Below are 56,634 nucleotides of genomic sequence, written 5' to 3'. Positions count from 1 at the left end.
CAGGCAATGGATGAGTAAGCGGATGCATTCTCACTCCATCGCATGGAGAAAACGGGTGATTGACAAAGCAATCATCGTTCTTGGAGCGTTAATTGCGCTGCTGGAACTGATCCGCTTTCTGCTTCAGCTTCTGAACTGATAGCGGAAACGTAATTAAGGGCTAAGAGCACACTACTCTTAGCCCTTTAACATTTAACGCATTGTCACGAACTCTTCTGCCGCCGTCGGGTGAATGGCGACGGTATTGTCGAAGTCTTTTTTGGTTGCGCCCATCTTCAGCGCCACCGCGAAGCCCTGCAACATTTCGTCCATACCAAAACCAATGCCGTGAATACCGACAATCTTTTCTTCTGGCCCAACGCATACCAGCTTCATGCGGCACGGCTGGCGATGAGTGGTGACGGCGGTATACATTGCGGTGAACGAGGATTTATACACTTTCACCTGATCGTCGCCGTACTGCTCGCGCGCCTGCGGTTCCGTTAAACCAACAGTACCAATCGGCGGATGGCTGAAGACCACGGTTGGAACATTGCTGTAATCCAGATGCTCATCCGGCTTGTTATTAAACAGGCGTTCAGAGAGACGGCGACCCGCTGCAACTGCCACCGGTGTCAGTTCTACTGCACCCGTGTTATCGCCCACCGCGTAAATACCTTCAACGTTGGTGTTTTGATATTTATCGACGACGATATAGCCTTTTTCGTTGGTTTTAACGCCAGCGGCTTCCAGGTTGATATTGTCATTGGCAGGCCCGCGACCAATCGCCCAAATCAGGCAATCCACCGTTTCACTACGCCCATCTTCCAGCTCCAGCGTCAGGCTGCCATCGGCATTTTTCACTACCGCTTTCGGGATGGCGTTGGTGTGCAACTGCGGGCCTTCGGCGTTCATCACTTCGACCAGCGTTTCAGAGATCATCGGGTCGAAGCTGCGCAGCGGCGCATGTTTACGCACAAACAGATGCGTTTTTGCGCCCAGGCCGTTAATCACGCCCGCCAGCTCAACAGCGATGTAACCCGCACCAACAACCGCTACGCGCTCTGGCAAAGCAGGAAGGGCAAAAAAACCATCGGAATCAATACCGTATTCCACGCCCGGAATATCCGGGTGGCTCGGACGACCACCGGTGGCGATGAGGATATGATCGGCCGTGATGGTTTCGCCGTTTACTTCAATGGTTTTGGCATCAACGAAGCGGGCAAAGCCTTTGATTACATCAACGTTATTTTTACCGAGCACATTTTCATAGGAGGTATGAATACGGTCGATATAGGCGGTACGGCTGGCGATCAACGTTTCCCAGTTGAATTTATTGATAGTGGTATCGAAACCATAATCCGGGCCGTACATATGGATCGCTTCACGGATTTGCGCCGCGTGCCACATCACTTTTTTCGGCACGCAGCCGACGTTCACGCAGGTGCCGCCCAGTTCTTTGGCTTCAATCAGCGCGCATTTCTGGCCGTACATAGCCGCGCGGTTGATGGAGGCGATACCGCCGCTGCCGCCGCCGATGGCGATGTAATCATAGTGTTTAGTCATGACAGAGTGTCCTTATCGTTGATTACCGCGATTGTAGCGCGAGACGTAATAGGTGCCAGCAATGGCTGCAATTACTCCGGCACGATCCAGCTTACGGTGGCGTGCCCGGTGCCAGCCGGAACTAGTTTGCTGTGCAGCCACGGCAGCACGTTATTCATCTGCTGTTCCAGCTTCCACGGCGGGTTAATCACAATCATGCCGGAAGCGGTCATGCCGCGGCGATCGCTGTCTGGCAGTACCGCCAGTTCAATTTGCAGAATTTTGCGAATGCCGGTTGCTTCCAGGTCGTGGATCATGCGCTTAATTTGCTGGCGCAGCACCACTGGATACCACAATGCGTAAGTGCCAGTGGCGAAACGTTTGTAACCTTCTGCTATCCCGCTGACCACCGCCTGATAGTCGGTTTTCATTTCATACGGCGGGTCGATAAGGATTAAACCACGGCGGGAAACCGGCGGCAGTTTGGCCTTAAGCTGCTGGAAACCGTCGGCTTTTTCCACGCGCGCACGGTTGTCTTTCTGAAATTCAGAACGCAGCAACGGGTAATCGCTCGGGTGCAGTTCGGTCAGTTGCAGGCTGTCCTGTTCACGCAGTAGCTGGCGAGCAATCAACGGCGAACCGGGGTAGTAACGCAACTGACCGCTACGGTTGAAGTGTTTTACCACATTGATGTACGCCTCCAGTTCTGCGGGCAAATCGTCCTGCTGCCAGATACGGGCGATACCTTCGAGATATTCGCCGGTACGCTCGGCATGTTCGCTGCTTAACTGATAACGCCCGGCTCCTGCGTGGGTGTCGAGATAGAGAAACGGTTTATCTTTCTCTTTCAGCGACTCGATGATCAGGCTCTGAACGGTATGTTTAAGGACGTCGGCGTGGTTGCCAGCGTGAAAGCTGTGGCGATAACTGAGCATGGGTAAAGGTGTTCCGGTAAGTAAAAATCGGCCCGTATTCGGGGCGCACAAAAGCCTATCAGGACAGTATACCGAAAAGAGGCCGCCGCCGCGAAAGCGTAACGTTTCTCATTGAAATTCACTACACTTAACCCCATGCTACACACATTATGTAAAGCGCCTGTTGAGCGCTTCCTTAACCTCTTTAACCAGGACTGCGCTAATGACGAATCCGTTACTGACTCCCTTTGAATTGCCTCCGTTTTCTAAAATTCTCCCGGAACATGTCGTTCCAGCCGTGACTAAGGCGCTGAATGACTGCCGCGAAAACGTGGAGCGCGTAGTAGCGCAAGGGGCACCGTACACCTGGGAAAATCTCTGCCAGCCGCTGGCGGAAGTGGACGATGTGCTGGGGCGTATTTTCTCTCCGGTCAGCCACCTGAACTCGGTGAAAAATAGCCCGGAACTGCGTGAAGCGTACGAACAAACCCTGCCGCTGCTGTCAGAATACAGCACCTGGGTAGGGCAACATGAAGGGCTGTATAAAGCGTATCGCGACCTGCGCGATGGCGATAACTATGCCACGCTGAACACGGCTCAGAAAAAAGCGGTTGATAACGCACTGCGCGACTTCGAACTCTCTGGCATCGGTCTGCCGAAAGAGAAACAGCAGCGTTACGGTGAGATTGCCACCCGTCTTTCTGAGCTGGGCAACCAGTACAGCAACAACGTTCTCGATGCGACGATGGGCTGGACCAAACTCGTCACCGACGAAGCGGAACTGGCGGGGATGCCAGAAAGCGCGCTGGCTGCGGCAAAAGCCCAGGCCGAAGCGAAAGAGCTGGAAGGCTACCTGCTGACGCTGGATATCCCAAGCTATCTGCCGGTAATGACCTACTGCGACAACCAGGCCTTGCGTGAAGAGATGTATCGCGCTTACAGCACCCGCGCCTCCGATCAAGGCCCGAACGCCGGTAAGTGGGACAACAGCAAGGTGATGGAAGAGATCCTCGCGCTGCGTCACGAACTGGCGCAACTGCTGGGCTTTGAAAACTACGCCTTTAAATCCCTTGCCACTAAAATGGCAGAAAACCCGCAGCAGGTGCTGGATTTCTTAACCGATCTGGCAAAACGCGCGCGTCCGCAAGGTGAAAAAGAGCTGGCACAACTGCGTGCCTTCGCCAAAGCCGAATTTGGCGTCGATGAGCTGCAACCGTGGGATATCGCTTACTATAGCGAAAAACAGAAACAGCACCTCTACAGCATCAGCGACGAACAGCTGCGTCCGTACTTCCCGGAAAACAAAGCGGTTAATGGCCTGTTTGAAGTGGTGAAACGTATTTACGGCATCACCGCTAAAGAGCGTAAAGATGTTGATGTCTGGCATCCGGATGTACGTTTCTTCGAACTGTATGACGAGAACAACGAACTGCGCGGTAGCTTCTACCTCGACCTGTATGCCCGTGAAAACAAGCGCGGCGGGGCGTGGATGGATGACTGCGTAGGCCAGATGCGCAAAGCCGACGGTTCGCTGCAAAAACCGGTCGCGTATCTGACCTGTAACTTCAACCGCCCGGTAAATGGTAAACCGGCGCTGTTTACCCACGACGAAGTGATCACCCTGTTCCACGAGTTCGGTCACGGCCTGCATCATATGCTGACCCGCATCGAAACCGCTGGTGTTTCCGGGATCAGCGGGGTGCCGTGGGATGCGGTCGAACTGCCGAGCCAGTTTATGGAAAACTGGTGCTGGGAGCCTGAGGCGCTGGCGTTTATCTCTGGTCACTATGAAACTGGCGAACCGCTGCCGAAAGAGTTGCTGGATAAAATGCTGGCGGCGAAGAACTACCAGGCGGCGCTGTTTATTCTGCGTCAGCTGGAGTTCGGCCTGTTCGATTTCCGCCTCCATGCCGAGTTCCGCCCGGATCAGGGAGCGAAAATCCTCGAAACTCTGGCAGAAATCAAGAAACTGGTTGCCGTGGTACCGTCTCCGTCATGGGGCCGTTTCCCACATGCATTTAGCCATATCTTTGCTGGTGGTTATGCCGCAGGTTACTACAGCTACCTGTGGGCCGATGTGCTGGCAGCAGATGCCTTCTCGCGTTTTGAGGAAGAGGGCATTTTCAACCGTGAAACCGGGCAGTCGTTCCTCGACAATATTCTGAGCCGTGGTGGTTCAGAAGAGCCGATGGATCTGTTCAAACGTTTCCGTGGTCGTGAACCGCAACTGGATGCGATGCTGGAGCATTACGGCATTAAGGGCTGATCATTCAGTGAAAATCTGCTTAATTGATGAAACAGGCGCCGGAGACGGCGCCTTATCTGTTCTGGCGGCCCGCTGGGGGCTGGAGCACGATGAAGACAACCTGATGGCGCTGGTGTTAACGCCGGAACATCTGGAACTGCGCAAGCGCGATGAGCCAAAGCTTGGCGGCATTTTCGTTGATTTTGTCGGCGGGGCAATGGCGCACCGTCGCAAATTCGGCGGTGGCCGCGGTGAGGCGGTGGCGAAAGCGGTGGGCATTAAAGGCGATTATCTGCCGGACGTGGTGGACGCCACCGCAGGACTGGGTCGCGATGCCTTTGTGCTGGCGTCGGTCGGCTGCCGCGTGCGGATGCTGGAACGTAATCCGGTGGTTGCCGCATTGCTCGACGATGGCCTGGCGCGTGGCTATGCCGATGCGGAGATCGGCGGCTGGTTGCAGGAGCGTTTGCAATTAATTTACGCCTCCAGCCTGACGGCGCTAACCGATATTACCCCACGCCCGCAGGTGGTCTATCTCGACCCGATGTTCCCGCATAAGCAGAAAAGCGCGCTGGTGAAAAAAGAGATGCGCGTGTTTCAGTCGCTGGTGGGGCCGGATCTCGACGCCGATGGGTTGCTGGAGCCTGCGCGGCTGCTGGCGACCAAACGCGTGGTGGTAAAGCGCCCGGACTACGCGCCGCCGCTGGCGAATGTTGCCACGCCAAACGCGGTTGTCACCAAAGGGCATCGCTTTGATATTTATGCTGGTACACCGGCGTAAAAGTAAAACAGGGTAGCGATAACGCTACCCTGTTTTCTGCAAGAATAATCAATGGCTTTCCGGCGTCTCAATCATTCGTTTCAGCCACGGCACCATCAACAGCATCACTACAGCAACGCCCAGCGTGACCAGACCAATCTTACCAAACACGTTGGTATAGACAGGCAGCGTTTCAAGCGGGTCGGTAATGTTGTCTGGTACTGCGGTAAATGTTGCCACATAGCCGCCCAGCAAGAACGCGGCAGCCTGCGTAAGGAACCACATCCCGAGAATAAAGCCCATCAAATGTTGTGGCACCAGAGCGGCAATCATTGCGAGGCCCAGGGCGCTAATAAGCAGTTCACCTAAGCTCTGGAATAAGTAAACCAGCACGATAAACCATGGCGATGTCAGCCCCTGGGCATCCGCAAACCACATTCCCGCTGCGGCGGCTGTCAAAAAGCCCAGCGAGCACATAAACATACCGAGGGTAAATTTCATCGGCATGGAGAGGTCTTTGCCTTTGTTACCCAGATGCGTGTAAATGCCTGCCAGAACTGGGCTGGCGAGCACCACCCAGAACGGGTTAAGCGCCTGGAAGCTCACCGGGTTGATGGAAAAACCGAGAATTTCATGATGCACGTTGTTGATAGCAAAGAAGTTCAGCGACGTTGGCATCTGGGCGTAGAGGATGTAAAACACTACCGCTTCAAGCATCAGCACAAAGGCGACAAACATCTTATTGCGCCCGGTTTTATCCAGCTTGAATGCCTGACGGAAGAAGATAATGGTCACGACGATAGAGAGAACAATCAGTACCAGATTGGCGACTTCCACGTTGTGCATCAGCCATGCGCAAACGAAAATCATCACCACGCTGCCAAACAGCACGTACAACAATTTGCTGAAGTTCATCGGTCGGAAATCTGGTTCAGAACCAATATCTTTCACCATTCCGCGACAGGCGATGTAAACCAGTAGCGCGACAATCAATCCTGCTCCGCATAAGTTATAGGTGACGGAATAGCCAAATCTGTCAGCGATAACCGGTGCTAGCGACAGCGCAATCAACGAGCCGATATTGATCGACATATAGAACAGGGTGAAAGCGCCATCGAGACGTGGATCTTTCGGTGGATAGCACTTCGAAAGCAGGCTTGCCGGGTTGGCTTTAAACAGGCCGTTGCCGACGGCGATTGTTCCCAGCGCGATGAATATCAGGTCTGGCTTGAGTAGCGACATCCCGGTCATGAAGTAGCCCATCGCCAGAACAATTGCCCCAAGGACAATGGTTCGTTTAGTTCCTAACAGATGGTCGCCAACATAACCGCCGATCGAGATAAGGCCATAGACCAGTGCAGCGAAGGCACCAAAGGTGACAAAAGCCTGTTCTTGTGAGAAACCGAGCTGTTTAACGAAGAAAACGGCCAGGACGCCTTGCACGCCGTAGTAACCGAATCGCTCCCATAGTTCGACAAAAAAGATCATGAAGAATGGGCGAGGTTGTTGCAGCATCCCAGTGGGTGTTGTTGTATTCATAATTTTTAGCCTTTCAATACCATCATGAAAAGTATGAACGCGTAAGTGATTGCGTGCGAAAGAGTTTACACACGTCTAAAATTCTTAATATTGATGTAATGAATGCATTAATGCACTATCACAACAAAAAACAACCAGCTAATCATGCTGGTTGTTTGAGATATGATGGCGCTAAATGCTATTTTTTCGTGATGTAAATTTGAATTATTCGATGCGTAGTGGAACTTTCTGACTGCGGATGAACACCGGCTTGATTGAGCGCTCCCGTGTTTGTCCCCGCACGTTGCATTCGGGTGCAACACAAAAAGCAGAACGCCCGCATAAGCGGGCGCTCAGGAGCAAGTAGGGGAGATATTATTCTTCTTCGTCGCGCAGCGGAACAATCAGCATATCAACGTGAACGGTGTTGATCAGCTGACGCGCGGAAGACATCAGTTTGCTCCAGAAGTCCTGGTGGTGACCACAAACAACCAGGTCCATGTCGTATTTCTTGATCGCATCAACCAGAACCTGACCCAAATCGCCGCTGCCGCTAAGGGTTTCAGTGATGGGGTATCCTGCGTTGGTGGAGAGTTCGGTCAATGCATGATGAGTCTCTTCGGAAATGCGTTTCTGCATGTCACCCAGATTTACATCAATAAGTCCGGTGTATAGGTCAGAGTAGTTTACATCTACGTGGATCAGAGAAACTTTCGCATTGTAGGGGCGAGCCATAGAGACTGCTTTCTCTACCAGAACTTTGCTTTCCGGGGAGAGATCGACCGCGATGAGAATGTGTTTATAAGCCATAGTGTTACTCCTTCCATAAAGTTGTCGATGACTGGCCAGCTTGCGTTTCTTGTGCCGTTACGTCACCCGCGTCCTGCGAACTACGTGCGCGGGGCTAACCCAGCCGTAAAGATTCAGTGAAAAGACCATCCTTACCTTATAGCGACCTGGATGATCCGTCAATCCGCCTTGCTTACCAATCAGATAATCAAATTTTCTACATGAATGTATTGATAGTGGTTAACCTTATGGAAAAAAAAACAACCTGATCTCCTACACTATCTATAGAGCCGCTCGGATGTTTGTCATCACAAAAGCGGTTTCTCCAGGACCTGGTGTTAACTGATTGGCAGCGTATCGGGAGCGGTAGCCCCGGAGGGGAACTCCGCGGGCAGGTCGCCGGGGAGGGGGTATGATAAGCACCGTCGCATTATTTTGGGCTTTATGTGTCGTTTGCATTGTTAACATGGCGCGCTATTTCTCATCACTACGCGCGTTGTTAGTGGTACTGCGTAATTGCGATCCATTGCTCTATCAATATGTTGATGGAGGGGGCTTTTTTACCTCACATGGCCAACCCAACAAACAGGTGCGTCTCGTTTGGTATATCTATGCCCAACGTTATCGCGATCATCACGATGATGAGTTTATCCGTCGCTGCGAGCGCGTGCGTCGTCAGTTTATTCTGACCAGCGCATTGTGTGGCCTGGTGGTGGTAAGCCTGATTGCGTTGATGATTTGGCATTAAGCGCCACGGTAATAACGCATAAAAAAAGCGGGCCAGTAAACTGACCCGCCCGAGACTGATTACAAACGCAAAATTGCCTGATGCGCTACGCTTATCAGGCCTACATAATCTCTGCAATCTATTGAATTTGCATGTTTTTGTAGGCCGGATAAGGCGTTCACGCCGCATCCGGCATGAACAAAGCGCACTATGTCAACAATCTGAAGCGGGCCAGTAAACTGACCCGCCCGTTTTTATGCGTGCGATTACAGGAACTGCAAGGAGATCCAGTACAGCGCACCGGAGAGCAGAACTGCAGCCGGGAGGGTAAACACCCAGGCCATCAGAATGCTGGTCACGGTTTTACGCTGTAAGCCGCCGCCGTCAACCACCATTGTCCCCGCTACGGAAGAGGAGAGTACGTGAGTGGTGGAAACCGGCATCCCGGTATAACTCGCCAGACCGATAGACACCGCTGCCGTCATCTGAGCAGACATCCCCTGAGCGTAGGTCATGCCTTTCTTACCGATTTTCTCACCGATAGTGGTCGCCACACGACGCCAGCCAATCATCGTACCGATACCTAACGCCAGCGCGACCGCCATGATGATCCACACCGGAGCATACTCGATGGTGCTCAGCATATCGGACTTCAGTTTCTTCAACAGACGCTGATCATCCGCAGTGACGCCAGGCATTTTCACCACTTTGTCGATAGTGTCAGAAACGCACAGCATAATGCGGCGCATCTGGCTACGTTGGTCAAGCGACAGCTTGTCGTAGCTTTCCACATCGGCGGTCAGCATGCCTTTCAGGCGGTTGAGCGCGTTCATGGTATTCGACGGATGGCAATGGAACTCCGCAGGTTGTGTTGCGCCTGCTTCTGGTGTCGGTACTAACTGATCGGCACCGGTCGCCTGTTTAAGCAGCGCAGGATGCTGCTCAAAGTAAGCTTCCACATTGTTGATGGCATCACGGGTACGGGTGATTTCGTAGCCAGTGGCATTCATATTCACCACGAAGCCCGCTGGTGCGACGCCAATCAGAACCAACATAACCAGGCCAATGCCTTTCTGACCATCGTTCGCGCCGTGAGAGAACGCCACGCCGATAGCGGAAAGGATCAGCGCGATACGCGTCCAGAACGGCGGCTTTTTCTTGCCGTCTTTCTTTTCACGTTCCGCTGGGGTCAGGTGGATACGGGCGCGTTTCTTGGTGCCACTCCAGTAGCGACGCAGCAAGAAAATCAGACCGCCAGCAAACACCAGGCCGACAATAGGGGAAACGATCAGAGATGCGAAAATACTTAATACTTTCGGGATATTGAGTGCATCCACCACTGACGTACCGGTCATCAACGCATTGGTTAAACCAATACCGATGATCGCGCCAATCAGCGTATGGGAGCTGGATGCAGGTAAACCAAAGTACCAGGTACCAAGGTTCCAGATAATTGCTGCCAGCAACATAGAGAACACCATGGCAAGACCATGGGACGATCCCATATTAAGCAGCAGATCCGTCGGCAGCATATGCACAATGGCATAGGCAACACTAAGACCACCCAGCAAAACACCCAGGAAGTTGAACACTGCCGCCATAACCACAGCGAGCTGAGAACGCATCGCGCGGGTATAGATGACAGTTGCCACGGCGTTGGCTGTGTCATGGAAACCATTGATGGCTTCGTAGAACAGCACAAAAGCCAGTGCAAGCAATAATAACAGCCCGGTATGCAAATCCAGGCCAGCAAACAAATGTAGCATAGGACGTTACGCCATTTTGAGGACATGAACGCGGCGCATTATCAGTGACTTTCGCGGCGCGGGCAAAGTGAAATATAGATTTTTTTGATTTGCCTCCTGTATGAATTTCGCTCAAAAAATAATTATCTTATATAATTCAGGCAAATACTTCCCCTAAGTAATATTGCTGCTGGTGCGGCCACTGAGGAATCTTTACAATTCACGCCCATTTTTTCTAAGAGGAGCGCAACGTGGAAAGGTTTGATGCCATTATTATAGGCGCTGGTGCGGCGGGTATGTTCTGTTCTGCGCTGGCAGGTCAGGCAGGACGCCGGGTTCTGCTGATCGATAATGGTAAAAAACCAGGGCGAAAAATCCTCATGTCTGGCGGTGGGCGCTGCAACTTTACCAACCTTTATGTCGAACCAGGCGCTTATCTGAGCCAGAATCCGCATTTTTGTAAGTCTGCGCTCGCGCGTTTTACCCAGTGGGATTTCATTGATCTGGTCAATAAACACGGCATCGCCTGGCACGAGAAAACGTTAGGGCAACTCTTCTGTGATGACTCCGCTCAGCAGATTGTCGACATGCTGGTGGATGAGTGCGAGAAGGGCAATGTGACCTTCAGATTACGTAGCGAAGTGTTGAGCGTGACGAAGGATGACGCGGGATTCACGCTTGAACTGAACGGCATGACCGTAGGTTGCGATAAACTGGTCATCGCGACCGGAGGCCTCTCGATGCCGGGTCTGGGCGCGTCGCCATTTGGTTATAAGATTGCCGAACAATTCGGGCTGAACGTGTTGCCGACGCGCGCAGGCCTGGTGCCATTCACCCTGCATAAACCGTTGCTGGAAGAGTTACAGGTGCTGGCAGGCGTGGCGGTGCCTTCAGTGATCACCGCTGAAAACGGCACCGTGTTCCGTGAGAACTTACTCTTCACCCACCGCGGCTTGTCTGGCCCTGCGGTATTGCAGATATCCAGCTACTGGCAACCGGGTGAATTTGTCAGCATCAATCTGCTACCGGATGTCGATCTGGAAGCCTTTCTTAATGAACAGCGTAACGCGCATCCGAATCAGAGCCTGAAAAACACGCTGGCGGTTCATCTGCCGAAACGGTTGGTTGAACGGTTACAACAACTCGGGCAGATCCCGGACGTCTCGTTAAAACAGCTCAACGTGCGTGACCAACAGGCGCTCATTGCCACATTGACCGACTGGCGCGTACAACCTAACGGCACTGAAGGCTATCGCACCGCCGAAGTGACGCTCGGCGGCGTGGACACCAATGAACTCTCATCACGGACGATGGAAGCGCGTAAAGTTCCGGGCTTGTACTTTATCGGTGAAGTGATGGACGTTACCGGCTGGCTGGGGGGCGTATAACTTCCAGTGGGCGTGGTCCAGTGCGTGGGCCTGTGCGCAGGATTTGGCCTCAGAATAACGCTTGCGTTACATATCCCATAACCACTGCCATTCCTAAAATTACCATCAGAAAGGCAATAATCATCGGCGTGCGAAACATCGATTTCAGCAAAATAACTTCTGTTAAGCTGGCACCCGCGCTACCGATGATGAGTGCCATTACAGCTCCCATCCCCATGCCTTTGGTCATTAATACCGAGGCGAGGGGAATGACGGCTTCTGCACGTATATAGAGCGGGATACCTATAACCGCGCTCAGGGGGATGGCCAGTGGATTATCCGTTCCGGCATGTGCTGCAATCCATTGTGCTGGAATAAAGCCGTAAATAAATGAGCCAATTAGCACCCCAATTAACAGATAGGGCAGCACTTCTTTAAATTGCAGCCATGCATCCTTTATTGCCTGAGTCGGCAGGCTGGGGGGAGCCGTTTTGGCAGCACTACAGCAATTAACAGCAGGTTTTGCGGTACAGCAAGATGTGGTTTGCGGTGTAAACGTCACGGAGCGCAAGTTAATAACGGGTTTATCGGACACTGGTTTGCAGCAGCTCGCGTTGCTCCCCTTTGCCGGTATGACATATCGTTCGAAGCCAACAAAATCCAGTAACAAACTGGCGGCCAGCGAAACGCCGCACGCAATAACGGCGTACAGCAACGTGACCTTCCAGCCAAATGTTGCCCACATTAGCCCGACGATAATCGGGTTGAGTAATGGTGAAACAAATAAAAAGGTGAGCGTTGGACCAAATCCCGCTTTTGCAGAAAGAAGGCCGCGAAGCATGGGAATGGTTGAGCAACTGCAAAACGGAGTCACTGCACCTAACATTGCTGCCAGCAAATAACCGCGCCCTTTACGCGCACCCATCATTTTCTGGATCTTATGATCCGGGATTTTCTGACGGATTACGCTAACACCAGCACTGATAAGAAGAAAAAGTAACGATAGCTCTACGGCTAAGAACAGGAACATCCCGGCGGCGTCGCGCAGCCTGGTAACCATTCAAACATTTTATACCCTCGCTAAAACTATATTTCTAAAATTATCGAAATAACGAGCGGTGAGCAAGATATTTCTGGTATTATCGAAATATCAATTAGCCGGAGAAACTACTTATGGAACTGGAAGATGTCGCTAAGGCACTGAAAGAATTAGGTCATCCGACCCGTTTGTTTATTTTTCGTCATCTGGTCAAAGCGGGAGAACGCGGGATGCCGGTAGGCGAGTTACAGAAGGAACTTGCGATCCCCGCATCGACCTTGAGCCACCATATCTCGGCGCTGGTCTCCGTTGGTCTGGTTAAGCAAAACCGCGAAAGTCGCACGTTGATGTGTGTCTCGCAATATGATGTTCTGGAAGGGATTATTAGCTTTCTGCGTGAAGAGTGCTGCGTGAATAACGGGAAGTATTAATATTCGCCGGGCTGTAGCATAACCACAATCCGGCGAGAGTCATTATTTTTTCGCAGACCCCGCTTCTAATATAGAAACGATGGAAAACAGTGTAAAACACACTGCACCTAAGCCAACCAAAACTCGCGAAGGAATAAAATAAGCCATATCGGTTTGCGCAATTTCAGCAAGGAACGCTGCAAGGAACAGGCAAAACAGACAGGTAAATACCGGAATCATGGGTATTCTGTTGGCTAACGAACAGGTGCGTCGCCATACCAGCGCCAACAGCCACACTTTGGAGAAAATACTGTAGCAGATCATTCCCAGACAAATAAGAATAATGCCGGGTGCCAGTCTGGCACTTGCATCTGAACTGACTAAAACGTAGATCCCCTGAATAACCGTCAGTGATCCAAGTAAAATAACCCAATAGCACCACAGCCAATGCTCTTTCACTGAGAACGTATTCCGCGTTTGATGGACAATAGTGGCGACAAGGCCGATAAGACAAGCGCAAATTGCCGTTAACCCCAGCAGTACGTGACCAGCAACATAATGTGGTGTGATATTTGCACTACGTAACAGCGCGACTGACCAAATGAAACCAAAGAGAGTAAGCAGAATGGGAACGGCAATTAAGCCATTACCGATTGTTGAAGAATAAGCCTGCAACGGCGTACCATCACTCTTACTGCCCGAGGCATTTTTGGGAATTAGCAGAAAAATGCCCGGAAGACGCCGCCACGGTTGATACGCAGGCGGCAATCATCCCAACACCGAAAATAACATGCCCGGCAACAAATTCATCGGCCATGACATTATCGCTTGCCAACAGTGACCATCCCCAAATCATAGTTATTGCAGAACCGGCATAACCAATAACAGGAAATAATGTGTTGTAGAATTTATTCACGCCGTGGGTTAACTGAGAGATAATAATAAATGCGGTAGTGAATAACGCCAGACAGATTGCAGAAAGCGAAATAAGTACATGCCCCGCCACAAAATACTCACTTTGCCCGGAACCTGCTAATACAAAATCACCCAATGCAATACATATTATCCCCATAATTAAAGGGATTAATTTAAATAGCCATCCGATATATATGTTCATCTCAATCTCCATATGCGTTGCCGCTAATGTCAGAAAGCGTGTAAGTAGTATTTTTAGTTAGTTAAATATAACAATGAGATACCACTAATTGTAAAAAGTAACTTTACTATAGCCGGATTTATTGTTCTGAGTATCGATTTTTAGAAGCAAGTTAATGCTGGTAAATAAATATTTATCCTACGGCTAATTCTGAATTAATATCTTTTTCTTATTTTTCATCGTTGCTTAAAACGCTTTTTTTCTCATCTGCCCTCTTTTTGCAAAAATACCTTATTACCTTTCGTTAAGATATTTGTATACAAGATAATAATAACACTGCGTGATAGTCACCTTTCCTGTTTAAGACTATTTTGGGTTAAAAAACGCTATCGAATAGAAGAACATCGCGATGTATCACAAGCTGATGGTAATCAAATAGACAACATGAATATAAATGTTAGTATTTAATTGATTTCACTTATGAGTATGCGTGTTTCATTTACGGCCAGGAATGCTGATGATGACAACATTACTACCCGTTTTCACTAAGCCTTCCCCGTTGGCGCTCAGTTTGCTGCGCCCTGGCCGCCTTTGCCGTTTCCTTCTTATCCCGGATGGAATAATTCGCTGAACGTCGTTCGGTGGCAGTTGTAACACGCGTCGATTGCTTACAGGGATTATGGCGGGTCGATTATGGATAATATTAAGCGCCATCTGGCGTGGTGGGTTGTCGGGTTACTGGCGGTGGCTGCTATCGTGGCGTGGTGGCTGTTGCGCCCGGCAGGTGTGCCGGAAGGCTTTGCCGTCAGCAATGGGCGCATTGAAGCGACGGAAGTGGATATCGCCAGCAAAATTGCCGGGCGTATCGACACCATTCTGGTGAAAGAAGGCCAGTTTGTTCGCGAAGGTGAAGTGCTGGCGAAGATGGATACTCGCGTGTTGCAGGAGCAACGGCTGGAGGCCATCGCGCAAATCAAAGAGGCGCAAAGCGCCGTTGCCGCCGCGCAGGCTTTGCTGGAACAGCGGCAAAGTGAAACTCGCGCCGCTCAGTCGCTGGTTAATCAACGGCAAGCTGAACTGGACTCCGTAGCCAAACGTCATACCCGTTCCCGCTCGCTCGCCCATCGTGGGGCTATTTCTGCGCAACAGTTGGATGACGACCGCGCCGCTGCCGAAGGTGCCCGTGCTGCGCTGGAATCGGCAAAAGCCCAGGTTTCGGCTTCTAAAGCCGCTATAGAGGCGGCGCGCACCAATATCATTCAGGCGCAAACGCGCGTCGAAGCGGCACAAGCCACTGAACGGCGCATTGCCGCAGATATCGATGACAGCGAACTGAAAGCCCCGCGTGACGGACGCGTGCAGTATCGGGTTGCCGAGCCAGGCGAAGTGCTGGCGGCAGGCGGTCGGGTGCTGAATATGGTCGATCTCAGCGACGTCTATATGACCTTCTTCCTGCCAACCGAACAAGCGGGCACGCTGAAACTGGGTGGTGAAGCCCGGCTGATCCTCGATGCCGCGCCAGATTTGCGTATTCCGGCAACCATCAGTTTTGTCGCCAGTGTTGCCCAGTTCACGCCAAAAACTGTCGAAACCAGCGATGAGCGGCTGAAACTGATGTTCCGTGTCAAAGCGCGTATCCCACCGGAATTACTCCAGCAGCATCTGGAATATGTCAAAACGGGCTTGCCGGGCGTGGCGTGGGTGCGGGTGAATGAAGAACTTCCGTGGCCTGACGACCTCGTGGTGAGGTTGCCGCAATGACGCATCTGGAACTGGTTCCCGTCCCGCCTGTCGCGCAACTGGTGGGCGTGAGCCAGCATTATGGAAAAACCGTTGCGCTGAACAATATCACTCTCGAGATTCCGGCCCGTTGCATGGTCGGGCTGATTGGCCCGGACGGCGTCGGTAAGTCGAGTTTATTGTCATTGATTTCCGGTGCTCGTGTCATTGAGCAGGGCAACGTGATGGTGCTGGGCGGCGATATGCGCGACCCGAAGCATCGCCGCGACGTTTGCCCGCGCATCGCCTGGATGCCGCAAGGGCTGGGCAAAAACCTCTACCACACCTTGTCGGTGTATGAAAACGTCGATTTTTTCGCCCGTCTGTTCGGTCACGACAAAGCGGAGCGGGAAGTCCGAATTAACGAGCTGCTGACCAGCACCGGGTTAGCACCATTTCGCGATCGTCCGGCAGGGAAACTCTCCGGCGGGATGAAGCAAAAACTTGGGCTGTGCTGCGCGTTAATCCACGACCCGGAACTGTTGATCCTTGATGAGCCAACAACGGGGGTTGACCCGCTCTCCCGCGCCCAGTTCTGGGATCTGATCGACAGTATTCGCCAGCGGCAGAGCAATATGAGTGTTCTGGTCGCCACCGCCTACATGGAAGAGGCGGAACGCTTCGACTGGCTGGTTGCGATGAATGCCGGAGAAGTGCTGGCAACCGGTAGCGCCGAAGAGCTGCGGCAGCAAACGCAAAGCGCCACGCTGGAAGAGGCGTTTATTAATCTGTTACCGCAAGCGCAACGCCAGGCGCATCAGGCGGTAGTGATCCCACCGTATCAACCTGAAAACGCAGAGATTGCCATCGAAGCGCGCGATCTGACCATGCGTTTTGGTTCCTTTGTCGCTGTTGATCACGTCAATTTCCGCATTCCACGCGGGGAGATTTTTGGCTTTCTCGGTTCGAACGGCTGCGGTAAATCCACCACCATGAAAATGCTTACCGGACTACTGCCCGCCAGCGAAGGTGAGGCGTGGCTGTTCGGGCAACCGGTTGATCCAAAAGATATCGATACTCGCCGTCGGGTGGGCTATATGTCGCAGGCGTTTTCGCTCTATAACGAACTCACCGTGCGGCAAAACCTTGAGTTACATGCCCGTTTGTTTCACATCCCGGAAGCGGAAATTCCCGCGCGAGTGGCTGAAATGAGCGAGCGTTTTAAGCTCAACGACGTTGAAGATGTTCTGCCGGAGTCATTGCCGCTCGGCATTCGCCAGCGGCTTTCGCTGGCGGTGGCGGTGATTCATCGCCCGGAAATGTTAATCCTCGATGAGCCTACTTCTGGCGTCGATCCGGTGGCAAGGGATATGTTCTGGCAGTTGATGGTCGATCTCTCGCGCCAGGACAAAGTGACCATTTTCATCTCCACCCACTTTATGAACGAAGCGGAACGTTGCGACCGCATCTCACTGATGCACGCCGGAAAAGTGCTCGCCAGCGGTACACCGCAGGAGCTGGTTGAGAAACGCGGAGCCGCCAGTCTGGAAGAGGCATTTATCGCCTATTTGCAGGAGGCGGCAGGGCAGAGCAACGAAGCCGAAGCGCCGCCCGTGGTACACGACACCACCCACGCGCCGCGTCAGGGATTTAGCCTGCGCCGTCTGTTTAGCTACAGCCGCCGCGAAGCACTGGAACTGCGCCGCGATCCGGTACGTTCGACGCTGGCGTTGATGGGAACGGTGATCCTGATGCTGATAATGGGTTACGGCATCAGTATGGATGTGGAAAACCTGCGCTTTGCGGTGCTCGACCGCGACCAGACCGTCAGTAGCCAGGCGTGGACGCTCAATCTCTCCGGTTCTCGTTACTTTATCGAACAGCCGCCGCTCACCAGTTATGACGAGCTTGATCGCCGGATGCGTGCGGGCGATATCACGGTGGCAATTGAGATCCCACCTAATTTCGGGCGCGATATCGCGCGTGGTACACCTGTGGAACTCGGCGTCTGGATCGACGGTGCGATGCCGAGCCGTGCCGAAACGGTAAAAGGTTACGTGCAGGCCATGCACCAGAGCTGGCTACAGGATGTGGCGAGCCGACAATCGACGCCCGCCAGCCAAAGCGGGCTGATGAATATTGAGACGCGCTATCGCTATAACCCGGACGTAAAAAGCCTGCCAGCGATTGTTCCGGCGGTGATCCCGCTTCTGCTGATGATGATCCCGTCAATGCTAAGCGCCCTTAGCGTGGTGCGGGAAAAAGAGCTAGGGTCGATTATCAACCTTTACGTGACCCCCACCACCCGTAGCGAATTTTTACTTGGTAAACAGTTGCCATACATCGCGCTGGGGATGCTGAACTTTTTCTTGCTCTGCGGCCTGTCGGTGTTTGTGTTTGGTGTACCGCATAAAGGCAGTTTCCTGACGCTCACCCTGGCGGCGCTGCTGTATATCATCATCGCCACCGGAATGGGGCTGCTGATCTCCACCTTTATGAAAAGCCAGATTGCCGCCATTTTCGGAACGGCGATTATCACGTTGATCCCGGCGACACAGTTTTCCGGGATGATCGATCCGGTAGCTTCGCTGGAAGGGCCTGGACGTTGGATCGGCGAGGTTTACCCGACCAGTCATTTTCTGACTATCGCCCGCGGGACGTTCTCAAAAGCGCTTGATCTGACTGATTTGTGGCAACTTTTTATCCCGTTGCTGATAGCCATCCCGCTGGTGATGGGCTTAAGCATCCTGCTGCTGAAAAAACAGGAGGGATGATGCGCCATTTACGCAATATTTTTAATCTGGGTATCAAAGAGTTGCGCAGTCTGCTCGGTGATAAAGCGATGCTGACGCTGATTGTTTTCTCGTTTACGGTGTCGGTGTATTCGTCAGCGACCGTCACACCAGGATCGTTGAACCTCGCGCCGATCGCTATTGCCGATATGGATCAATCGCAGTTGTCGAACCGGATCGTTAACAGCTTCTATCGCCCGTGGTTTTTGCCACCGGAGATGATCACCGCCGATGAGATGGATGCCGGACTGGACGCCGGACGCTATACCTTCGCGATAAATATTCCGCCTAATTTTCAGCGTGATGTCCTCGCCGGACGCCAGCCGGATATTCAGGTGAACGTCGATGCCACGCGCATGAGCCAGGCATTTACCGGCAATGGGTATATCCAGAATATTATCAATGGTGAAGTGAACAGCTTTGTTGCGCGCTACCGTGATAACAGCGAACCGTTGGTATCACTGGAAACCCGGATGCGCTTTAACCCGAACCTCGATCCCGCGTGGTTTGGCGGGGTGATGGCGATCATCAACAACATTACCATGCTGGCGATTGTGCTGACCGGATCGGCGCTGATCCGCGAGCGTGAACACGGCACGGTGGAACATTTACTGGTGATGCCGATAACGCCGTTTGAGATCATGATGGCAAAGGTCTGGTCGATGGGGCTGGTGGTGCTGGTGGTATCGGGATTATCGCTGGTGCTGATGGTGAAAGGCGTGCTGGGCGTACCGATTGAAGGCTCGATCCCGCTGTTTATGCTGGGCGTGGCGCTCAGTCTGTTTGCCACCACGTCAATCGGCATTTTTATGGGGACGATAGCGCGTTCAATGCCGCAACTGGGGCTGCTGGTGATTCTGGTGCTGCTACCGTTGCAAATGCTTTCCGGTGGATCCACGCCGCGCGAAAGTATGCCGCAGATGGTGCAGGACATTATGCTGACCATGCCGACGACACACTTTGTTAGCCTCGCGCAAGCCATTCTCTACCGTGGTGCCGGATTCGAAATCGTCTGGCCGCAGTTCCTGACGCTGATGGCAATTGGCGGCGTGTTTTTCACCATCGCGCTGCTGCGATTCAGGAAGACGATTGGGACAATGGCGTAATTACAATTGCCCGATGCGTAAGCTTATAGGGTCTACGCATCGGTGCAATTTATTGATTTTTTTGTGGTTTTGTAGGCCGGATAAGGCGTTTACGCCGCATCCGGCGAAGATTTACTTAACCAACCGATGCCCCTCATTCATCATCAGGATTTTGCTATACACATCTTCCTCGACGGCGTTTTTTTGCTGATGCCATCACTCGTGCCAGATTCGCTTCGTTGTGATTATTCACATACGCTTTGCCGACGGCGGTGATAAACGCTTTGCGCAGATCGCTGGCGATATTTACTTTAGCGACGCGATAATTAACAAAGCTGCGTAATATTTCCGGGGCGATACCGGAGCCGCCGTGAATAACCAGTGGCACCGGGCAGACTTCGGCAATGCGCTTCAGCAGGGGGATATCGATACGCGGTATATCGTCCAGACCATGAACGTTACCAATAGAAACTGCCAGCATGTCGCAACCGGTGCGCTCGACAAAGGTCTTCACCTTTTCCGGTTCCGTTTTGCAATCGGCTTCGCTGACGTGATCGTCTTCTTTGCCGAGAATCGCCCCCAGCTCCGCTTCAACCGGTACGCCATAGGATTTACAGAAATCGACAGCTTCCTGAGTGAAAGCGATATTCTCTTCAAAAGAGAATGCGGCACCGTCAATCATGACCGAGGTAAAGCCCGCGCGCACCGCCTGTTTAACATCCTCCTGGGTTTTCCCGTGATCCAGATGAAGACTGACCGGAACATCCATTTTATCGGCGTGACGTTTCACGATTTCATAAATGTAATCGTATCCCGAGAGTTGTGCATTGGTGGGTGCAATCTGAATGAAGTTGGGTAATCCCGAACGCTCAATAGCGTTTAAAATTGAAATTGTCGTCTCCAGATTGGTGGTATTAAATGCGCCCGCTAATACCCGTTTTTCCTGAATTCGGTCGAGCAGTATCCGTCCATTAACTAATGGCATATTGAAAACCTCATCTTTTAATATCAGTTAATTATTCAGCTTCACCGAAGCGGTCACGAAATAAGGCGGTGAGAGTCTGTATTGCCTCATTTTCATCATCGCCTTCGCAGCGTATTTCCACCGTTTTGCCGCCTTTTATTCCGGCGCGCATAATATTCATCATGCTGGTGGCATTAATATCATTACCCTCATAATGCAGCGTCACTTTACAGCTATACTTTTTGGCGGCTTTCGCCAGACAAGCCGCCGGACGTGCATGCAGGCCAGTACTGTTTCTGACCTCCACGGTTTTACTCAACATAGTGCTCCTCCCGATGATGTAATGGCATCACGCCTTCTTGCTGTAATTTCAACTGATACCAGCTTTTCCACTTGTGCTGATAACGCTGTAATTGATGATATCTCGCCCGATTCGGTAACAAACGTTGGGCTATGGTGACTTGCGGCGGTGGAATATCCGGTGCGGCGGTTAATAATGCTCCGACAGAAACCGCCTCGTTAAATGCAATTGCTTCAACCGGACGCTGTAAAATATCCGCCTTTAATTGCAGCCAAAGAGGATTATGGGTTGCCGGACCGATCACTTTTAACGCGCTGGTGCCAGGCACATTAAAACAGGCGAAGCAGTTGGCAAATTCCATGGTTAATCCCAGTGAGACGCTGGCAATTAACATGTCGATATTTAACGTATCGCCAAGCCCATAAAATAATCCACGGGTATGGCGATTTTTATAGGGCGAACCCGAACCGCGAAGATGTGGAATAAAGACGGGAATGTCATCGAGCAACCAATTCCCCGCCAGATAATCCGCATGTCCGCGAGTGAGTGACGCGGCGATCTCCACATCGGTTAGCCGGAACGTGTTACGCAGCCACTCCAGCGCGAAACCGCCCACGGGCAGAGACGCAAACAGGGTGAACTGGTTGGCAAGTGAATAACAGCCGTTTGCCAGCTTGTCACGTTTGGCCTGTTCATCCAGCGTCGGTTGTGTATCCAGTTGCAGAATGCCTTCCGTGGTCCCCGTCGAGTTAAGGATATCGCCCGGCATCATCTGTAACGCTCGCGCCCCCACCATATGGTCATGTCCGGCCAGCGTCACGCTGACCGGTTGCGAGAACCCAAGCGTTTTGCAGAGCGACTCGCTGACCCATCCGGCGTGCTCGCCTGGTTGTACTAATGGCGCAAATGCTGAACAGGGAACGTGTAACAACGCCGCCGCTTTCGCTGACCATTCGCCTTTGCGCACGTCCAGACACAGCGTACGGCTGGCTAAGGTGATATCCGTACGCTGTTCGCCAGTCAGCCGCCAGAGCAGCACTTCCGGCGCATGAAGCCAGCGCAGGCCGCGACGATTGCGCAGCGGATAATGCTCCAGCAACCAACGCATTTTGAAGGCAGAGTAATTGCTGTGCAGCGGTAACCCGCAAATGTCATAAAGCGCCGCACTGTCTGCCTCGCTAAGCGTTGCCAGATACTCTTCACCGCGACGGTCATACCAGGCCAGCATTGGCGTCAGGATCTCGCCGTGCTCGTCAAGGAACACGCCTGACTCGCCAAAACTGGCAATGCTGATCCGTCTGACTGGCAGCGGTGAAGCGGCGTTCAGTTGCGCTATCGCCTGGCGGACCTCCTGCCAGAGGGCGTCGATATCGAAATCGACATCGCCCTGTGGGGAGATCTGTTTTGCCGTCACGAATTTATGCGCGCCCAACGTCGTTGCATCCAGGCAGGAAAAGCAGGTGACTTTGCAATTGGTGGTGCCAATATCGATAACGATAGCTGCGCTGTTATCAGGCATAAACCGTGCTCCGCGTCATTCGGAAAATGCCATACAGTACCAGGGCGATAACCGGCACCAGACCAATGGCGATGATATTGCCGTTGAAGATTTCCAGCAGCCAGAAGCGGAACGGGTTACCGCCATCAAGGAAACTGGAAACCTGGCCGCTGGAGCCTTCGGCAAATTTGAAATTAACGTCTTTCGCCATTCCGGTAATAAACGGCGCGATTTTGGTAGCAATCCACAGATCGGCAATAATCACCGGGATCGCCGCCAGAACGGTGCGGAAAATATTGCCACGGCTGGCTAAAGCAATCATCGACGCCATTACCGCCAGGTTGGCAAGGTCGCCAAGCGGCAGGACTTCATTACCCGGAAGGACAAACGCGATAAAGACCGAGATTGGCGTCAGCAGCAGGGCGGTGGAGATAATCGCCGGGTTACCCACAGCAACGGCGATATCCAGGCCGATATAGAGATCGTCACGGTCAGGGTATTTGGCATTGAGATACTTTTTAATGGCTTCAGACAGCGGTAATAAACCTTCCATCAGGATGCGTACCATGCGTGGCAGGATGAACATCACACCGCCAATGCTGATGCCAAGCAGCAATACTTTTTTGAAATCGTATCCGGCAATTACGCCGAGCAGAATGCCCAGAATAGTGCCAACCATCATCGGTTCGCCGAATATGCCAAACTTTTTCTGTACGGTTTCCGGATCGATATGAATACGATTGAGGCCAGGGATATGGTCGATGATTTTGTCGACCAGCAGACCGACCGGGAAGAACACCACCGAAGAGAGCGTCGGCAATGAGATCCCTTCCAGGCCAAAGTATTTTTGTACCAGTGGCGCAGACCAGTCGGCGAGTTTAAGTACTACCACCGCAGCAATCGCCGCTGCCAGCAAACCAAAGAACAGGCTGCCGGTGCTGTAATAAACCAGCGTACCGGCAAGGGCAAAATGCCAGTAGTTCCACATATCTACGTCAACGGTGCGGGTTTTATTTAACGCCAGCATCGCCACGTTAATCAGAATGGTCAGGGGAATAACAAACGGGGCAATTGGTGAACCCCATGTAATAGCGGAAAGTGGTGGCCAGCCTAAATCCACCACCGGTAAATTAATTCCGGTGCGTTCAACCATCGCCTGGGCCGCTGGCCCAACATTGCTGGTAAGAATATCAAAAATGGCATAAATACCGACAAAACCAATGCCGACCGTTAATGATGAGCGTAAGGCTTTAGCGGGTTTTACTTTAAAACAGAGAGCAAGAATAAATAACACCAGCGGTAACATTACCGTGGGGCCAAATCCCAATATATATTGCACAATATTATAGAGGGTATGCGCGATATCGTTCATAATAAACCTCTTTTTCAGGCGAGAGCGCACCTCGCGTTAGCGCCTGATGGAGTGTGTTGAAATTAATTATTATTAATTACTTTTTAAGGATCGAAACAATTTGCGCCAGTACTTTCTCTTCGCCAATACCGGTAATAATCGGCAAGCCGTTAACCACCGGGACATCGAGTTCATAAGGCACTTTAGTCGTTGAGACTACCAGTGCTACACCGTCGGTATTTCCAGGTAAAGAGGCAACGTTGGTTTGGGAATAATTGACGTTAAGACCTTGCTCTTTGCAATATTCCATGACTTTTTCTGTTACCGCCGTGGATGTGGCAATACCCGTGGCGCAGACAAATAAAATGGTTTGACTCATATTTCACCTCGTTCTTTCATTTTGTTTAAGATTACTGTGTGTATTTCTGTTGTTTCCATCGTAAGCAGGGCGCGCATAAAGGGCGTATCCTGAATCATCTCCATAATCCAGCCCAGGGCATTTAATTGTTTGTTGCTTTCGCTTAATGCGAGCAAAAAAATCACTCTTACAGGTACGGGGTCAGGGTCGCCGCCCATATCGGCAAATTCTACCGGCTCCGGCAAAATGCCGACGGCAATTGCATTGTGCCTGACATGTTTATGATCCGTGTGTGGAATGGCGACACACGGCGGTTCGGTAGGCAGCCCCGTTGGGTAAGTTGCCTCACGTTTCAGCACATGGTCGGCAAAATCAGAGACCACCAGCTCGGCGGCAACCAACGGTTGCGCTAACTGACGGATGATCTGTTCAACACTTAACCCTGCCGGAAGTCGTTGAATATAATTTTCCTGAAACTGTATGCCTTGCATTTTATTCCTCTTAAAAAAGTGTACTTAACTCACTTCCCGACGTTGCAGCACGGTGCCAAGATAATATTTATTGCCTTTTAACCAGACATTGCCAAACTCAACGGGTAACCCTCGGGAGAAAAAGACTAACTGCTCCAGATGCAAAACGGGTGCATCTTCACTGATATCTAAAAAATGACCGCGTTCATTACCAATTAATCGCGCGGCATAGCGACTTTCCGAGTAACGAATTTTTCTTTGCGACAAACTTTCTATTGTTGGAAATAAATTGTGTTGATTAAAATCGATTTCCGCGATGCCGGGGCATAGCTCAATATTGATACGGTTCTCTATCAGCATTGCTTTTTCATCACCAATTGAACGTAAACGCTCAAGGTAAAGAATGTCCTGACCGGGCGTTATTCTTAATTTCTCTGCCACATAACGATTAGCCGGTTCAATCCGTGACGTAATAACTTCAGTAGTAAAATGTATTTTCTGGCTTTCCAGCGATTCCGCGAATGACAATAATCCTTCACCTAACGGATATGCCACGTTCTCTTTTTTGACAAATGTTCCCTTGCCCTGGACCTGAATCAACACGCCTTCTTTTACCAGTTGGGCGACCGCTTTTTTAACGGTTCCCCGACTCACTTCCAGCATATCCATAATCTGGTATTCCGAAGGAATGCGATCGTCTTCCACCAGATCCCCGGTATAAATACTTTCTCTTATCCACTCCACCACTTGTTGATAGAGCGGTATTTGTGACGACTTACTTAATGATTTCATGGCGCGCACCTGAACATTTACAGTTGTCTATGGACAATCATGGACAACTTCAAGCGTATAGTAGGTGAGCAGGCGAAAAAGAGGATCGAAGCGTCTCACATTTTGAGGGACCAAATCGTGATCAAAAAAATGTGACGTGAGTCGATATTTGGCAGGAATTTACTGCGCCGTCAGGAAATAACGGCGCGTTGGTAGGAGTTAATCTTCCTTCGGCAAGCACTGCAAATGCCCGTGCCGCACGCCGCGCTGGGCGATGACGTCATCGGCAAAATGCTGCACGTCGCCCATGTCACCTTTCAGCACGGCGATTTCCAGACAGTCGTCGTGATTAATGTGCACATGCAGCGTGGCAACCGAGAGATCGTGGTGGTGATGCTGCGTGGAGACAATACGGCTGGCTAAGTCGCGTTTTTTCGTGTTCATACACATACGACAGCACCGCGAAACCTTGTGTGCCGTGCTGCTGGGTAGCTTCCTGCGCCAGGGCGCTACGCAGAATATCGCGGATAGCCTCGGAACGGTTGTTATAACCACGACGCTGGCTCAGGCTGTCCAGCGTCTCCAGTAAATCGTCATCAAGCGTGATGGTGACTCGTTGCATTTGCGTTAAACCTTTTCTGTGGCGCGACGGCGCACGGGGAATGCGGGTAATACCGCGTTTTGTAGCACACGTCCGGCGTCAGAGGAAAAGGTTAATTTATCTCCCACCACTTGGGTTTCGACGATTTGTCCGTTGTCCATCACCATCACTCGCTGGCAAAAGCGTTCTACAAGACGTAAGTCGTGGGTGATGAACAGGCAGGCGGTGCCAAACTGTTGTTGCAGCTTTTTCAGCAGGCGAATGACGCCCGCCTGTAACACGAGGTCAAGGTTAGAAACCGCTTCATCCAGAATCAGCAGTTTCGGTTCGACCGCCAGCGCGCGAGCCAGGCAGACGCGCTGGAGCTGGCCGCCGCTTAACTGCGGTGGGCGCTTGTCGAGCACGCTGTCGTCGAGATCGACCGCCTTCAGCATTTCGCTGGCGCGCGCCAGTTGTTCGGATTTTTTCAGTGATAGCAGGTGGCGCATCGGTTCACGCAGGATCTCGCGCACGGTTTTGCGCGGATTCACGGCGCTGATGGAGTCCTGAAATACCATCTGAATATCGCGGCGGAACGCTTTACGTTGCGCGCGATTAAGTTTCGCCAACGGTTCGCCGCGCCAGCTAATATTCCCTTGTGAGGGCGATTCTAAGCCTACCAGCAGCCGCGCGAGAGTGCTTTTTCCGCAGCCGCTGCGCCCCAGCAGGGCGACGGTTTCACCGCTTTTCAGGGTCAGCGAAACGTTATTAAGCACCGCCTGATGCTGGTGCTTACCGCTAAATCCACCGTGCGCATAGTGATGGGAAAGGCCGGAGACGTTAAGTAAAGTCATGATGCCAGCTCCATACCGTAGAGGGCGAGATGCGCAGAAACCAGGCTGCGCGTCACTGCATGTTTGGGGGCGTTAAACAGCGTTTCGACATCGCCCTGTTCGACAATTTTACCGTGTGACATCACCGCCACGTCATCCGCCAGACGCGCCACAACGCCCATATCATGGGTGACCAGCAGCATTCCCGGTGCTTGTTTTTGCATAATGCTTTCCAGCAGATCGAGGATGCGCGCCTGCGCTACCACGTCGAGATCGGTGGTCGGTTCATCGGCGATGATAAACGGCGATTCACACAGCACCGCCATCGCAATCATCATACGCTGCAACATACCGCCGCTCATCTCGAACGGGTACAGCTTCAATACGCGCGCGGCGTTTTCCAGCCCCACCGCTTCTATGGCAGCGGTAAGCGTAGCGTCATCGGCGGGTTTCCCCAGCGCCAGGCAGGTTTCCCGCGCGTGGGTCTGCATGGTGTGTAGCGGATTAAAGGCGCTGCGCGGGTTCTGCATGATGGTGGCAATTTTGATGCCGCGCAGGGCGCAGGGAGAAACCGGTTTGCCATCGGCTAAAATTTCCCCCGCCGTCTGGCGAACGCCTGCGGGCAAAATGCCCAGCGTCGCGGCGCAGGTCAGTGATTTCCCGCTGCCGCTACCGCCGACTAACGCCAGCACACGCCCGCGTTTAAGGGTTAACGATACGCCGTGCACCAGCGGTTGCGCGGCCTGTAGCGCGATATTACGTAGTTCAATCTGTTGCGGCATTAGTGTGCGTGCTCCGTCACCAGATGAGGGTCCAGATGATCGCGCAGTGCGTCACCCACCAGGTTAAAGGCCATCACGCTGATAAACAGCGCCAGCCCCGGCCAGAACATTTGCAGCGGCTGGGTCCAGATATACTGGCGCGCGTCGTTAATCATCACGCCCCATTCGGCGGTCGGCGCGGTCACACCGAGGCCAAGGAAAGACATCCCCGCGACGTGCAGCATCATATGGCCGATATCCAGCGTTGCCAGCACCAGCAGCGAGGGGATCACCGCACCTGCCAGATGATCAACAAACACCCGCACATGGCCCGCGCCGGAAAGCCGTGATGCCAGCACAAACTCGCGCTGGCGCAGTGAAATCACAAGGCTGCGCACCATGCGCGCGTACCATGCCCAGTGCGACAGGGCGATGGCGATAATCACGTTGGTTAACCCGGTGCCGAGCACGCCGACCATAAAGAACGACAGAATCGAGGTCGGGAAGGTCATAAACATATCGGCGACGCGCATGGTGGCCTGATCAACGCGTCCGCCAATCAGTCCGGCGCTGCCGCCAATAACCAGCCCTAATGTCAGCACCAGCAGCAGACAGGCCATTACCGAACCGAGCGACACGCGGGTCGCTGCCATCAGCCGCGAGAAAATATCGCGCCCTAAGTGATCGGTGCCCAGCCAGTGCTGCGCATCCGGCGAGAGCAGGCGCGACGGCAGATCAATCGCCTGGGGGTCATACGGCAGCCACCACTGGCTGGTGAGCGCAATCAGCGCCAGCAGGGCGATAATTACCAGCGCCAGGCGTACCGACCAGCGGGAAGAGAGGAAAAATTTCACGCGTGCGCTCCTTCATGACGACGAATGCGCGGGTCCAGCGCGGCGTTGAGCAAATCGACAATCAAATTACAGACCACAAAAACCACCACCATCATCAGCGTAAAGCACTGGATCACCGGATAGTCACGGTTAAAAATCGCCGACACCGCATAGCGCCCGACGCCCGGCCAGGCAAAGATGTTTTCGATAATCATCGTCCCGCCGATCAGTTCGCCGATGTGCATCCCCACGGCAGTAATCATCGGCAGCGAGGCATTGCGCAGAATATGGCGACGTTCGGTCTGTTTGTCGTTCAGGCCGCGCAGCCGCGCCCAGGTGACGTGACGCTGACCGGCGACGTCCAGCATACTGGCGCGCAGCAGTCGCGCGTTAATCGCCAGCGACATAAAGGCAATGGAAACCGCAGGCAAAATGATGTGCTGCCAGCCGCCGTAACCCATCGCGGGTAGCCATTGCAGATACACCGAAAACGCCATTACCAGTAAAAACGCCAGCCAGAAGTTAGGCATCGACACGCCAAGAAACGCGATGAAACGTACGGCGAAATCCGGCAGACGGTCGCGATGGCGCGCCGCCCAGATACCGAGCGGCACGGAAGTGAGCAGAATTAATACCAGCGCGGCACCTGCCAGTTCCAGCGTGGCGGGCAGGAAGTTCAGCATATCGTCCAGCACCGGGCGTTGGCTGGCGAATGAGATACCAAAGTCGAGATGCAGCGCCTTCCACAACCAGGTACCGTACTGGACGTACAGCGGCTGATCCAGCCCCAGCATGGTGCGGGTAGAGGCCAGCATCTCCGGCGTCGGCGGCAGGTTAGACAGACGCAGATAATCGAGCGCCGGGTCGCCGGTGCCGAGGCGCAGCATCAGAAAAATGATCACCGAGGCGGCGAGCACCATCGGGATCAGCAGCAGAAAGCGGCGTAATACGTAACGCAACATTAAGGTTTCACCGGTTTAATCTGTTCGAACGGAATTTCGGTGGCGATCGGCGCGTAGGGGATGTTACCCAGCTCCGGTTTTGATACCACCATCATTGAGATGTAGCTGATCGGCAGATAAACCGCCTCGTCATGCAGACGGGTCAGAATGTCGCGATACAGCGCCTGACGTTGCGTTTCGTCATGGGTCGCCAGCACTTCGCCGATCTCTTTATCAATCAGCGGCTTGTCGGCTAATCCTTGCTGTGCCTGGAAGTCAGCATGCGACGGTACGCGCATTGAACTCAGGAAGGCGTGTGGATCGTATGGCGCGCCCCAGGTGCGGTGGAAAATCATGCCAAAACGACCGTCGCGCTGACGAGCATAGATACTGCTCTCTTCTTCGCCAATCAGCGAGACATCTGCGCCAATCTGGCGCATATCAGCCTGAATGATTTCCGCCATCGATTTACTTAACGCATCGGTGCCGATGAATGAAAGTTCAATGCGCAGCGGCTGACCATTTTTCTCGCGGATGTCTTTGCCCGCAGGCAGCGTCCAACCGGCTTTTTCCAGCAACGCTTTCGCTTTTTGCGGATCGTACTGGCGCGGTTTCAGGCCGAGGTTGGCGTAGGGCACAGAAGGGGCAAACAGGGTGTCGGCGACCTGCTGGGTGCCATACAACGCGTTATCAATCAGCGATTTTTTGTTCACCGCGTAATTAAGAGCTTCACGTACTGCCAGCTCGTTGGTGGGGGCTTTGGCGGTGTTGAGCGCCAGCATCACGGTTTCGATCGGCTGTGACAGTTGAGTGTGGTAAGCCGGGTTCTGGCTAAAGCGGGCGAAGGTATCGAGCGGTAATAACCCTTCGTTTCCGTACAGCAGGTCGATATCGCCAGTTTCAAACGCCACCGCGCGGGTAGTCGGGTCCGGGATGACGTTAAAGGTGATCTTTTTAATCGCTGGCTTTTCGCCCCAGTAGTTTTCGTTACGGACGAAGACATCGTACTGATTCAGTTTCGATTCCTGCAAAATCCACGGTCCGGTGCCAATCGGCGCTTTAATTCCGTTCATGGTTTCATGGTTTTTAAACTGCGAGGGGGCGATAAAACGGAAAGGACGGGGCAGGGCCAGTTCTTGCAGGAAAGGATAGTAGGCGCTTTTCAGGGTGATTTGCAGCTCGTTTTTACTGAGTGCTTTGACATCAACAATCTGGTTTGCCAGCTCCAGCCAGGCGTGACGTTGACGGTTATCGAGCACTGCGCGGAAGTTTTCTGCCGCTGCCTCGGCATCAAACGGTTCGCCGTTGGAGAATTTCACGTCATCACGCAGGGTGAAGGTCCAGGTTTTACCATCTTCTGAATGAGTCCAGCTTTTTGCCAGCCACGGGATCACCGAACCATCAGCCTGATATTTCACCAGCGGTTCATAAACCATGCTCTGGGCGAACATCTGGTTAGGCGTGTAAAGGTGCGGGTTTAGTGGCCCGACGTTCACCGGCCAGGCGGTGGTGATTTCATCTGGTGCGGCGGCATGGACGATAAAAGACGCACAAGCCAGCAGCGCAAATAGAGTGCGGCGGAGTGTGGAGAGCATGGTAACCCCAATGGATTAAAATAGATGGCGGAAATAAGTATGACGATTTTAAGTATTCGTCATACTGATTACCTGTTCTGGATCAATAGATGGACAGTCGGGTGGGCGGATCAGTTAACTGAATCGATCCATTGCACACTGTCGGCGGTGAGCGTAAAGGGGGTAGGGGTGCAGATTGCCAGGCTTAAATTGTCGAGCTGGCAATGGCTGACTGACAGCGAGGACTGATAGGTGCTGTCTACGCTGACGATTTGCCAGGCGCTGCCGCCACGCTGTTTAACGATGGCTTCTTTGCGCGTCCAGATGCGCCAGAACATTTCCAGCTGCTGATCAGGATGCACGGCGTCCATTTCAGCGTGTTCCCCGAGGCTGAACACGGCGTTCGCCAGCCAGCGCCAGTTGGCGCGCGGGCGAATCACTTCGATATCGCAGCCGACTTCGCCTTCATCGCTCAACAGCAGGGCGATATCGTCACCGCTATGGCTTAAGTTGAACCATAGCGGCGTTTCCGGCGCGAATGCAGGTTTGCCTTGTTCGCCATAGATGATCTCCGGTAGCGGGGAAAGCGTGTGCGAAAGCAATGCACGCCCCGCCAGCCAGCGTTCGCGTCGTGGACCTTGCGGTGCTTGCTCGCGTAAACCCGGTGGCAGTGGAGCTGCGCTTAAGGTCGAAACTTTCCCCAGAACTATCCGATACATATCAGGGCCAACGTTTAATGATGATGGATGTATTAATGCCGCCAAAGGCAAAGTTGTTACTCTGCAAAAACTCACAATCAACCTTGCGGGCTTCATGCATGATGTAATCCAGCGCGCCACAGTTCGGGTCTGGTTTATTCAGGTTTAGCGTAGGCGCAAACCAACCTTCACGCATCATTTGCAGACTCATCCAGGCTTCGAGCGCGCCACAGGCACCAAGCGTATGACCAAAATAACTTTTCAGCGAGGAGAGCGGCACATTATCACCGTAAATGGTTGCTGTCGCCAGACTTTCTGCCATATCACCACGATCGGTCGCCGTGCCATGCGCCGAAATATAGCCGATATCTTGTGCGCTTAACCCGGCGATTTTCAGCGATTGCTCCATACAATACTGCATGGTTTCGCGCTGCGGCTGGGTAATATGTGCCGCGTCGCAGTTAGTCGCAAAGCCGACGATTTCACCGTAAATGGTCGCGCCGCGCGCTTTGGCGTGCTCCAGTTCTTCGAGAATGAGCGTACCTGCGCCTTCACCAATCACCAGTCCGTCGCGGTTTTCATCGAACGGTGAAGGTGTGGTTTTCGGCGCATCATTGTGCTGGCTGGTGGCAAAAAGGGTATCAAACACCGCCGCTTCTGAAGGGCATAACTCTTCGGCACCACCGGCAACCATCACCGTTTGATAACCGTGGCGAATGGCTTCCCACGCATAACCGATCGCCTGGCTGCCGGAGGTACAGGCGCTGGAGGTTGGGATCACCCGCCCGCGCAGGCCGAAAAACAGCCCGGTGTTAACCGCGGTGGTGTGTGGCATCATCTGTACATAGGTGGTGCCGGTGATGTTATTGGTGTGCTTTTCCGTCAGCATGGTGGCGAACTCGCTCACCGGGCCGGTACTGCCGGTCGATGAACCGTACGCAATTCCCGTTTCGCCGCTGGTTAATATCGGATCGCCAATCAACCCTGCCTGCTCTAACGCCAGCTCGCTGGCACGGGTCGACATTTGCGACACGCGGCCCATCGCACGGATACGCTTGCGGGTGTAGTGCTCCGGTAGCGTGAAATCATCAACAGGCGCGCCAAGCAGGGTGTGCAGGCCGTCGTAAACCTGCCACTCCGGCATTTTGCGCACCGCATTTTCATACGCCAGCAGACGTGCAGAAACGTCCTGCCAGTTTTCACCAAAGGCAGTCACGCCGCCCATTCCTGTAATCACTACGCGACGTGTCATAACATCCCTCCGTTGATGGAAATAACCTGGCGGGTGACGTAACCCGCAATATCAGACATTAAATAGCTGGCAAGCCCGGCAACTTCTTCCGCCTGGCCCATGCGTTTCATGGGGATCATCGACATTGCCTCTTTCAGGGCGCTCTCTTCCATTTCGATCATCCCGGTATCAATAAGCCCCGGCGCGATGCAGTTGACGGTGATTTTGCGCTTCGCGAGTTCGATAGCCAGTGCTTTTGTTGCGCCGATAATTCCGGCTTTGGCAGCGCTGTAATTCACCTGGCCGCGATTGCCCATTACGCCGGAAACCGAGGACAGCGTGATGATGCGTCCACCCTGGCGTGCACCGATCATCGGCATAATGCACGGCTGAATGACGTTGTAGAAACTGTCGAGATTGGTGTGGATCACCGCATCCCAGTCGTCATCGCTTAAAGCCGGAAAAGCGGCATCGCGGGCGATCCCGGCGTTACTGACCACGCCGTACCAGGCACCGTGTTGCGCGATCTCATGCTCCAGCACTTCCCGACACTGTTCGCGGTTTGCGACGTCGAAACTGAGCAAACGCCCGTTACCCCCGTTGGCGACAATGGCATTCAGCGTTTCCTGAGCGCCTGTGGCGTCACGGTGATAGTGAACGCCAATGTTAAAGCCGTCTGCCGCAAGCTTGCGGGCGATGGCGCGACCAATGCCTTTGCTGGCACCGGTAACCAGAACTGAACGACTCATCAGGACGCTCCTTGTTGAAACAGGGTGGAAAGTTCTTCCGCGGTCGGCTGGAAGGTGTTAATGCGGCCCGTCGCCTCGCCATCGTTGATGCTGCACTCAAAACTGCCGAAGCGATCGTCTTGCATCAGCAGTTTGACGGTAATGGTCAGCGTCTGGCCTGCGGGCAGAATGCCAGCGGCGCAAAGCAATTCACGCGCGCCCAGTACCATCCCTAACTCAATACTGTTTTTGCCCTGCTGGTGGCGATGCCAGCCAGACCAGACGCCGACGGTTTGCGCCATCAGTTCAAGGGCAAACCAGCCAGGGAGATTGCCGTCCGGGTCGAGAAACGGTGCCAGTACGCCACTGGGCGAAACCGTTACGCGGCACACCGCGCTGTCATCGCTGACGCTCACCACGTCTTCCAGCAGTAACATGGGCGCGTCGTGGGGCAGATAAGCGCCGGGTGATAAATAGTGGCTCACGAAACCCTCCCGAGCAGAATGCTGGCGTTATTGCCGCCAAAAGCGAAGGAATTGGACAGGATCACCGGACGTGCCAGCGGCTGCGGTTTTTCGATAATGCCGCACGGTGGCAGCGTGGGATCGCGCGGCGACAGGCTGAAGTCCTGAGCGGGCAGCGGTAAATCACGCTGTAAGATCAACATGCTGATTGCCGCCTCGGTAATGCCCGCCGCGCCCAGCGTGTGTCCGGTCAAATGTTTGGTGGAGCTGCACGGTACGCGTTCGCCAAACAGGGCGTTAACCACCATTGATTCAATCTGGTCGTTGAGTTGTGTGGCGGTGCCGTGCAGGTTGATATAGCCGACGTCATCCGGCGTAAGCTGCGCATCGTTCAGCGCCTGATTAATAGCGCGGATCGCCCCTTCGCCCTGCGGATGCGGGGCCGAAATATGGTAAGCGTCACTCGATTCACCAACGCCCAGCAACGCGATGGGCTGCGGTTCACGGGTTAATAACATCAGTCCCGCCCCTTCGCCAATGGTGATACCCGCGCGGTCACGACCAAACGGCTGACATAAGGTTGGCGACAGCGATTCGAGGCTGTGAAAACCGTTAATTGGCATCCGGCTCAGGGTGTCTGCGCCACCCACAATGGCGGCATCGACCAGCCCCGCTTCGATAAGCCTGCGCCCGCTGATCATCGCTCTGGCGCTGGAAGAGCAAGCGGTTGAAAGGGTATAGGCCGGGCCGTCGAGCGCCAGCCAGTGGCTGAGAAAACGCGACGGATCGCCGAGTTCCTGTTGTGCATAGTGCCACGTGGTGCTCGGCTGTCCGTTGGTGCGCAGGTTAACGTGCGTGTCGCCCTCATGCAGGCCGGAGGTGCTGGTGCCAAGTACAATCGCGATGCGCTCGCGACCATATTTCGCTATAGCGTCATCAACCTGTGGCTGGATCTGCGCCAGCGCCGCCAGCAGGATCTGATTGTTGCGCGAGCGGTGCGCAGCGAATTTTTCGGGGATAAGCGGAAGCTCGCCATCCACGCCAGCCAGGACCGCCTGCGGATGCCCCTGCAACCAGCCTGCGCGCGGGCGCATTCCGGGAGCGACACCGCGAGTCAGGTTGGCTGCGATTTCGTCAAGGTTATTTCCCAGGGCGTTGATCATGCCGACGGCGGAAATATAAATCATATCAGTCACCTAAGTATTGAATGGTGATGTGGTATTTAAAGACATGCTGTTCAATGCTGATTGGCACGCGTTTGCCCTTGCGATTCAGATAGGTGATTTCCGTGACCAGTTTGCCGCTGGCGTTACGCAGTTCGCGTTTGTCACCGTTGTCGCGAAGCGTCCAGCCAGTGGGAAGTTGCGGCTGCCAGGCGCTAATCGGCCAGTGGCTGAGCATCACGTCAGCCAGCACCTGACTTGCGGGCGGCAACTGTGGGACGACGATGGATTGCTCGGCGCGTAGCCCTTGCGCATCGTAGGTCACCAGAAACAGGCGAATGCCGACCGACGACAGCCCGGCAAGGGTGATTTTCTGGTCGTCGGCGTTAAGCATCACTAGCAGCGACTGGGTTTTGCCGTTGAAGCTGCCGGTCAACAGTTGCTGGGAATTGACGGAGGGTGAAATCCCCGGCGCAGGCAGCGTGATGCGCGTGCCAGGTTGCAGCCACGCCTGTGGGCGGCCTTCCTGTTCTGGTTGCGAGTGGCTACAGCCGGTGAGGATAAGCGTAGCGGTCAGGGCGAACGCTCGCCAGAAGGTGGGTTTGATCATTTTTTTGTTCTCTTTTTATCGGGCATAGCCAGCGGCGAAAGCAGGAAGGCGGTGAAAATACCGCTCACCAGCACAATGCCAAAACTGCTGATGGCCTGGGTGGCGCTGAATACCAGCATTCCCAGCGTCAGCAAGGTGGTGAGCATTGCCAGCGTGATCGCCAGTAGGGAAGTTAACGGTGTACCGCGCGGATTACTGAAAAACAGCGTGTAGTTGATGCCGATGCCAAGCACCAGCACCAGCGCCAGTAGCGAAAAGAGATTCACCGCCTGCCCGCTCATCGCCAGCACCGCCAGACCGCAGCCCAGCGAAAGTACCGAAGGCACCAGGCTGATAAGCCCTTTTCGCCAGCCGAGGCGGGCCACTGCGCCGCAGGCAATCACCGCCAGCGCCACCAGCAACAAGCCGGTTAAGACGTAGCGGTAAAGTGCGAACAATTCATCAAAGGTGCTTTTGCGATCAACCCAGGCAATGCCGCAAGGGTAATATGTGGAGATTTCCTGTAGCGCCGCACTATTTTTAACCCCTTCAACCGGCACCAGCACGCCGCTTGCGCCGTTTTCCAGCGTCAGCCACAGCAGACGCCAGCCTTCACTGGCGGGGCTTGCCAACCATTCATCAACGTTCACCGGCATGGCGTTGAGATCCGGATTCACTGCCGTCAGCCCGGCATTTTGCAGTGCTTTCGTTACTGTCGGGGCAGCCGTTTTCAGCAGATGTAAATCTTCCTCCTGCCGCGCCAGGGAGTTCAGCGGAATAGTGCGGTAGTTGCTGATAAGGCCGTCTTTTTTCGCTTTCTCCAGCGAGGTGGTAAATGTCTCCAGTCGTCCCAAGGTTTGCTGTGGGGAGTCGCCGTAAACCACAAACCATTTTTGATCGACGCTTTGTCCGGTCAGGGCGGTAATGGTTTTCTCCTGGGCCAGAATATGCTGCGGCAGCGCCTGTAACTGCGAGATATCGTCATCGACGCGCAGCATTGACATCCCCGCCAGCGAAAACAGCGCCAGCGCGACGGGCAGACCCAGCGACAGTTTTTTATTACGCCGCCATGCCGCCAGCCAGCGCAGCATCAGCGCCATCGCCGGAACCGGACGCACCGGCAGGCCACGACACAGCCACGGATGCCAGAACAGGACGGTCAGACAGGAGGCGCTCAACCCGACGGCGGCAAAAATCGCCATCTGGCGAATACCAGGGAAAGGGGCGAGCATCATAATCAGATATGCTGCTACGGTGGTGAGCAGCGCCAGCAGCAGGGCATTACGCACTTTCGCCAGGCTTTGCCACGGCGAAACGTCGTTGCCGTGCACCATCCGCTCGGTGAGGTAATAGAGCGTGTAGTCAGCGGAAATGCCGATAACGCTCATGCTCATCACCAGCGTCATCAGGTGTAATTCACCGAAAATCAACAAGGTGGCGACCGTTCCCGCCAGCGCGCCGATGCCGATGGAAATCACGCAGAGCAGCAACGGGCGTAAAGAGCGGAACACCGCCACAATCAGCAATATCACCCCCAGCAGCGTTGCCACGCCCAGGGTGGAGATATCCTGCTTCGCCTGTTGACTGGCGTAATCGCTGTAAAACACCGTGCCGCGCGAGAGCAACTGCGCCTGCGGGTAACGCGTTTTCAGATCCTTTTCCAGCGTATTCAGGGTCGTGATGAGCTGGTGGGTTTGCTGCATATCAAACGACGATCCCGCCAGTTCGCCGTGCAGCAGATACCAGTAATTGCCCTGGTGATCCTGCGTTACCAGCCAGCCATCCATCAGCCGCAAACGCTGGCCGTTTTTCGCCATCGCCAGCTGCGAGCCGCGCATTAACATCAGCGGATCGTTTTGTAACTCTTTGCCGCTTACTCCGGAGAACGCAGAATAAAGCTGGGAGAGGATCCACTGCGCCTGCGCTTCGCCGCCGTTTTGCAGGCGGGCGCGAGTGTCGGGGTCAATCAGGCCGTTGCGGTGCTGCCAGAAAAACGCTCCCCACGCTTGCAGGCTGGCGGCATCCATTGGCCCTTTAACGTCGCCAAGCGCAGCGGATTTTTGCAGCAGCGTCAGCCACTCCTGAGCGACCCTGGGATTAGCCTCTTTACCGGGGCTGACCAGCCACACCAGTTGGCGGTCCAGACGCTGCATAAAGCCGTCATTCAGCGCTGGAGGAATATCGCCCATCGCCTGTTTGGGTAACATAGCCAGCACGCTACTGTTCAGCCGTGATTGCGGCAGCAGGATCAGCAACGCCGCCGCCATGACCAGGCAGACTAGCCCCCATAACAGCGCGGGGCGTTTACTGGGCGGCAAAACGTTGGCGTTCGTCATCGGTCAGTTGCGCTGGCGTCAGTTGATGTTGGGTAAGAGCGATATCGGTGCGATCGCCCTGTTTATCATTAAGCTGAATGCTCTCCAGATAGGTTTGCCCGGCGAGATCGATGGTGTTGAAAATTTTATCCAGCGGCGTGGTGGTCGGCGTCAGGCGCAGCGTCCAGCGGCCTTCGCCTTTATCGGCAAATTCGACGCGGAAGTTTTGTTCCAGCACTTTGCGATCGGCCTGGAACAGCGCGCGCAGCAGGTGGTTAAACTGGAACATCTGCGGGTTATTTTCTGCCGTGATGATTTGCGGCGGCTGACCGTTGATCACCTGCACCATGCGTTTATCGTCGAGCAATAGCTGCATGGGGAAGGGTGAAGTTTGATCCCACAACAGCCCCTGGTCGCGGGCGATCAACATCTGGCCCTGAGATCGCAGCGGCTGCGGCAGATCTTTAATCGTCCGGGTTTGATCAAAATGGGCGCGGATCACCGGTTGTTCGGTAAAGCGTTGCTGAAGATCGTCCAGGGTCAGGGCGCTCACAAACGGGCTAATCAGCAGCGCCAGCAGCGGTAAAAATTTCATGGTTTGACTCCCATGCGTTCAAACAGAATATCGGGGCTGACAAAGCACAGTTCGCGGCTTTGCTCGTCTACTGCGACCTGGATGGTGTATCCGGTGGTGGCGCGTTTGCCCGTTTCGGCATCGAAAATCTGATAGCCAATCCGCAGACGGTTTTCGAACTCTTCGATATGCGCACGCACGCGGATGCGCTGCTCAAAGGTGAGAGCGTGGCGATATTTCACCCGCGCATCGACCACTGGCCACAAATAACCGGACTCTTTCATCTGCCGATAGCCGTAATTGAACTGGTTGAGCAGCGCCTCGCGGGCCACTTCAAAGTAGCGAAAATAGTTACCGTGCCAGGCCACGCCCATCATATCGACGTCGTGAAAGGGAATGGTCAGCTCGACTTCAGCGGTAAATCGGGGATCGTTAAGCACCCTTTACTCCTTGTCCTGAATTTCCGGCAGTTGCCAGAAATCGAAAAAATTAAACCAGTCGAGGGGCGACTGGAGCGCGTAATGTTCCAGGCGCGCGGCGTAGTGGTCGATAGCGTTTTGCAGCGCCTGCTGGCGTTCGCCACGCGGCAACAGCAGCGGGTCGGCAAAGGTTTCGCAGTGAATATGCAGCTTGCCGTGCTGGCGCAGGGCGAAAATCAGATTCACCGGGCAGCGCAAAATAGACGCGAGAATAAACGGCCCCTGTGGGAAAGGCGCAGGTTTGCCCATAAATGGACTCCAGCAGACGCGCCAGTCGCCGCCGCGTTGCGGGTTGACGGCGATGCGGTCACCGACAATCGCCACCCATTCGCCGTTATCCAGCTTCTCTTTCAGCAGAATGGCGGTTTCCGGGCCGATATCTGTTACCGGCATCAGGTTGATGCCTGCCTGCGGAGCCATCTCCTGCATTATCTGTTTAAAGCGTTGGGCGTTTTCGCTAAACACCAGCGCGTTAATGGTTTTGTAGCCCTGAATTTTTGCCAGCGCCCGGCACACTTCCACATCGCCAAGATGCGAGGCCAGCAGCAATTTGCCGCGCGGATCGCTGACGTTAAGTGCCGCTTCTGCGCCTGGCGCAAACAGCACATCGCGCCCCAGTTGCAGCTCGCCGCGCCAGCTGGCGATTTTGTCGAGCATGGCGTTGCCGAAACGTAGAAAGTGCTGATAGCTGTTGAGTTTTGCTGCCTGTGGTTGCTGTTGGCGCACACGGGCAAGCCAGTCTTGCGACGCTTTGCGCGCACGAGCAGCGGTGAGCCAGTAGACGCCCACCACCGGGTAAAGCAGCGCGGTAAACGCCGTTCTTCCCAGCAGACGCCAGACCAGCAGCATCAGGCGCATTCCCCATAATCCTTTCACTTCACTCTGCCGCGCCCAGTGGCTGGAAGAGCGGCGCATTAACAGCGAAGGAATACGCGGCAACATGCCGAAAAACAGACGCGTGTGCATGAGCGAGATGCGGACGTTATCTTTCAGGGCATCAAAATGCGAAAGCCCGTCCTGCGGATAGGTGACGCGGGTCGCACGAAATAACTGGTATTTCCCTGCCAGTAGAGGCGCACCATCACTTCGGTGTCGAAATCCATCCGCTTGCCGATGGTGGCGTGTTTTGCCAGTTGCAGCGTTGGCGCAACCGGATAAACGCGAAAACCGCACATGCTGTCTTTCAGTTGCAGGGAGAGCGTTTCTACCCATACCCAGACGTGGGTGACCCAGCGCCCGTACAGCCGTGAGCGGGGAATGGAGTCATCGTAAATCGGCTGGCCGGAGATCAGCGCCGCAGGGTGCTGTTCGGCAAGTGCCAGCAGTTTGGGGATATCTTCAATCGCGTGTTGACCGTCAGCATCCACCTGCACCGCATGGCTGAACCCCGCGTCTGCCGCTGCCTGTAAGCCGCGCATCACCGCCGCGCCTTTACCTGCGTTTTCTGCCTGGCGAATTAAGGTCACGCCAGGCTGTTCGCTAACCAGCTTATCCAGTTGCTGTTGCGTGGCGGCATCGCTGCCGTCATCCACCACAATACAGGGCAGATTAAATGGCTTAAGACGCGCCAGCACGCCCGGCATCATTGCGCCGTGGTTGTAGCAGGGGATCAACACGCAGGGAGAAAAGTTTACCGACATAGGCGGATCTTCCCGCTACTGGCGGTGTGGCGGGCGTCACCGTCGTGACGCTGATAGCTAAAGCTCAGAATCTGGCGTTCTTCCTGCCAGTTAAGCGTGAGCGTGACGCGGTTTTCCGGCAGCAACGGAGACTGGAATTTTATGTTCTGAATGGAGTGAAAACGCCAGCCGGGCGCGAGCAGAGTGAGCGCGTAGCTCATCGCCCAGTCGATTTGCGCCACGCCAGGGAGTAATGGTTGCACGGCAAAATGACCGCGAAACCAGAACAGATCTGCCCTGAGATGCAAAACAATCTCAAGGTGATTCGCTTGTGCCTGATGGCGCTCGATTTCATGGGGCTTCATGAAATAACTCCTGTAATTGCGCATAGACACGCTTGTTCATACTGTTTACTGGCATTTCATCAATAACGCGCCAGTAACGCGGAATGGCAACTGGCTCCAGCGTCGGGCGCAGTAATCGCCGCCAGGTCATTTCCTGGCTATGCCCGCCGCCGTTCTGCCATTGCAGATGAGCTTCATCATCCAGCACCAGCAAAACGCCAATGCACTGACGCCCGCCGCGCGTAACGGGAACTGCCGCCACCTCGCGAATACCGTCCAGCGCCAGCAGACGTTGTTCCACTTCCTGCAAAGAAATACGTTTTTCTTCAATCTTAACGATGCGTCCGCGACGCCCCATCAGATGGAACTGACCATCTTCGCTAAACTGTAAGATATCGTCGAGTAACAGGCCGTTATCTTCCGCTATCAGCGGTGAAAAGAGGCGAAAGGCATCGCCTTCGGCCTGGAACTGCATACCTGGGAAGGGTAGCCAGCGGCGTTGCTCTTGTTCGCGGTAACGCCAGGCGATGACGCCGGTTTCCGTGCTGCCGTAGATTTCATCAGGCCAGACGCGCAGCCAGCTTGCGGTGTGTTGTACATCCTGCCACGGCAGCTCACCGCCAGCAGAGAGAAGCACCTGAACAGGCGGCGGGGATAGCTGAGCATCCAGACGCTTCAAAAATGCCGGGCTGCTGATGAAGATATAGCGATGCTGATGACTCAACGCGGCAAACTGTTCGACATACCAGAGCATGGCGGCGTGCAGCGGTAATCCCAGCGCCATTGGCAGGAAAACGCGAAAAGTCAGGCCATACAAATGCTGCGGCAATACGGAACCGACCACCCGACAACCCGCCAGACGTGCGCCTAATCGTTCAGCCAGCAGTTGTGCTTCACGGTCCAGCAAATGAACAGGTTTAATCACCCGCTTCGGCTGTCCCGTGGAACCGGATGTAAATAGCTCGATATAAGCATCTGGCGCTATGGCGGCAAAGGTGAATGATTGTGTAGCGACTTGTGGGGAACTTGCTACCAACAGCAATGAACCTTGCCAGTTAAGTTCGCTGTCGCTAAGTACACCATCGAACAGTTCACGTTGCTCATTAAGCTGGTTAACACGGTTATGCCCCGGAAGCACCGGCGTTTTTTCCAGCGTGTAGCGTGGCGAGCAGGGCAACGATAAACAGATAGCTGTTCTCAAAGCATAGCGCCCAGCGTTTCCCGGGCCGTTGCTGCAAACGGCAGATAAGTTGCGCGACATCGTGACGCAAATCGCCCAGCGTCCAGGAGCTTTCGTCCAGCCACGCAATGGGCGTGTCATCAGGGCGTGGCGCAGTCAGCCAGCGTGCAAGCGGTAAGGTCTGCTTCATGAGCGATCTCTTTTCATCACCTGACGGCGCACCAGCCATTCACCTGCCATTAACGTCCCCATCAACAAATAAGCAATCATGCCGTTCCAGGCAGTCCATAACGACATATCGCCATGCAGCGCGGTAAAGAGGGCAATTCCGCCGTTGATGATGAAAAAGCCGCACCAGATTTGCGTGACGTGTCGGGTATAGCGCACGCCCTTTTCCGGAAGGTCTGGCTCCTGCAAACGCGCCAACCGCTCAACTATCGGCATTGCCGACCACAGCGAACCGCCAAAAACCGCCAGCATGACCGTATTAACCACTACCGGGTAAAACAGCAGTAGCTGGTGCGTTTTCAACGCAAAGCTGGCGACACACAAGGCGATGCCTACGACAGCGACGATTTGTGTTACGGCTTGTAGCGGCCCCGCCTGGCGACGGGTCTGGCGCAGGCGCAACAAAAGCAACAGCGCCATCAGCGGCAACAGCCAATGCAGGCCGTTATGTGCCAAACCAAGCCAAATCACAAACGGCCAGGTGAGCAGCAATAATCCGGTCAGCAGCTTAATAATCGGTAGCGAGCGAATGCCCGACATCAGATCAGGCTTCTTGTAGCAGGCGTTCTACGGCCTCTACGACATCCTGGACTGTACGCACTGCTTTAAACTCTTCCGGCTTGATTTTCTTACCGGTTTTCTTTTGCAGGTGCACAATCATGTCAACGGCGTCGATGCTGTCCAGTTCCAGATCTTCGTACAGGCGCGCTTCAGGTTTGATGTCCTGCGGATCGATTTCAAACAGCTTAACCAGCAGGGCTGAGACTTCCTGATAGACGGTTTGTTGTTGTGTCATGATGGCTTTCCTCAGGCGCGTTGCGCAGCAATGAAAGAGGCCAGAGTGGCGACGGAGAAAAAGTGCTGACGCATCTCTTCACTTTCCGCGGAGAGCACGATGCCGTACTCATTTTTCACTGCCAGCCCCAGTTCCAGGGCATCGATGGAATCCAGCCCTAAACCGTCGCCGAACAGCGGCGCATCGGTATCGATATCATCAGGAGTCAACTCGTCCAGATTGAGGGTGCTGATGATGAGGTTTTTAATTTCCAGATAAAGCGCTTGCATTATTTATTCCTGAGAGAGGTAAACAACCTTGTTGTAATTGAAGCAAAAGATGCCGGTTTAGCTGCCTTGCTGCCAGCGCCGGTTCTTGTGAAGTTGCATCGTAAAATTTATTGATTTCTACCCGCGCACGGACTTCAACCGTAAAAAACGGCCTGGCAGGCGGAACGTCATACCATTTACTTTGTTTATCCAGCAGATGCTCGCTACAGCCGATCGTCACGATGCGTAAATCGCTGGCGCAGCGCACGGCAATATTCGCCGCCCCGCGCTGCAACGTCATTTTTTCACCGGGCTTCGTTCGCGTGCCTTCGGGGAAAATCAGGATAGTGTCACCCTGTGCCAGTCTCTGTTGGCAGCGGGGTAACAGGGTTTCAGCTTCGCTGTTGATTAAATAATCTGCCGCCCGCACGACGCCGCCAAGAAAAGGATTTTTTAACAGCGCGCTTTTCACCAGGCAGTCAGTTTCTGGCATGACTGACGCCAGCAGTACGTAATCGATTAGCGTGGGATGATTGGCTACGACGAGGCAACCGCGTTCCTGACGTAAGATTTCAGCCCCATTAATCCGATAATCCAGCACGCCAAGCCCTTTTGCGACTGTTAAAAACAGGCGAAAACTGGCGGCAATGCTGCGACGCGCCAAACGACGGCGGCGGGAAGTATCCCACACCAAAACCAACAATACGTTAAACCACACTACAGAGAGCAGTAGTCCGCCGAGGCCAAACAGGGCAAAACACAACCCGGTCATAACCAGTCGCCATGTCCACTCAAGGCGCGACATCAGCTTACTCATCTGCGGCTCCAGCGCCATTGCACGCGCTCGCCAGGCAGTGAAAATTTATCAACGTTTTGTAAAAAGTGCTGTAAAAACAACATGCTTTGCGGCAGTGATGTTTCATTGCCCGCAATGACTGGCTGTGTTTCACATTGCCAGTCATCGCCAGCTTCAATCACCAGCGCGACGGCGTACGGACAGGTCGGCATTTCTGCTGGCAGTTGTGGGTGATAGAACTCAGGCAGAAAGCCATCAAAATCGACCATCAACACGCGCTGGTATCCCGCTTGTAACAGGCTAAGCACTTCACATAAACCTTGCTGGAAACTGTCGCGACCAGCCGAAAGCGATGACGAAACGATCGGTTGTTTGGCCGCAATGGTCAGGTTACCCACGGAAGAGTTGTGTACGGAGAGCGCGAAGTCTGTCGGAGAGAGTGCCTGTTCGGTTGCCAGTGCATGAACAATGCGGTAATTGCGTTCCAGTTCGCCATGACGACTGGTATACAAAACAGCGCCTGGCTGATGGCGGCGTAGCATTGCCAGACCGCACTCCACGGCCAGTTTGCTGCCAGAACTGAGACGGCGGGCGGTCATCATTGGCAATTCGCATAATTTTGCCAACGGTGCCGCAGGGTCAACCGCCCACGGCTGGCGCGACCATGCTTGCCATTGCTGGGCTTCGCTAAGTCCAGGCGCCAGTGCCTTCCAGTCGGTAATATTTAATGTAAATTTCATCAACGCGCGCCCGCGGTAAACCAAAATTATTAAGTGACGATTATTTCTTTTGGCATATCAATAATGTATGCCCAACGCCTAAATTATCGTGGCGCTCTGCTACCTGAAATCCTGCTTTATTCAGATAGTCGTAAAATTTCTCTGCGCTATAGAAACGGCTGTTACCGTTTGCCATGCAGGTGAAATAAAGTGAGGAGGCATTCAGGCTAAACGATGCCGCTTCAAACCGCTGCGCATCCCAGAACAACTCCATAATGCAAAGTTTTGCGCCGGGCTTCATTACGCTGGCAACTTTGCTGAGTATGCTAATTATTTGTTCGGGTGAAAAACAGTCTAAAAATTGACTCATCCACCAGATATCAGCCTCGCCCGGTAACGGCGCATCGCTTAGCATATCCACAGCATGGAAATCTATACGATCAGAAAAGCCTGCATTCGCGATATTTTCTTTGGCGAGCACGATTTGTTGTGGCAGATCTAATAACGTAACGGTGATGTTTTCGTTGTATTTACAGCAGCGCAAAGCCCACTTACCGGTATTGCCGCCTACATCGTACAAGGTTGTGGGGTTGTTGGCGAATACATAAGGCAGTGCGGCGTTAAATGCGCCATCTGAATAGTAATGATCAAACGCGAACCAGCTTTCACGGGCGGCGTCAGGTAATTGTGAAAGTGCCGGATATATCGTCGGCCAGTCGCCAAATACTTTTAACCCGGAAGGTTTGCCTTCATTGAGTGAATCGGCGAGGAAGAATAGCCCCTGATAACAGACATCCTGGGTGAAATCCATATTCACGCGCGTCATGGTGTCATGCAGGAGGTAATGACCGATTTTCGCCAGGTAATAAATTCCCTCTTTGCAGGTAATAATTCGCCCGCTTAAGCCCATATCTAACAGAACGCTGGCAGCATATTCGTTGATATGACTATTTTCGGTGATATCAGCCAGCGTTGCGCCATGTTTGCCTTGCCGATCCAGATAAGAAAGTACACCCGCATTACGCAGGCAGAGAGCTGTTTGAAAAAGCATGGGGGCAAAGGCAATGCGTTGAGCTTCGGTAATCGCATCCAGTGCGCTAAGAGAATCCTGTTCGTACATGTTGGGCACAACCTGTTAAGAGGGAATTAAATTATTATCGGACCGAAGCGGCCCGACTTTAGGGGAAATTACAAATCTGCGCCAGCCGACAAATTCAGTTGAATATCTTTGTCGAGATTGCGGACCCAGCGATTATAGTTTTTATGAATTTGTCCGCCTGATGCTTGCAGGTTCTGACTATTTTCATAATTGATATCGTAGCTGGATGCCGTGTAGTTAATGCGAATTTCTGCTGAATGATCGCGTGATTGTTGACGTGCTTTAATTACACCTTGTCCGGCTTCGGACATAATCCATTTGCGTTCAACGCCAGCTTTCAGAATCGCTTTTTTAACTTGATCCTGAGTATGACCGGCGCTGACGGTTGAGTGAACTTGATCAATTGGCGCAGTACGCGCACAACCCGCTAAAGCGCCCACAACAGCAATAGCAGCAAACCATTTCATGTAGTGTTTCATTATAACCCCATTAAAGTATTGTTTTTACGAGTAAAGCAGGATTTAACTGTAATTGCTGGTATCACTATATTCTTTATTTAGCGAAAAATTTACTTATGAGATAAGTCAGTAAGTGCACATCAGAACAAATCATTTTGAGATGACTAAATTACTGCCAGCGGGGACCAACTATAAGTGAGTGAGAAAAATGAGGCAATAAAAATAACACAATATAATCAGTGCGTTCTCTGGGATGGGAATTTAATGATTATTCGGTGTTTATATATATTTGACTTAAGGAGTGGTTTTTAGAAATTAATTTTCTGAATAATATTGCATCATTTTCTCGAATCAAATGGCCACCGTTAGATAAACGGTGGCCATTGTCTGATCAGGGTGCGCTATTACCCCGGTAACCGACTTTTCGGTCTGCCAGGCCCCAGTAAAATCGCCAGTTTGCTACCGCCTTTAGTGGTTTCCATCCAGATTTTACAGACGCTGGTTAATGGCACCGAGAGTAGCATTCCTACCGGACCGAGCAGCCATCCCCAAACCAACAACGAAAGAAATACCACCATGGTGGACATCCCCAGACGATGGCCCATCATCCGTGGTTCTAAAATATTGCCGATGACCATATGGACAACTAAAAACAATGCGCCGACCAGAATACATTCGTAAACACCATTAAACAGCAGCACTTGAATCATTGGCGGTACGGCGGAAATTACCGCGCCGATATTGGGGACGTAGTTGAGTAAAAACGCCAGTACCGCCCACATCAGCGCAAACTGCACGCCCATCAGCGCCAACCCCAGCCAGACGATAACGCCCGTCCATAAACTTAGCAGCGTTTTTAATGCCAGATAATGCGAAACGCCTTTTAATGCGCGGTGTAATCCAGCGATGTGAATCTGTGGGTTATTCAACGCAAAGCGCATTTTGTAAGGGACGTGGCGTACTTCAAACAGCATAAAAACAACGGTCATCACCAGCAGAAGTACGCTCGCCATGGCCCCGGAAAGCCCGGTCATTAAAGCGGTGGTGAAGGTAACCACTTTTTCTGAATCCATCCGCTGCAACATTCGTTCCGGCGACATATGCAAATTAAGAAAAGGCAGCATCTCCTGCAATTTAAAAAGCTTGCGCGTCAGCTCCTTATTAAACTTCGGCAGCATAGAGATGAATTCGTTAAACGATGCCGCCAGCACACCGACCAGCGCAGTAAGCGCAATCAACATCACTACGACCACAATCGTAATGGCAACGGGACGCTGAACTCCGCGACGAATAAACCAGGTCACCAGTGGATTGAGGACGATGGCGAAAAACAGCGCCAGTAACAATTGCACAATGATGTCTGCCGCTGCGTGAATACCTGCGAGGATTACTACCAGTGAAGCCAGCTTGAGTAGAATGTGCATACCCGTTTTATCGGATTGAGATGTTTCCATTGGGGCTTCCTTATGACTTTTTGTATTAAGTGTAGCGGGAGTCACGCCAGCAATATTCTGATTCTTCTTGCTGATTTACACGCCACCACGTGGTAAAAATGAAACACTGTTGTAAAAATGTGGTGCTTCTCATGCCCGTACCTGTTGCCGAACTGGCGCTTAACGGAATGCGTCTGAATTTGCGCATTGTCTCCATTGTCATGTTTAACTTCGCCAGCTATCTGACCATTGGGTTACCGCTCGCCGTGCTACCGGGCTATGTCCATGATGTGATGGGCTTTAGCGCCTTCTGGGCGGGGTTGGTTATCAGTCTGCAATATTTCGCCACCTTGCTGAGTCGTCCTCATGCCGGGCGTTATGCTGATTTGCTGGGGCCAAAAAAGATTGTCGTCTTCGGTTTGTGCGGCTGCTTTTTGAGCGGGCTGGGTTATCTGGTGGCTGGGTTAACCGCCAGTCTGCCAATTATCAGCCTGTTATTACTTTGCCTGGGGCGCGTGATTCTTGGGATTGGGCAAAGTTTTGCCGGAACGGGGTCGACACTGTGGGGCGTTGGCGTGGTCGGTTCGTTGCATATCGGACGAGTGATTTCGTGGAATGGCATTGTCACTTACGGGGCGATGGCGATGGGCGCGCCGTTAGGTGTGGTGTTTTATCACTGGGGCGGTTTGCAGGCGTTAGCATTAATTATTATGGGCGTGGCGCTGGTGGCTATTTTGTTGGCAATACCGCGTCCGACGGTGAAAGCCAGTAAAGGCAAACCTCTGCCGTTTCGCGCGGTACTTGGGCGCGTCTGGCTGTACGGTATGGCGCTGGCGTTGGCTTCCGCCGGGTTTGGCGTTATCGCCACCTTTATCACGCTGTTTTATGACGCTAAAGGCTGGGACGGTGCGGCCTTCGCGCTGACGTTGTTTAGCTGTGCGTTTGTTGGAACGCGATTGTTATTCCCTAACGGCATAAACCGCATGGGTGGCTTAAACGTGGCGATGCTCTGTTTTAGCGTTGAGATAATCGGCCTGCTGCTGGTTGGCGTGGCGACTATGCCGTGGATGGCGAAAATCGGCGTCTTACTGGCGGGGGCGGGCTTTTCGCTGGTGTTCCCGGCATTGGGCGTAGTGGCGGTCAAAGCGGTGCCGCAGCAGAATCAGGGGGCGGCGCTGGCAACCTACACCGTATTTATGGATTTATCGCTTGGCGTGACCGGACCACTGGCAGGGCTGGTGATGAGTTGGGCGGGCGTACCGGTGATTTATCTGGCGGCGGCGGGGCTGGTCGCAATCGCGTTATTGCTGACGTGGCGATTAAAAAAACGGCCTCCGGTGGAAGCACCTGAGGCCGTTTCGTCATCTTAAAACTTACTGAATAACCAGCGTGTTAATGATGTTTTCTGCGGTGGTCTGCGCTTTTTGCTGATCGTCAGCAGGCAGTGTGATTTGCATGGTCAGCAGTTGGTTGCCCACGTTACCCAGAATGACGGAAGAGTACGCCGTCTGGCCTTTAGCAGAGATAACGCTGTCTAACTGCTGCATTTTGTGACCTTTCAGCTCAATGGCTTTGTTGGTCACCACTTGCAGCTGTGGATCGCGGCTACGTTGCTGATCTTCCAGACGCTTCGCCAGCACAGCCAGGTCTTCTTTCGGATCATCGCCCATAATAACAATCACCGCTTTCTGCCCGGTGGCGTCGGACCAGACGTGCATGTTATTGGCCTGTGTTCCCAGCTTACCGCTCTGGTCGGTCATATCCGCTGGCAGCGAGAAGCTTAACTTGCCATCAAGCAGGTTGACGGGATTCGCGGTAGCGTTACTTTCCGCGACTGTACCTTCCGCTGTAGTGTTAGTGTCTTTATCATCACAGGCCGCAAGCCCCATAACCAGCAGGCCAATTCCGACATATTTAACCAGATTGCGCATTGACATCTTCCTTTCGATAAACGGCCATAACGGCTCATTCATCCATCTTATCACAAGTCTGATAACGAACCTTTAACTGGCCTGCAAAGCGTTGATTTCGGATTTATCTGCCAGTCTTTTCAATAGCATATTGAGTAATACGCCATACATTGGCAGGAAAAAAACGATGCTGATTAACACTTTGAAACAGTAATCAACCAGCGCGATTTCCATCCAGTGTTCGGCCATAAAGGCATCCGGACTCCGCCAGAAAGCAATGAAGAAGAAGGCCAGTGTGTCACTGACGTTACCAAACAGCGTGGACGCCGTCGGCGCCAGCCACCAGCGACGACTCTGACGCAGGCGGTTAAAGACATGCACGTCGAGGATCTGCCCCAGCGCGTAGGCCATAAAGCTGGCAGTAGCGATACGAGCGACAAACAGGTTGAAGTGGGCGAGAGCACCGAATCCCTGCCATGAACCCATATAGAACAGCGACGAGATGACATAGGAGATCAATAACGCCGGGATCATCACCGCAAAGATGATACGACGGGCCAGCGGTGCGCCAAAAATACGCACGGTCAGGTCGGTAGCAAGAAAAATAAACGGAAAGCTAAACGCGCCCCAGGTGGTGTGAAAACCAAAAATGGAGACGGGAAGCTGAACCAGATAGTTACTGGAGGTGATCACCAGCAGATGAAATAACGATAACCAGAACAACGCCTTGTAGCGCAGTGGTTGTGTTGAAACGTTCATATTTTACCTTTTTGATTAACCATTGGGGTGAGGGAACCCAATACGTACGACACGCTATTTTACCTTGATTAAATAACGTTCTTACCCTTTTTTCGAGCCGCCGCATGATACTGCTTTACGTTGACAATGCAATGGCTAATTTTCACGCAATCGTTAACCTGGTTTGCTAACGGACATACAGAGCGTAAACTAGCGCCGTTTTTTTATGTGATGAGAAGAAAATGACCGATCTCTTTTCCAGCCCTGACCACACACTCGACGCGCTTGGCCTGCGCTGCCCGGAACCGGTGATGATGGTGCGCAAAACCGTGCGCAATATGCAGCCTGGCGAAACGTTACTGATTATCGCCGATGATCCGGCGACGACTCGCGATATTCCTGGGTTTTGTACCTTTATGGAACACGAACTGGTTGCTAAAGAGACGGATGGCTTGCCTTATCGTTATTTGATTCGTAAAGGCGGTTGATAGGGGCAGACGGGCTTCGATGCCGCCTTTTTCCTCTCACCCTAACCTTCTCCCCAGAGGGGCGAGGGGACCGAACGTGCTCAATGTTGCGGCTTGCAACCGGTTTGCAGGACGGATAAAGCGTTCAAGCTGCATCTGCGATACGGTGCACAATGCCTGATGCGACGCTGCCGCGTCTTATCATGCCTACGAGTTCGATGCTCTGTGTAGGCCAGATAAGGCGTTCACGCCGCATCCGGCACGCAAGTGTAATGGAATGCACAAATGGATTATTTAATTCCAGTTTGTCTGGGATTGCTGGCGATATTCGCCCCCAATTGGCTGATGCCTGTTTTTATCATCATGGGGGGATGGCTGGGGGTACTTGCCTGGGGTTGGCTCTGGCTAATGATATTTTTACCTTTACTTAACGGTGTCGGGCTTGCTTATGCCCTGTGGTTGATGTTCAAAAGGCCATCATTAGCATCCCGTCTGGTTGCAGCATTCAGTGTTATCTCCGTCATTCTGATGTTAGCGCTATATTACGCTTTCCTGACCATGCCGCCGTTCCCGCCTCAGCACTAAGCCTGATAGCCAGAGGCTATCAGGCAACACCTTTATCTCCTGCGCAACAACCTTAATGCATTCGCCGTTACCAGCACCGTCGCCCCCGTATCTGCCAGCACCGCCAGCCACAGGCCGGTCATCCCTAACAGCGTCGTGACGAGGAAGATCCCTTTCAGCCCCAGCGCAATAGTGATGTTCTGGCGGATATTGGCGTGAGTGGCGCGTGCCAGCTCAATCATCTGCACCAGGCCGCGCAGGTGGTTATGGGTTAATGCTGCATCTGCGGTTTCCAGCGCCACGTCTGTGCCGCTGCCCATTGCAATCCCGATGGCGGCGGCTTTCATCGCTGGCGCGTCGTTAATACCGTCACCGACCATCGCCAGCGGCGCATGTTGATTCAGCTCGGTCACCGCTTTGACTTTATCTTCCGGCAATAGGCCCGCTTTAAATTCCAGCCCCAGTTCCCCGGCGATTGCCGCCGCTGCGCGTGGATTATCGCCAGTAAGGATCACCCCTTTGACGCCCAGCGCGTTCAGTTCATTGATAGCAGTTGCGGCATCGGCGCGCAGGGTGTCCTGCAATGCAATGACACCAAGTACGTCATCGTTACGTACCACCAGCACTACCGTTTGCCCGGCGCTTTCCAGTTCATTAATCAAACCGGCGAATGCATCAGCAGGATGTTTTCCGGCAGCGCAAATCAATACGCGCTCACCGTTAACCTGCGCTTCAATACCTGACCCGACCAGCGCCCGCTGTGACTCGGCGGCGGGAATGGCGAGTGTAGCGACCTGCGCTTCACGAACTATGGCTTGCGCAAGTGGATGCGTTGCGCCTTGCTCGACCGCCGCTGCCAGTGTCAGCAGTTCAGATTCGCTAATACCTGTTGCCGGATGGATGGCGGTAACGCGTGGTTTCCCGACGGTCAGCGTTCCGGTTTTATCAAACGCCACCTGGGTAACGCGACCTAGCTGTTCCAGTGCCGCGCCACCTTTAATCAATGCCCCACGACGTGCCGCCGCCGCCAGCCCGGAGGTAATCGCCGCGGGCGTGGAGATAACTAACGCACACGGGCAACCAATCAGTAGCAGAGTCAGCCCTTTATAAATCCACTCCTGCCAGCTGGCGGCAAACAGCAGTGGTGGCACCAGCGTCACCAGCAGAGCGACGGCCATAATCGCGGGCGTATAGATACGGCTGAAACGGTCGATAAACCGCTCAATGGGGGCGGCGACGCTCTTCGGCTTCTTCGATCAGTTTCAGAATCCGGTCAATGGCGCTGGCACCCGGTTCTGACAGCACTTCCAGCGTTACCAGACGGTCTACGCTGGTGGCGCCTGCAGGAACTTTATCGCCCGTCGCGCGCTCCACCGGAATGGATTCGCCGGTCAGGGCGCTTTCATCAAAACTGGCAAACGGTGAGAGCAGTTTACCGTCGGCAGGCAAACGCCCACCTGCCGCAACTTCAATCACATCGCCAGGCCGCAGGCTGTTTATTGCCACCTCTTCCCGCTCACCGTTACGCAGGCGCGTGGCGGTTTCTGGTTTCAGCGCCATTAACGCGCTGACCCCTTGACGTGCGCGGCTGGCGGCCCAGCCTTCCAGTCGTTCACCAATCAAAAACAGCAGCAACACCATCGCAGCTTCAGCCGTTGCGCCAATAAACAGCGCACCAATGGCGGCTACGCTCATTAACGTTTCAATAGCAAAGTAACTGCCGGATTTGATCAGCCGTAATGCCTGACGAGCAATTGGGTACAGCCCAACCAGCGTGGTCGCGATAAACGCCAGTTGACCAAACGGATGATTGAACTGCTCCAGTCCCCAACTGATTGCCATCATCACGATAAGCGTAATCAGCGGCAGATTCTCTTTCAGGCGTGATTCTTGTGGTTCGTCGGTGGTCTGTTCATCGCGCAGGGAATAGCCTGCTTTTTGCACCGCAGATTCAACTTGTGCGCGGATGTCATTGTCGGCATCAACCACCAGCTTCTCGGTGGCAAACAACACCTGCACCTGATTCACGCCTGCAAGCTGGCGCACGGCATTTTCTACCTTGCGCGCACAAGCGGCACAGTCCATGCCGCTGACTTTCCAGCTATAGCGGTTGCCGGAGATGTTTTCGGAGAGTGTTGGCGTACTGGAACATGCGCCGTCGCAGCAACAGTCGTTGGCGTTCTTTACCGGTGTTAGCGGTTTGAACGCAGCAAATTGAGGGGCTTTCTTGCCGAGATTGTCAGGAGTCGACATGGCATCCTCCGGTTAAGTTTTTTTCTCATTAACCGAAGGATACACTCTGGAGTCGACTCCAGAGTCAAGTTTTATCAGAGATACAGCGAGCGGACGATGAGGAAGTGACCGGCAAAGTAGCAGGCAGCAGCAATCGCGTTATCGGCCCGGAAGCGGCGGCGATAGTGGCTACCCAGCCAGACAAAGTTGCTGATAAACAGTAACGAAGCGCCGACAAACGCAGAGAGCGCCGGAGCGGTCGGACGGAAGAACCACAGTTCACCTGCCAGCCACACCATCACCAGCGTCATACCGACAAAGGTACAAATGGGCCAACGTAACTCTTCCAGGCGCGTCCAGATAATGGCCAGCAACAGTGCGCCCAGTACCAGCAACACCAGCGGCAATGGCCAGAAGAAAGAGAGCGTCATCTGGCTGGCGAAATAGATGGTGTACAGCAGGTGAGAGAGGAAAAATGCGCCAATGGCGTACATCAGACGCTGACGTGGTAATAGCGTTAGCGCATCGCCCAGCAGCGACGCACATAGCCCCGCCAGTACCAGATAGCTAATGGCGTCGAACATCGGAGCTTGCCAGGCCAGTAATAGCAGGAGAAGAAGAGTTAACGGTTTAAACACCCAGCGTTGCCAGGTTGAACCACGATAGGAGGCATCCACAGATAGCCATGCGGAAAGACAGACAGCGATAAACGACCAAAGCATCTTAGTTCCTTGAATTCGTTATTATTTAGTAAGCGGAATGCCTACAGTCTTGCTATTCAGTTTAGTGGCGAGGGCGGACAGATGACAACACCATAACGGGCAGGGTATGCTTATTTCCGCATTTTCCGATAAGGTACAAAGATGAGTAAACCACCTCTTTTCTTTATTGTTATCATTGGCTTAATTGTTGTCGCTGCATCGTTTCGCTTTATGCAGCAGCGGCGGGAAAAAGTTGATAATGATATGGCACCGCTCCAGCAAAAGCTGGTGGTGGTGAGTAACAAGCGGGAAAAACCAATTAACGATCGCCGTTCGCGCCAGCAGGAAGTGACTCCGGCTGGCACCAGTATGCGCTATGAGGCAAGCTTCAAACCGCAAAGCGGTGGACTGGAGCAGACGTTCCGCCTCGACGCCCAGCAGTACCACGCCCTGACAGTGGGCGATAAAGGTACGCTGAGCTATAAAGGCACGCGTTTTGTCAGCTTTGTTGGCGAACAATAAGATTATTTTTTAACTTTAAATTTCTTCTGCCAGGCCAGCAGTTCAAACACGCCGAAAAGGAAAATACGCACCTTTTCGGCACTGCTTAGCTGCGGACCATCCTTCGGCAAAGTGGATTTCAATAGCGCCAGCTGCATACCATGCATCAGCACGGTAAAAATCAGCGCCACGTTAACGAAAATATTCAGCGGTCGCGGAAATGGCTGAACAAGATTGAGGATTAAAAATCCCCATACGCAAAGCATTAACAAACGTCCAATATTAATCAGCATCACTTTCTCCTTGTGTTTCACGCTGATACAACCGATAAGCCACCTGCCCCGCCACTTTTTCCCGATATAACGACCAGTTTGCCGGAACAGTAGGCAGACCGTTTTCGACTTCACTCTCGACATATATCCAGGCTTCGTCAGCCAGCCAGCCGTTGTCTTCCAGTAAATTAATGGTTTCTTCCAACAAGCCTCGGCGGAATGGCGGATCGACAAACACGATATTATGCGGCGTGCCTTTTTGCGCCAGGAATGACATTGCATTGCTGTTAACCACCCGCGCATTATCTGCTTTCAGGGTTGCCAGATTCTTGATTAATTGCTGATGCACCGCACGATCCATCTCAATCAGCGTGGCGCCCGCAGCGTAGCGAGACAAGGCTTCCAGCCCCAGCGCGCCGCTACCGGCGAAGCAATCCAGACATTGCGCATCGACGATAACCGGAGCCAGCCAGTTAAATAACGTTTCGCGCACGCGATCGGTGGTGGGGCGCAGGCCTGGGCTGTCCGGAACCGGGAGTTTACGGCCTCGCCACTGCCCGCCAATAATGCGGATTTGGCCGCTACCGGAATGATTCGGTTTTTTCATGATAGATTGCTCAATCCGCCAGATAACACATAATTGCAGGCGGTGATGTGTATTCAGTTAAGTGATAGACTATTTCATCATTTTTTTAGCTGCTATGTACATAGCGTTAACGCTGTGCCATGAAGCAACAGCGAGGAGTGTAGTCGCAGATGGCGAAAGAAAAAAAAAACGTGGCTTTTTTTCCTGGCTGGGCTTTGGTCAAAAAGAGCAGACCCCGGAAAAAGAGACAGAAGTCCAAAATGATCAATCGGTTGTAGAAGAAACTGTCCAGGCAGAAGAGCCTGCGAAGGTTGCTGAACAACCTGTTGAGGCGTTGCCGCAGGCCCATACTGAAGCCGAGGCGGAAACTTTTGCTGCCGAAGTGGTGGAAGTGACTGAACAGGTTGCCGAAAGCGAGAAAGTGCTGCCTGAAGCTGTTATCGAAGCGGAAGTCAGTGCGCAGCCAGAACCCGTAGTGGAAGAATCGCCAGCACCGGTAGTTGAACCTGAAGTCACGCCGGAGCCAGTGGCTATCGA

54 protein-coding genes and 9 pseudogenes (2 of these 63 cut by a window edge) are annotated in these 56,634 nt (G+C 53.4%); 15 read left to right on the top strand and 48 right to left on the bottom strand.

The features are described 5' to 3' along the window. Window positions 1-28: the beginning of a hypothetical protein gene (locus CRI63_RS23925; protein ID WP_001297979.1), read on the bottom strand. Its footprint begins 146 nt before the window's first position; only the first 28 of its 174 coding nucleotides appear in the window; its start codon is at window positions 26-28; its stop codon lies off the left edge, out of view. A 27-nt stretch (window positions 29-55) separates the two neighbouring features. Between CRI63_RS23925 and dinQ the strand changes: the two genes are divergently transcribed. Next, a complete protein-coding gene (gene dinQ / locus CRI63_RS10685; protein ID WP_001295215.1) occupies window positions 56-139 on the top strand; it encodes a damage-inducible type I toxin DinQ in 84 nt (27 codons plus the stop codon). Window positions 140-192: 53 nt separating this feature from the next. Here dinQ and gorA read toward each other — a convergent pair whose 3' ends face one another. Both gorA and rlmJ read right to left on the bottom strand, forming a co-directional pair. Beyond that, window positions 193-1,545, bottom strand: coding sequence for a glutathione-disulfide reductase (gene gorA, locus CRI63_RS10680; RefSeq protein ID WP_135519492.1), 1,353 nt, complete (start codon window positions 1,543-1,545; stop codon window positions 193-195). A 71-nt stretch (window positions 1,546-1,616) separates the two neighbouring features. Beyond that, on the bottom strand, window positions 1,617-2,459 hold the full coding sequence (gene rlmJ, locus CRI63_RS10675) for a 23S rRNA (adenine(2030)-N(6))-methyltransferase (RefSeq protein WP_130221306.1): 843 nt from the start codon (window positions 2,457-2,459) through the stop codon (window positions 1,617-1,619). Between the two features lie 202 nt (window positions 2,460-2,661). On the opposite strand from rlmJ, the gene prlC reads away from it, so the two are divergent. Then, window positions 2,662-4,704 (top strand): oligopeptidase A, encoded by a 2,043-nt coding sequence (prlC, locus tag CRI63_RS10670; protein ID WP_115423870.1) that lies wholly within the window; start codon window positions 2,662-2,664, stop codon window positions 4,702-4,704. Window positions 4,705-4,711: 7 nt separating this feature from the next. Next, window positions 4,712-5,464: a 16S rRNA (guanine(1516)-N(2))-methyltransferase RsmJ gene (gene rsmJ / locus CRI63_RS10665; RefSeq protein WP_135519490.1), complete on the top strand. Its 753-nt coding sequence runs from the start codon at window positions 4,712-4,714 to the stop codon at window positions 5,462-5,464. A gap of 48 nt (window positions 5,465-5,512) precedes the next feature. On the opposite strand, the gene dtpB is transcribed toward rsmJ, so the two are convergent. Further along, window positions 5,513-6,982, bottom strand: a complete 1,470-nt coding sequence (dtpB, locus tag CRI63_RS10660) for a dipeptide/tripeptide permease DtpB (RefSeq protein WP_135519488.1) — start codon at window positions 6,980-6,982, stop codon at window positions 5,513-5,515. Window positions 6,983-7,336: 354 nt separating this feature from the next. Then, window positions 7,337-7,771 carry a universal stress protein UspA gene (uspA, locus tag CRI63_RS10655; protein ID WP_000323571.1) on the bottom strand — a complete coding sequence of 145 codons (435 nt, stop codon included), beginning with the start codon at window positions 7,769-7,771 and terminating at the stop codon, window positions 7,337-7,339. 391 nt (window positions 7,772-8,162) lie between these two features. Here uspA and uspB point away from each other — a divergent pair, with 391 nt between their 5' ends. Further along, window positions 8,163-8,498 carry a universal stress protein UspB gene (gene uspB / locus CRI63_RS10650; protein ID WP_000626187.1) on the top strand — a complete coding sequence of 112 codons (336 nt, stop codon included), beginning with the start codon at window positions 8,163-8,165 and terminating at the stop codon, window positions 8,496-8,498. Between the two features lie 74 nt (window positions 8,499-8,572). On the opposite strand, the pseudogene CRI63_RS24680 reads toward uspB, so the two are convergent. Next, window positions 8,573-8,671: pseudogene (locus CRI63_RS24680) on the bottom strand (hypothetical protein); the annotation flags it as partial. Window positions 8,672-8,743: 72 nt separating this feature from the next. Then, window positions 8,744-10,243, bottom strand: a complete 1,500-nt coding sequence (gene pitA / locus CRI63_RS10645) for an inorganic phosphate transporter PitA (protein ID WP_135519486.1) — start codon at window positions 10,241-10,243, stop codon at window positions 8,744-8,746. Between the two features lie 230 nt (window positions 10,244-10,473). Here pitA and CRI63_RS10640 point away from each other — a divergent pair. Continuing rightward, window positions 10,474-11,668 (top strand): annotated as a pseudogene (locus CRI63_RS10640) (NAD(P)/FAD-dependent oxidoreductase). On the opposite strand, the gene CRI63_RS10635 reads toward CRI63_RS10640, so the two are convergent. Then, window positions 11,660-12,649: a permease gene (locus CRI63_RS10635; protein WP_135519481.1), complete on the bottom strand. Its 990-nt coding sequence runs from the start codon at window positions 12,647-12,649 to the stop codon at window positions 11,660-11,662. The pseudogene CRI63_RS10640 and the gene CRI63_RS10635 overlap by 9 nt on opposite strands. A 113-nt stretch (window positions 12,650-12,762) precedes the next feature. Between CRI63_RS10635 and CRI63_RS10630 the strand changes: the two genes are divergently transcribed. Then, the gene (locus CRI63_RS10630) at window positions 12,763-13,059 is read left to right on the top strand and encodes a metalloregulator ArsR/SmtB family transcription factor (RefSeq protein ID WP_000418114.1); all 297 of its coding nucleotides are present in this window, start codon (window positions 12,763-12,765) and stop codon (window positions 13,057-13,059) included. Window positions 13,060-13,101: 42 nt separating this feature from the next. On the opposite strand, the pseudogene CRI63_RS10625 reads toward CRI63_RS10630, so the two are convergent. After that, window positions 13,102-14,155, bottom strand: a pseudogene (locus tag CRI63_RS10625) (DUF2776 family protein). 496 nt (window positions 14,156-14,651) lie between these two features. On the opposite strand from CRI63_RS10625, the gene CRI63_RS24375 reads away from it, so the two are divergent. From CRI63_RS24375 to CRI63_RS10610, 4 genes are all read left to right on the top strand, one after another. Further along, on the top strand, window positions 14,652-14,765 hold the full coding sequence (locus CRI63_RS24375; protein WP_240782746.1) for a hypothetical protein: 114 nt from the start codon (window positions 14,652-14,654) through the stop codon (window positions 14,763-14,765). A gap of 62 nt (window positions 14,766-14,827) precedes the next feature. Beyond that, a complete protein-coding gene (locus CRI63_RS10620) occupies window positions 14,828-15,895 on the top strand; it encodes an HlyD family secretion protein (RefSeq protein WP_135487101.1) in 1,068 nt (355 codons plus the stop codon). Further along, complete coding sequence (gene rbbA / locus CRI63_RS10615; protein ID WP_135519479.1) at window positions 15,892-18,627, top strand: ribosome-associated ATPase/putative transporter RbbA; 2,736 nt, start codon at window positions 15,892-15,894, stop codon at window positions 18,625-18,627. Before CRI63_RS10620 ends, rbbA begins: the two co-directional genes overlap by 4 nt. Next, on the top strand, window positions 18,627-19,751 hold the full coding sequence (locus CRI63_RS10610) for an ABC transporter permease (RefSeq protein ID WP_016262635.1): 1,125 nt from the start codon (window positions 18,627-18,629) through the stop codon (window positions 19,749-19,751). The genes rbbA and CRI63_RS10610 overlap by 1 nt, the downstream gene beginning before the upstream one ends. A gap of 111 nt (window positions 19,752-19,862) precedes the next feature. On the opposite strand, the pseudogene CRI63_RS10605 reads toward CRI63_RS10610, so the two are convergent. From CRI63_RS10605 to CRI63_RS10445, 33 genes and pseudogenes are all read right to left on the bottom strand, one after another. Further along, a pseudogene (locus tag CRI63_RS10605) lies at window positions 19,863-20,715 on the bottom strand (class II aldolase). A gap of 31 nt (window positions 20,716-20,746) precedes the next feature. Then, a complete protein-coding gene (locus tag CRI63_RS10600) occupies window positions 20,747-21,016 on the bottom strand; it encodes an HPr family phosphocarrier protein (RefSeq protein ID WP_130217802.1) in 270 nt (89 codons plus the stop codon). Beyond that, entirely contained in the window at window positions 21,006-22,514 is a 1,509-nt protein-coding gene (locus CRI63_RS10595) for an FGGY-family carbohydrate kinase (RefSeq protein ID WP_135519477.1), read from the bottom strand. The genes CRI63_RS10600 and CRI63_RS10595 overlap by 11 nt, the downstream gene beginning before the upstream one ends. Then, window positions 22,507-23,865, bottom strand: coding sequence for a PTS galactitol transporter subunit IIC (locus CRI63_RS10590; RefSeq protein ID WP_001308116.1), 1,359 nt, complete (start codon window positions 23,863-23,865; stop codon window positions 22,507-22,509). The genes CRI63_RS10595 and CRI63_RS10590 overlap by 8 nt, the downstream gene beginning before the upstream one ends. Before the next feature lie 76 nt (window positions 23,866-23,941). Further along, window positions 23,942-24,223 carry a PTS sugar transporter subunit IIB gene (locus tag CRI63_RS10585; protein WP_000084025.1) on the bottom strand — a complete coding sequence of 94 codons (282 nt, stop codon included), beginning with the start codon at window positions 24,221-24,223 and terminating at the stop codon, window positions 23,942-23,944. Beyond that, the gene (locus tag CRI63_RS10580) at window positions 24,220-24,693 is read right to left on the bottom strand and encodes a PTS sugar transporter subunit IIA (RefSeq protein WP_135519475.1); all 474 of its coding nucleotides are present in this window, start codon (window positions 24,691-24,693) and stop codon (window positions 24,220-24,222) included. Before CRI63_RS10580 ends, CRI63_RS10585 begins: the two co-directional genes overlap by 4 nt. A 24-nt stretch (window positions 24,694-24,717) precedes the next feature. Next, on the bottom strand, window positions 24,718-25,464 hold the full coding sequence (locus CRI63_RS10575; protein WP_001308115.1) for a GntR family transcriptional regulator: 747 nt from the start codon (window positions 25,462-25,464) through the stop codon (window positions 24,718-24,720). 198 nt (window positions 25,465-25,662) lie between these two features. Then, window positions 25,663-26,065, bottom strand: a pseudogene (gene nikR / locus CRI63_RS10570) (nickel-responsive transcriptional regulator NikR). 5 nt (window positions 26,066-26,070) lie between these two features. Further along, window positions 26,071-26,877, bottom strand: coding sequence for a nickel import ATP-binding protein NikE (gene nikE, locus CRI63_RS10565; RefSeq protein ID WP_135519473.1), 807 nt, complete (start codon window positions 26,875-26,877; stop codon window positions 26,071-26,073). Continuing rightward, entirely contained in the window at window positions 26,874-27,638 is a 765-nt protein-coding gene (gene nikD, locus CRI63_RS10560) for a nickel import ATP-binding protein NikD (protein WP_135519471.1), read from the bottom strand. Before nikD ends, nikE begins: the two co-directional genes overlap by 4 nt. Continuing rightward, entirely contained in the window at window positions 27,638-28,471 is an 834-nt protein-coding gene (gene nikC, locus CRI63_RS10555) for a nickel ABC transporter permease subunit NikC (protein ID WP_135519469.1), read from the bottom strand. The genes nikD and nikC overlap by 1 nt, the downstream gene beginning before the upstream one ends. Next, entirely contained in the window at window positions 28,468-29,412 is a 945-nt protein-coding gene (gene nikB, locus CRI63_RS10550) for a nickel ABC transporter permease subunit NikB (protein WP_000947068.1), read from the bottom strand. Before nikB ends, nikC begins: the two co-directional genes overlap by 4 nt. Next, window positions 29,412-30,986, bottom strand: a complete 1,575-nt coding sequence (gene nikA, locus CRI63_RS10545; protein WP_044866693.1) for a nickel ABC transporter substrate-binding protein — start codon at window positions 30,984-30,986, stop codon at window positions 29,412-29,414. The genes nikB and nikA overlap by 1 nt, the downstream gene beginning before the upstream one ends. 110 nt (window positions 30,987-31,096) lie before the next feature. Beyond that, window positions 31,097-31,684: a 4'-phosphopantetheinyl transferase AcpT gene (gene acpT / locus CRI63_RS10540; RefSeq protein WP_130217788.1), complete on the bottom strand. Its 588-nt coding sequence runs from the start codon at window positions 31,682-31,684 to the stop codon at window positions 31,097-31,099. 1 nt (window position 31,685) lies between these two features. After that, window positions 31,686-32,915, bottom strand: coding sequence for a beta-ketoacyl-ACP synthase (locus CRI63_RS10535; protein WP_000198472.1), 1,230 nt, complete (start codon window positions 32,913-32,915; stop codon window positions 31,686-31,688). Next, window positions 32,912-33,643: a 3-ketoacyl-ACP reductase FabG2 gene (locus tag CRI63_RS10530; RefSeq protein WP_135519467.1), complete on the bottom strand. Its 732-nt coding sequence runs from the start codon at window positions 33,641-33,643 to the stop codon at window positions 32,912-32,914. Before CRI63_RS10530 ends, CRI63_RS10535 begins: the two co-directional genes overlap by 4 nt. Continuing rightward, a complete protein-coding gene (locus CRI63_RS10525) occupies window positions 33,643-34,107 on the bottom strand; it encodes a 3-hydroxy-fatty acyl-ACP dehydratase (protein ID WP_135519465.1) in 465 nt (154 codons plus the stop codon). The genes CRI63_RS10530 and CRI63_RS10525 overlap by 1 nt, the downstream gene beginning before the upstream one ends. Next, window positions 34,104-35,273 (bottom strand): beta-ketoacyl-[acyl-carrier-protein] synthase family protein, encoded by a 1,170-nt coding sequence (locus tag CRI63_RS10520; protein ID WP_135519463.1) that lies wholly within the window; start codon window positions 35,271-35,273, stop codon window positions 34,104-34,106. The genes CRI63_RS10525 and CRI63_RS10520 overlap by 4 nt, the downstream gene beginning before the upstream one ends. A gap of 1 nt (window position 35,274) precedes the next feature. Next, window positions 35,275-35,859: a DUF3261 domain-containing protein gene (locus CRI63_RS10515; protein WP_135519461.1), complete on the bottom strand. Its 585-nt coding sequence runs from the start codon at window positions 35,857-35,859 to the stop codon at window positions 35,275-35,277. Then, window positions 35,856-38,174: an MMPL family transporter gene (locus CRI63_RS10510; RefSeq protein WP_135519459.1), complete on the bottom strand. Its 2,319-nt coding sequence runs from the start codon at window positions 38,172-38,174 to the stop codon at window positions 35,856-35,858. Before CRI63_RS10510 ends, CRI63_RS10515 begins: the two co-directional genes overlap by 4 nt. Further along, entirely contained in the window at window positions 38,143-38,748 is a 606-nt protein-coding gene (locus CRI63_RS10505) for an outer membrane lipoprotein carrier protein LolA (RefSeq protein ID WP_000670564.1), read from the bottom strand. Before CRI63_RS10505 ends, CRI63_RS10510 begins: the two co-directional genes overlap by 32 nt. Further along, window positions 38,745-39,167, bottom strand: a complete 423-nt coding sequence (locus tag CRI63_RS10500) for a thioesterase family protein (protein WP_000930891.1) — start codon at window positions 39,165-39,167, stop codon at window positions 38,745-38,747. Before CRI63_RS10500 ends, CRI63_RS10505 begins: the two co-directional genes overlap by 4 nt. 3 nt (window positions 39,168-39,170) lie before the next feature. Then, window positions 39,171-40,846: pseudogene (locus CRI63_RS10495) on the bottom strand (glycosyltransferase). Next, window positions 40,837-41,190 carry a 3-hydroxyacyl-ACP dehydratase FabZ family protein gene (locus tag CRI63_RS10490; RefSeq protein WP_001592834.1) on the bottom strand — a complete coding sequence of 118 codons (354 nt, stop codon included), beginning with the start codon at window positions 41,188-41,190 and terminating at the stop codon, window positions 40,837-40,839. The pseudogene CRI63_RS10495 and the gene CRI63_RS10490 overlap by 10 nt, the downstream one beginning before the upstream one ends. Continuing rightward, a pseudogene (locus tag CRI63_RS10485) lies at window positions 41,177-42,539 on the bottom strand (acyl-CoA synthetase). Before CRI63_RS10485 ends, CRI63_RS10490 begins: the two are co-directional and overlap by 14 nt. Further along, window positions 42,536-43,117 carry a hypothetical protein gene (locus tag CRI63_RS10480; protein ID WP_135519457.1) on the bottom strand — a complete coding sequence of 194 codons (582 nt, stop codon included), beginning with the start codon at window positions 43,115-43,117 and terminating at the stop codon, window positions 42,536-42,538. Before CRI63_RS10480 ends, CRI63_RS10485 begins: the two are co-directional and overlap by 4 nt. Window positions 43,118-43,121: 4 nt before the next feature. Then, window positions 43,122-43,373: an acyl carrier protein gene (locus tag CRI63_RS10475; RefSeq protein WP_135519455.1), complete on the bottom strand. Its 252-nt coding sequence runs from the start codon at window positions 43,371-43,373 to the stop codon at window positions 43,122-43,124. A gap of 11 nt (window positions 43,374-43,384) precedes the next feature. Beyond that, on the bottom strand, window positions 43,385-43,642 hold the full coding sequence (locus CRI63_RS10470) for a phosphopantetheine-binding protein (RefSeq protein ID WP_001148684.1): 258 nt from the start codon (window positions 43,640-43,642) through the stop codon (window positions 43,385-43,387). Next, window positions 43,617-44,438: a lysophospholipid acyltransferase family protein gene (locus tag CRI63_RS10465; RefSeq protein WP_135488636.1), complete on the bottom strand. Its 822-nt coding sequence runs from the start codon at window positions 44,436-44,438 to the stop codon at window positions 43,617-43,619. The genes CRI63_RS10470 and CRI63_RS10465 overlap by 26 nt, the downstream gene beginning before the upstream one ends. Next, a complete protein-coding gene (locus CRI63_RS10460; protein ID WP_135519454.1) occupies window positions 44,435-45,157 on the bottom strand; it encodes a beta-ketoacyl synthase chain length factor in 723 nt (240 codons plus the stop codon). The genes CRI63_RS10465 and CRI63_RS10460 overlap by 4 nt, the downstream gene beginning before the upstream one ends. Window positions 45,158-45,197: 40 nt before the next feature. Next, window positions 45,198-46,256, bottom strand: coding sequence for a methyltransferase (locus tag CRI63_RS10455; RefSeq protein ID WP_130235625.1), 1,059 nt, complete (start codon window positions 46,254-46,256; stop codon window positions 45,198-45,200). 68 nt (window positions 46,257-46,324) lie between these two features. After that, entirely contained in the window at window positions 46,325-46,702 is a 378-nt protein-coding gene (locus CRI63_RS10450; RefSeq protein WP_130209208.1) for a hypothetical protein, read from the bottom strand. 395 nt (window positions 46,703-47,097) lie between these two features. Continuing rightward, window positions 47,098-48,147, bottom strand: coding sequence for an AI-2E family transporter (locus CRI63_RS10445; protein WP_130221344.1), 1,050 nt, complete (start codon window positions 48,145-48,147; stop codon window positions 47,098-47,100). Window positions 48,148-48,245: 98 nt separating this feature from the next. Between CRI63_RS10445 and CRI63_RS10440 the strand changes: the two genes are divergently transcribed. Continuing rightward, entirely contained in the window at window positions 48,246-49,496 is a 1,251-nt protein-coding gene (locus CRI63_RS10440) for an MFS transporter (protein ID WP_135519452.1), read from the top strand. A 3-nt stretch (window positions 49,497-49,499) separates the two neighbouring features. On the opposite strand, the gene dcrB is transcribed toward CRI63_RS10440, so the two are convergent. Next, window positions 49,500-50,057, bottom strand: coding sequence for a phage sensitivity protein DcrB (dcrB, locus tag CRI63_RS10435; protein WP_130221346.1), 558 nt, complete (start codon window positions 50,055-50,057; stop codon window positions 49,500-49,502). Between the two features lie 72 nt (window positions 50,058-50,129). Next, on the bottom strand, window positions 50,130-50,795 hold the full coding sequence (locus tag CRI63_RS10430) for a 7-cyano-7-deazaguanine/7-aminomethyl-7-deazaguanine transporter (protein ID WP_130221347.1): 666 nt from the start codon (window positions 50,793-50,795) through the stop codon (window positions 50,130-50,132). Between the two features lie 221 nt (window positions 50,796-51,016). On the opposite strand from CRI63_RS10430, the gene tusA reads away from it, so the two are divergent. After that, window positions 51,017-51,262 (top strand): sulfurtransferase TusA, encoded by a 246-nt coding sequence (gene tusA / locus CRI63_RS10425; RefSeq protein WP_000130621.1) that lies wholly within the window; start codon window positions 51,017-51,019, stop codon window positions 51,260-51,262. 264 nt (window positions 51,263-51,526) lie between these two features. Then, window positions 51,527-51,826, top strand: coding sequence for a hypothetical protein (locus CRI63_RS10420; RefSeq protein ID WP_135519450.1), 300 nt, complete (start codon window positions 51,527-51,529; stop codon window positions 51,824-51,826). 32 nt (window positions 51,827-51,858) lie between these two features. On the opposite strand, the pseudogene zntA reads toward CRI63_RS10420, so the two are convergent. Then, window positions 51,859-54,058: pseudogene (gene zntA, locus CRI63_RS10415) on the bottom strand (Zn(II)/Cd(II)/Pb(II) translocating P-type ATPase ZntA). Between the two features lie 74 nt (window positions 54,059-54,132). Further along, window positions 54,133-54,759: a lysoplasmalogenase gene (locus tag CRI63_RS10410; protein WP_064527705.1), complete on the bottom strand. Its 627-nt coding sequence runs from the start codon at window positions 54,757-54,759 to the stop codon at window positions 54,133-54,135. 141 nt (window positions 54,760-54,900) lie between these two features. On the opposite strand from CRI63_RS10410, the gene CRI63_RS10405 reads away from it, so the two are divergent. Then, on the top strand, window positions 54,901-55,260 hold the full coding sequence (locus CRI63_RS10405; RefSeq protein ID WP_130258728.1) for a DUF2500 domain-containing protein: 360 nt from the start codon (window positions 54,901-54,903) through the stop codon (window positions 55,258-55,260). 2 nt (window positions 55,261-55,262) lie between these two features. Here the strand turns inward: CRI63_RS10405 and CRI63_RS10400 are convergent, their stop codons facing one another. Together CRI63_RS10400 and rsmD are read right to left on the bottom strand one after the other, a co-directional pair. Continuing rightward, window positions 55,263-55,532: a DUF1145 family protein gene (locus tag CRI63_RS10400; protein WP_130217750.1), complete on the bottom strand. Its 270-nt coding sequence runs from the start codon at window positions 55,530-55,532 to the stop codon at window positions 55,263-55,265. After that, complete coding sequence (rsmD, locus tag CRI63_RS10395) at window positions 55,522-56,118, bottom strand: 16S rRNA (guanine(966)-N(2))-methyltransferase (protein WP_130209084.1); 597 nt, start codon at window positions 56,116-56,118, stop codon at window positions 55,522-55,524. Before rsmD ends, CRI63_RS10400 begins: the two co-directional genes overlap by 11 nt. 112 nt (window positions 56,119-56,230) lie before the next feature. On the opposite strand from rsmD, the pseudogene ftsY reads away from it, so the two are divergent. After that, window positions 56,231-56,634 (top strand): annotated as a pseudogene (gene ftsY, locus CRI63_RS10390) (signal recognition particle-docking protein FtsY) (it continues 1,175 nt past the right edge of the window).

It is taken from the genome of Escherichia sp. E2661 (assembly GCF_004745185.1).
Taxonomy (GTDB): domain Bacteria; phylum Pseudomonadota; class Gammaproteobacteria; order Enterobacterales; family Enterobacteriaceae; genus Escherichia.
The sequence above is the reverse complement of the archived record's forward strand: the minus strand, read 5'-3'. Positions and strand labels throughout refer to the sequence as shown.

What these genes read in the sequence shown, in the direction of transcription:
- gorA (WP_135519492.1), bottom strand. Translation starts at nt 1,545, where the DNA reads ATGACTAAACACTATGATTACATCGCCATCGGCGGCGGCAGCGGCGGT.
- rlmJ (WP_130221306.1), bottom strand. Translation starts at nt 2,459, where the DNA reads ATGCTCAGTTATCGCCACAGCTTTCACGCTGGCAACCACGCCGACGTC.
- prlC (WP_115423870.1), top strand. Translation starts at nt 2,662, where the DNA reads ATGACGAATCCGTTACTGACTCCCTTTGAATTGCCTCCGTTTTCTAAA.
- dtpB (WP_135519488.1), bottom strand. Translation starts at nt 6,982, where the DNA reads ATGAATACAACAACACCCACTGGGATGCTGCAACAACCTCGCCCATTC.
- uspA (WP_000323571.1), bottom strand. Translation starts at nt 7,771, where the DNA reads ATGGCTTATAAACACATTCTCATCGCGGTCGATCTCTCCCCGGAAAGC.
- uspB (WP_000626187.1), top strand. Translation starts at nt 8,163, where the DNA reads ATGATAAGCACCGTCGCATTATTTTGGGCTTTATGTGTCGTTTGCATT.
- pitA (WP_135519486.1), bottom strand. Translation starts at nt 10,243, where the DNA reads ATGCTACATTTGTTTGCTGGCCTGGATTTGCATACCGGGCTGTTATTA.
- CRI63_RS10635 (WP_135519481.1), bottom strand. Translation starts at nt 12,649, where the DNA reads ATGGTTACCAGGCTGCGCGACGCCGCCGGGATGTTCCTGTTCTTAGCC.
- CRI63_RS10630 (WP_000418114.1), top strand. Translation starts at nt 12,763, where the DNA reads ATGGAACTGGAAGATGTCGCTAAGGCACTGAAAGAATTAGGTCATCCG.
- CRI63_RS24375 (WP_240782746.1), top strand. Translation starts at nt 14,652, where the DNA reads ATGATGACAACATTACTACCCGTTTTCACTAAGCCTTCCCCGTTGGCG.
- CRI63_RS10620 (WP_135487101.1), top strand. Translation starts at nt 14,828, where the DNA reads ATGGATAATATTAAGCGCCATCTGGCGTGGTGGGTTGTCGGGTTACTG.
- rbbA (WP_135519479.1), top strand. Translation starts at nt 15,892, where the DNA reads ATGACGCATCTGGAACTGGTTCCCGTCCCGCCTGTCGCGCAACTGGTG.
- CRI63_RS10610 (WP_016262635.1), top strand. Translation starts at nt 18,627, where the DNA reads ATGCGCCATTTACGCAATATTTTTAATCTGGGTATCAAAGAGTTGCGC.
- CRI63_RS10600 (WP_130217802.1), bottom strand. Translation starts at nt 21,016, where the DNA reads ATGTTGAGTAAAACCGTGGAGGTCAGAAACAGTACTGGCCTGCATGCA.
- CRI63_RS10595 (WP_135519477.1), bottom strand. Translation starts at nt 22,514, where the DNA reads ATGCCTGATAACAGCGCAGCTATCGTTATCGATATTGGCACCACCAAT.
- CRI63_RS10590 (WP_001308116.1), bottom strand. Translation starts at nt 23,865, where the DNA reads ATGAACGATATCGCGCATACCCTCTATAATATTGTGCAATATATATTG.
- CRI63_RS10585 (WP_000084025.1), bottom strand. Translation starts at nt 24,223, where the DNA reads ATGAGTCAAACCATTTTATTTGTCTGCGCCACGGGTATTGCCACATCC.
- CRI63_RS10580 (WP_135519475.1), bottom strand. Translation starts at nt 24,693, where the DNA reads ATGCAAGGCATACAGTTTCAGGAAAATTATATTCAACGACTTCCGGCA.
- CRI63_RS10575 (WP_001308115.1), bottom strand. Translation starts at nt 25,464, where the DNA reads ATGAAATCATTAAGTAAGTCGTCACAAATACCGCTCTATCAACAAGTG.
- nikE (WP_135519473.1), bottom strand. Translation starts at nt 26,877, where the DNA reads ATGACTTTACTTAACGTCTCCGGCCTTTCCCATCACTATGCGCACGGT.
- nikD (WP_135519471.1), bottom strand. Translation starts at nt 27,638, where the DNA reads ATGCCGCAACAGATTGAACTACGTAATATCGCGCTACAGGCCGCGCAA.
- nikB (WP_000947068.1), bottom strand. Translation starts at nt 29,412, where the DNA reads ATGTTGCGTTACGTATTACGCCGCTTTCTGCTGCTGATCCCGATGGTG.
- nikA (WP_044866693.1), bottom strand. Translation starts at nt 30,986, where the DNA reads ATGCTCTCCACACTCCGCCGCACTCTATTTGCGCTGCTGGCTTGTGCG.
- acpT (WP_130217788.1), bottom strand. Translation starts at nt 31,684, where the DNA reads ATGTATCGGATAGTTCTGGGGAAAGTTTCGACCTTAAGCGCAGCTCCA.
- CRI63_RS10535 (WP_000198472.1), bottom strand. Translation starts at nt 32,915, where the DNA reads ATGACACGTCGCGTAGTGATTACAGGAATGGGCGGCGTGACTGCCTTT.
- CRI63_RS10530 (WP_135519467.1), bottom strand. Translation starts at nt 33,643, where the DNA reads ATGAGTCGTTCAGTTCTGGTTACCGGTGCCAGCAAAGGCATTGGTCGC.
- CRI63_RS10520 (WP_135519463.1), bottom strand. Translation starts at nt 35,273, where the DNA reads ATGATTTATATTTCCGCCGTCGGCATGATCAACGCCCTGGGAAATAAC.
- CRI63_RS10515 (WP_135519461.1), bottom strand. Translation starts at nt 35,859, where the DNA reads ATGATCAAACCCACCTTCTGGCGAGCGTTCGCCCTGACCGCTACGCTT.
- CRI63_RS10510 (WP_135519459.1), bottom strand. Translation starts at nt 38,174, where the DNA reads ATGACGAACGCCAACGTTTTGCCGCCCAGTAAACGCCCCGCGCTGTTA.
- CRI63_RS10505 (WP_000670564.1), bottom strand. Translation starts at nt 38,748, where the DNA reads ATGAAATTTTTACCGCTGCTGGCGCTGCTGATTAGCCCGTTTGTGAGC.
- CRI63_RS10490 (WP_001592834.1), bottom strand. Translation starts at nt 41,190, where the DNA reads ATGAAGCCCCATGAAATCGAGCGCCATCAGGCACAAGCGAATCACCTT.
- CRI63_RS10480 (WP_135519457.1), bottom strand. Translation starts at nt 43,117, where the DNA reads ATGTCGGGCATTCGCTCGCTACCGATTATTAAGCTGCTGACCGGATTA.
- CRI63_RS10475 (WP_135519455.1), bottom strand. Translation starts at nt 43,373, where the DNA reads ATGACACAACAACAAACCGTCTATCAGGAAGTCTCAGCCCTGCTGGTT.
- CRI63_RS10470 (WP_001148684.1), bottom strand. Translation starts at nt 43,642, where the DNA reads ATGCAAGCGCTTTATCTGGAAATTAAAAACCTCATCATCAGCACCCTC.
- CRI63_RS10465 (WP_135488636.1), bottom strand. Translation starts at nt 44,438, where the DNA reads ATGAGTAAGCTGATGTCGCGCCTTGAGTGGACATGGCGACTGGTTATG.
- CRI63_RS10460 (WP_135519454.1), bottom strand. Translation starts at nt 45,157, where the DNA reads ATGAAATTTACATTAAATATTACCGACTGGAAGGCACTGGCGCCTGGA.
- CRI63_RS10455 (WP_130235625.1), bottom strand. Translation starts at nt 46,256, where the DNA reads ATGTACGAACAGGATTCTCTTAGCGCACTGGATGCGATTACCGAAGCT.
- CRI63_RS10450 (WP_130209208.1), bottom strand. Translation starts at nt 46,702, where the DNA reads ATGAAATGGTTTGCTGCTATTGCTGTTGTGGGCGCTTTAGCGGGTTGT.
- CRI63_RS10445 (WP_130221344.1), bottom strand. Translation starts at nt 48,147, where the DNA reads ATGGAAACATCTCAATCCGATAAAACGGGTATGCACATTCTACTCAAG.
- CRI63_RS10440 (WP_135519452.1), top strand. Translation starts at nt 48,246, where the DNA reads ATGAAACACTGTTGTAAAAATGTGGTGCTTCTCATGCCCGTACCTGTT.
- dcrB (WP_130221346.1), bottom strand. Translation starts at nt 50,057, where the DNA reads ATGCGCAATCTGGTTAAATATGTCGGAATTGGCCTGCTGGTTATGGGG.
- CRI63_RS10430 (WP_130221347.1), bottom strand. Translation starts at nt 50,795, where the DNA reads ATGAACGTTTCAACACAACCACTGCGCTACAAGGCGTTGTTCTGGTTA.
- tusA (WP_000130621.1), top strand. Translation starts at nt 51,017, where the DNA reads ATGACCGATCTCTTTTCCAGCCCTGACCACACACTCGACGCGCTTGGC.
- CRI63_RS10420 (WP_135519450.1), top strand. Translation starts at nt 51,527, where the DNA reads ATGGATTATTTAATTCCAGTTTGTCTGGGATTGCTGGCGATATTCGCC.
- CRI63_RS10410 (WP_064527705.1), bottom strand. Translation starts at nt 54,759, where the DNA reads ATGCTTTGGTCGTTTATCGCTGTCTGTCTTTCCGCATGGCTATCTGTG.
- CRI63_RS10405 (WP_130258728.1), top strand. Translation starts at nt 54,901, where the DNA reads ATGAGTAAACCACCTCTTTTCTTTATTGTTATCATTGGCTTAATTGTT.
- CRI63_RS10400 (WP_130217750.1), bottom strand. Translation starts at nt 55,532, where the DNA reads ATGCTGATTAATATTGGACGTTTGTTAATGCTTTGCGTATGGGGATTT.
- rsmD (WP_130209084.1), bottom strand. Translation starts at nt 56,118, where the DNA reads ATGAAAAAACCGAATCATTCCGGTAGCGGCCAAATCCGCATTATTGGC.